Annotated in this window: 57 protein-coding genes (2 of these 57 cut by a window edge); 30 read left to right on the top strand and 27 right to left on the bottom strand. The window is 59.6% G+C overall.

Annotation, left to right across the window (positions count from 1 at the left end; genetic code table 11):
• The 3 genes from K1567_RS07545 to K1567_RS07535 form a co-directional block, all read left to right on the top strand.
• On the top strand, nucleotides 1-152 hold the 3' portion of the coding sequence (locus K1567_RS07545) for a hypothetical protein (RefSeq protein ID WP_034096561.1). Its footprint begins 127 nt before the window's first position; the window shows 152 of its 279 coding nt (coding positions 128-279); its start codon lies beyond the left edge, outside the window; the stop codon is at nucleotides 150-152.
• A gap of 55 nt (nucleotides 153-207) precedes the next feature.
• Nucleotides 208-969 carry a CHAD domain-containing protein gene (locus K1567_RS07540; protein ID WP_034096562.1) on the top strand — a complete coding sequence of 254 codons (762 nt, stop codon included), beginning with the start codon at nucleotides 208-210 and terminating at the stop codon, nucleotides 967-969.
• A gap of 89 nt (nucleotides 970-1,058) precedes the next feature.
• Entirely contained in the window at nucleotides 1,059-1,856 is a 798-nt protein-coding gene (locus tag K1567_RS07535; RefSeq protein ID WP_034096563.1) for an acyl-CoA thioesterase II, read from the top strand.
• A gap of 3 nt (nucleotides 1,857-1,859) precedes the next feature.
• Here the strand turns inward: K1567_RS07535 and K1567_RS07530 are convergent, their stop codons facing one another.
• The 5 genes from K1567_RS07530 to K1567_RS07510 all read right to left on the bottom strand — a co-directional run bounded on the left by K1567_RS07530 (nucleotide 1,860) and on the right by K1567_RS07510 (nucleotide 10,143).
• A complete protein-coding gene (locus K1567_RS07530; RefSeq protein ID WP_034096564.1) occupies nucleotides 1,860-2,222 on the bottom strand; it encodes an Mpo1-like protein in 363 nt (120 codons plus the stop codon).
• 335 nt (nucleotides 2,223-2,557) lie between these two features.
• Nucleotides 2,558-2,878 carry a hypothetical protein gene (locus tag K1567_RS07525; protein WP_034096565.1) on the bottom strand — a complete coding sequence of 107 codons (321 nt, stop codon included), beginning with the start codon at nucleotides 2,876-2,878 and terminating at the stop codon, nucleotides 2,558-2,560.
• Complete coding sequence (locus tag K1567_RS07520) at nucleotides 2,875-7,560, bottom strand: RHS repeat-associated core domain-containing protein (protein WP_083377895.1); 4,686 nt, start codon at nucleotides 7,558-7,560, stop codon at nucleotides 2,875-2,877. Before K1567_RS07520 ends, K1567_RS07525 begins: the two co-directional genes overlap by 4 nt.
• Before the next feature lie 198 nt (nucleotides 7,561-7,758).
• Nucleotides 7,759-9,240 (bottom strand): methyl-accepting chemotaxis protein, encoded by a 1,482-nt coding sequence (locus K1567_RS07515; protein WP_220698301.1) that lies wholly within the window; start codon nucleotides 9,238-9,240, stop codon nucleotides 7,759-7,761.
• Nucleotides 9,241-9,336: 96 nt separating this feature from the next.
• Nucleotides 9,337-10,143, bottom strand: a complete 807-nt coding sequence (locus tag K1567_RS07510; protein ID WP_040266202.1) for a TatD family hydrolase — start codon at nucleotides 10,141-10,143, stop codon at nucleotides 9,337-9,339.
• 234 nt (nucleotides 10,144-10,377) lie between these two features.
• Between K1567_RS07510 and K1567_RS07505 the strand changes: the two genes are divergently transcribed.
• The 3 genes from K1567_RS07505 to K1567_RS07495 all read left to right on the top strand — a co-directional run bounded on the left by K1567_RS07505 (nucleotide 10,378) and on the right by K1567_RS07495 (nucleotide 12,903).
• Nucleotides 10,378-11,796, top strand: a complete 1,419-nt coding sequence (locus K1567_RS07505) for a transglycosylase SLT domain-containing protein (RefSeq protein ID WP_169868359.1) — start codon at nucleotides 10,378-10,380, stop codon at nucleotides 11,794-11,796.
• Between the two features lie 103 nt (nucleotides 11,797-11,899).
• Nucleotides 11,900-12,334: a DoxX family protein gene (locus K1567_RS07500; protein ID WP_034096571.1), complete on the top strand. Its 435-nt coding sequence runs from the start codon at nucleotides 11,900-11,902 to the stop codon at nucleotides 12,332-12,334.
• Nucleotides 12,335-12,594: 260 nt separating this feature from the next.
• A complete protein-coding gene (locus K1567_RS07495) occupies nucleotides 12,595-12,903 on the top strand; it encodes a class I SAM-dependent methyltransferase (RefSeq protein WP_169903281.1) in 309 nt (102 codons plus the stop codon).
• A gap of 4 nt (nucleotides 12,904-12,907) precedes the next feature.
• Here K1567_RS07495 and K1567_RS07490 read toward each other — a convergent pair whose 3' ends face one another.
• The 3 genes from K1567_RS07490 to K1567_RS07480 are packed head-to-tail and all read right to left on the bottom strand — an operon-like array spanning nucleotide 12,908 to nucleotide 16,314.
• Nucleotides 12,908-14,650 (bottom strand): Gldg family protein, encoded by a 1,743-nt coding sequence (locus K1567_RS07490; protein ID WP_220698300.1) that lies wholly within the window; start codon nucleotides 14,648-14,650, stop codon nucleotides 12,908-12,910.
• A gap of 15 nt (nucleotides 14,651-14,665) precedes the next feature.
• Nucleotides 14,666-15,391, bottom strand: a complete 726-nt coding sequence (locus K1567_RS07485) for an ABC transporter permease (protein WP_220698299.1) — start codon at nucleotides 15,389-15,391, stop codon at nucleotides 14,666-14,668.
• Nucleotides 15,388-16,314, bottom strand: coding sequence for an ATP-binding cassette domain-containing protein (locus K1567_RS07480; RefSeq protein WP_220698298.1), 927 nt, complete (start codon nucleotides 16,312-16,314; stop codon nucleotides 15,388-15,390). The genes K1567_RS07485 and K1567_RS07480 overlap by 4 nt, the downstream gene beginning before the upstream one ends.
• Before the next feature lie 222 nt (nucleotides 16,315-16,536).
• Here K1567_RS07480 and K1567_RS07475 point away from each other — a divergent pair, with 222 nt between their 5' ends.
• Nucleotides 16,537-17,538: a hypothetical protein gene (locus K1567_RS07475; protein ID WP_220698297.1), complete on the top strand. Its 1,002-nt coding sequence runs from the start codon at nucleotides 16,537-16,539 to the stop codon at nucleotides 17,536-17,538.
• A 117-nt stretch (nucleotides 17,539-17,655) separates the two neighbouring features.
• The gene (greB, locus tag K1567_RS07470) at nucleotides 17,656-18,129 is read left to right on the top strand and encodes a transcription elongation factor GreB (protein WP_034096790.1); all 474 of its coding nucleotides are present in this window, start codon (nucleotides 17,656-17,658) and stop codon (nucleotides 18,127-18,129) included.
• 34 nt (nucleotides 18,130-18,163) lie between these two features.
• Here greB and K1567_RS07465 read toward each other — a convergent pair whose 3' ends face one another.
• The gene (locus K1567_RS07465) at nucleotides 18,164-20,674 is read right to left on the bottom strand and encodes an ABC transporter permease (protein ID WP_034096576.1); all 2,511 of its coding nucleotides are present in this window, start codon (nucleotides 20,672-20,674) and stop codon (nucleotides 18,164-18,166) included.
• Nucleotides 20,674-21,357: an ABC transporter ATP-binding protein gene (locus K1567_RS07460; protein WP_034096577.1), complete on the bottom strand. Its 684-nt coding sequence runs from the start codon at nucleotides 21,355-21,357 to the stop codon at nucleotides 20,674-20,676. The genes K1567_RS07465 and K1567_RS07460 overlap by 1 nt, the downstream gene beginning before the upstream one ends.
• Before the next feature lie 10 nt (nucleotides 21,358-21,367).
• Between K1567_RS07460 and K1567_RS07455 the strand changes: the two genes are divergently transcribed.
• The 3 genes from K1567_RS07455 (at nucleotide 21,368) to K1567_RS07445 (ending at nucleotide 23,376) form a co-directional block, all read left to right on the top strand.
• Complete coding sequence (locus K1567_RS07455) at nucleotides 21,368-21,973, top strand: arylesterase (protein WP_034096578.1); 606 nt, start codon at nucleotides 21,368-21,370, stop codon at nucleotides 21,971-21,973.
• A 57-nt stretch (nucleotides 21,974-22,030) separates the two neighbouring features.
• Nucleotides 22,031-22,324: a hypothetical protein gene (locus K1567_RS07450; RefSeq protein WP_003172705.1), complete on the top strand. Its 294-nt coding sequence runs from the start codon at nucleotides 22,031-22,033 to the stop codon at nucleotides 22,322-22,324.
• Nucleotides 22,325-22,407: 83 nt separating this feature from the next.
• Entirely contained in the window at nucleotides 22,408-23,376 is a 969-nt protein-coding gene (locus tag K1567_RS07445) for a L,D-transpeptidase family protein (protein WP_034096579.1), read from the top strand.
• A 133-nt stretch (nucleotides 23,377-23,509) separates the two neighbouring features.
• Here K1567_RS07445 and oprI read toward each other — a convergent pair whose 3' ends face one another.
• The gene (oprI, locus tag K1567_RS07440; protein ID WP_003172710.1) at nucleotides 23,510-23,761 is read right to left on the bottom strand and encodes an outer membrane lipoprotei OprI; all 252 of its coding nucleotides are present in this window, start codon (nucleotides 23,759-23,761) and stop codon (nucleotides 23,510-23,512) included.
• A gap of 612 nt (nucleotides 23,762-24,373) precedes the next feature.
• Between oprI and K1567_RS07435 the strand changes: the two genes are divergently transcribed.
• Nucleotides 24,374-24,655: a GNAT family N-acetyltransferase gene (locus tag K1567_RS07435; protein ID WP_034096580.1), complete on the top strand. Its 282-nt coding sequence runs from the start codon at nucleotides 24,374-24,376 to the stop codon at nucleotides 24,653-24,655.
• Nucleotides 24,656-24,725: 70 nt separating this feature from the next.
• Here K1567_RS07435 and K1567_RS07430 read toward each other — a convergent pair whose 3' ends face one another.
• Nucleotides 24,726-25,802 (bottom strand): 3-deoxy-7-phosphoheptulonate synthase, encoded by a 1,077-nt coding sequence (locus tag K1567_RS07430; protein WP_034096581.1) that lies wholly within the window; start codon nucleotides 25,800-25,802, stop codon nucleotides 24,726-24,728.
• Between the two features lie 130 nt (nucleotides 25,803-25,932).
• Nucleotides 25,933-26,367, bottom strand: coding sequence for a PilZ domain-containing protein (locus tag K1567_RS07425; protein ID WP_220698296.1), 435 nt, complete (start codon nucleotides 26,365-26,367; stop codon nucleotides 25,933-25,935).
• On the opposite strand from K1567_RS07425, the gene K1567_RS07420 reads away from it, so the two are divergent.
• The 5 genes from K1567_RS07420 to cysB all read left to right on the top strand — a co-directional run bounded on the left by K1567_RS07420 (nucleotide 26,366) and on the right by cysB (nucleotide 30,288).
• The gene (locus tag K1567_RS07420) at nucleotides 26,366-26,752 is read left to right on the top strand and encodes a hypothetical protein (protein WP_034096583.1); all 387 of its coding nucleotides are present in this window, start codon (nucleotides 26,366-26,368) and stop codon (nucleotides 26,750-26,752) included. The two genes, K1567_RS07425 and K1567_RS07420, sit on opposite strands and share 2 nt — an antisense overlap.
• Nucleotides 26,749-27,711: a putative 2-dehydropantoate 2-reductase gene (locus K1567_RS07415; RefSeq protein ID WP_220698295.1), complete on the top strand. Its 963-nt coding sequence runs from the start codon at nucleotides 26,749-26,751 to the stop codon at nucleotides 27,709-27,711. The genes K1567_RS07420 and K1567_RS07415 overlap by 4 nt, the downstream gene beginning before the upstream one ends.
• Nucleotides 27,712-27,726: 15 nt before the next feature.
• On the top strand, nucleotides 27,727-28,638 hold the full coding sequence (locus K1567_RS07410; RefSeq protein WP_034096585.1) for a 5'-nucleotidase: 912 nt from the start codon (nucleotides 27,727-27,729) through the stop codon (nucleotides 28,636-28,638).
• Nucleotides 28,639-28,709: 71 nt separating this feature from the next.
• Entirely contained in the window at nucleotides 28,710-29,210 is a 501-nt protein-coding gene (locus K1567_RS07405; RefSeq protein ID WP_220698294.1) for a universal stress protein, read from the top strand.
• A 103-nt stretch (nucleotides 29,211-29,313) separates the two neighbouring features.
• Nucleotides 29,314-30,288 carry an HTH-type transcriptional regulator CysB gene (cysB, locus tag K1567_RS07400; RefSeq protein ID WP_003189876.1) on the top strand — a complete coding sequence of 325 codons (975 nt, stop codon included), beginning with the start codon at nucleotides 29,314-29,316 and terminating at the stop codon, nucleotides 30,286-30,288.
• Between the two features lie 78 nt (nucleotides 30,289-30,366).
• On the opposite strand, the gene K1567_RS07395 is transcribed toward cysB, so the two are convergent.
• Both K1567_RS07395 and K1567_RS07390 read right to left on the bottom strand, forming a co-directional pair.
• Nucleotides 30,367-30,849, bottom strand: coding sequence for a transcription elongation factor GreAB (locus tag K1567_RS07395; RefSeq protein ID WP_220698293.1), 483 nt, complete (start codon nucleotides 30,847-30,849; stop codon nucleotides 30,367-30,369).
• A gap of 5 nt (nucleotides 30,850-30,854) precedes the next feature.
• Nucleotides 30,855-31,226, bottom strand: coding sequence for a hypothetical protein (locus K1567_RS07390; protein WP_034096587.1), 372 nt, complete (start codon nucleotides 31,224-31,226; stop codon nucleotides 30,855-30,857).
• Between the two features lie 132 nt (nucleotides 31,227-31,358).
• Between K1567_RS07390 and earP the strand changes: the two genes are divergently transcribed.
• Together earP and K1567_RS07380 are read left to right on the top strand one after the other, a co-directional pair.
• Entirely contained in the window at nucleotides 31,359-32,492 is a 1,134-nt protein-coding gene (gene earP, locus K1567_RS07385; protein WP_034112582.1) for an elongation factor P maturation arginine rhamnosyltransferase EarP, read from the top strand.
• A gap of 49 nt (nucleotides 32,493-32,541) precedes the next feature.
• A complete protein-coding gene (locus K1567_RS07380) occupies nucleotides 32,542-33,114 on the top strand; it encodes an elongation factor P (protein ID WP_003172723.1) in 573 nt (190 codons plus the stop codon).
• Between the two features lie 63 nt (nucleotides 33,115-33,177).
• On the opposite strand, the gene K1567_RS07375 is transcribed toward K1567_RS07380, so the two are convergent.
• The 4 genes from K1567_RS07375 to K1567_RS07360 all read right to left on the bottom strand — a co-directional run bounded on the left by K1567_RS07375 (nucleotide 33,178) and on the right by K1567_RS07360 (nucleotide 36,353).
• Nucleotides 33,178-34,194, bottom strand: coding sequence for an alpha/beta hydrolase (locus K1567_RS07375; RefSeq protein WP_047882260.1), 1,017 nt, complete (start codon nucleotides 34,192-34,194; stop codon nucleotides 33,178-33,180).
• A 27-nt stretch (nucleotides 34,195-34,221) separates the two neighbouring features.
• Nucleotides 34,222-34,641: an organic hydroperoxide resistance protein gene (locus K1567_RS07370; RefSeq protein WP_034096590.1), complete on the bottom strand. Its 420-nt coding sequence runs from the start codon at nucleotides 34,639-34,641 to the stop codon at nucleotides 34,222-34,224.
• A 230-nt stretch (nucleotides 34,642-34,871) separates the two neighbouring features.
• Entirely contained in the window at nucleotides 34,872-35,324 is a 453-nt protein-coding gene (locus K1567_RS07365) for a MarR family winged helix-turn-helix transcriptional regulator (protein WP_220698292.1), read from the bottom strand.
• Between the two features lie 78 nt (nucleotides 35,325-35,402).
• Nucleotides 35,403-36,353 (bottom strand): LysR family transcriptional regulator, encoded by a 951-nt coding sequence (locus K1567_RS07360; RefSeq protein WP_169868352.1) that lies wholly within the window; start codon nucleotides 36,351-36,353, stop codon nucleotides 35,403-35,405.
• 108 nt (nucleotides 36,354-36,461) lie between these two features.
• On the opposite strand from K1567_RS07360, the gene K1567_RS07355 reads away from it, so the two are divergent.
• Entirely contained in the window at nucleotides 36,462-37,211 is a 750-nt protein-coding gene (locus K1567_RS07355) for a sulfite exporter TauE/SafE family protein (protein ID WP_034096593.1), read from the top strand.
• Here the strand turns inward: K1567_RS07355 and K1567_RS07350 are convergent.
• Nucleotides 37,201-38,082 (bottom strand): LysR family transcriptional regulator, encoded by an 882-nt coding sequence (locus tag K1567_RS07350; protein WP_034096594.1) that lies wholly within the window; start codon nucleotides 38,080-38,082, stop codon nucleotides 37,201-37,203. The two genes, K1567_RS07355 and K1567_RS07350, sit on opposite strands and share 11 nt — an antisense overlap.
• Before the next feature lie 70 nt (nucleotides 38,083-38,152).
• Here K1567_RS07350 and K1567_RS07345 point away from each other — a divergent pair, with 70 nt between their 5' ends.
• Entirely contained in the window at nucleotides 38,153-38,359 is a 207-nt protein-coding gene (locus K1567_RS07345) for a DUF1127 domain-containing protein (protein ID WP_034137513.1), read from the top strand.
• Nucleotides 38,360-38,404: 45 nt separating this feature from the next.
• Nucleotides 38,405-39,634, top strand: a complete 1,230-nt coding sequence (locus K1567_RS07340) for a winged helix-turn-helix domain-containing protein (protein WP_220698291.1) — start codon at nucleotides 38,405-38,407, stop codon at nucleotides 39,632-39,634.
• A 102-nt stretch (nucleotides 39,635-39,736) separates the two neighbouring features.
• Here the strand turns inward: K1567_RS07340 and K1567_RS07335 are convergent, their stop codons facing one another.
• Nucleotides 39,737-41,083 (bottom strand): class II 3-deoxy-7-phosphoheptulonate synthase, encoded by a 1,347-nt coding sequence (locus K1567_RS07335; protein ID WP_034096597.1) that lies wholly within the window; start codon nucleotides 41,081-41,083, stop codon nucleotides 39,737-39,739.
• 124 nt (nucleotides 41,084-41,207) lie between these two features.
• On the opposite strand from K1567_RS07335, the gene K1567_RS07330 reads away from it, so the two are divergent.
• Nucleotides 41,208-41,963, top strand: coding sequence for a spermidine synthase (locus K1567_RS07330; protein WP_034096598.1), 756 nt, complete (start codon nucleotides 41,208-41,210; stop codon nucleotides 41,961-41,963).
• A 108-nt stretch (nucleotides 41,964-42,071) separates the two neighbouring features.
• Here the strand turns inward: K1567_RS07330 and K1567_RS27485 are convergent, their stop codons facing one another.
• Nucleotides 42,072-42,338, bottom strand: a complete 267-nt coding sequence (locus K1567_RS27485; protein ID WP_187696905.1) for a hypothetical protein — start codon at nucleotides 42,336-42,338, stop codon at nucleotides 42,072-42,074.
• 111 nt (nucleotides 42,339-42,449) lie between these two features.
• Here K1567_RS27485 and K1567_RS07320 point away from each other — a divergent pair, with 111 nt between their 5' ends.
• The gene (locus K1567_RS07320; RefSeq protein WP_014717677.1) at nucleotides 42,450-44,123 is read left to right on the top strand and encodes a DEAD/DEAH box helicase; all 1,674 of its coding nucleotides are present in this window, start codon (nucleotides 42,450-42,452) and stop codon (nucleotides 44,121-44,123) included.
• Between the two features lie 75 nt (nucleotides 44,124-44,198).
• Here K1567_RS07320 and K1567_RS07315 read toward each other — a convergent pair whose 3' ends face one another.
• Nucleotides 44,199-44,966: a class III extradiol ring-cleavage dioxygenase gene (locus K1567_RS07315; RefSeq protein WP_034096599.1), complete on the bottom strand. Its 768-nt coding sequence runs from the start codon at nucleotides 44,964-44,966 to the stop codon at nucleotides 44,199-44,201.
• Between the two features lie 103 nt (nucleotides 44,967-45,069).
• On the opposite strand from K1567_RS07315, the gene K1567_RS07310 reads away from it, so the two are divergent.
• On the top strand, nucleotides 45,070-45,726 hold the full coding sequence (locus K1567_RS07310; protein WP_169903274.1) for a thiopurine S-methyltransferase: 657 nt from the start codon (nucleotides 45,070-45,072) through the stop codon (nucleotides 45,724-45,726).
• 62 nt (nucleotides 45,727-45,788) lie between these two features.
• On the opposite strand, the gene htpX is transcribed toward K1567_RS07310, so the two are convergent.
• Nucleotides 45,789-46,676 (bottom strand): protease HtpX, encoded by an 888-nt coding sequence (gene htpX, locus K1567_RS07305; RefSeq protein ID WP_034096601.1) that lies wholly within the window; start codon nucleotides 46,674-46,676, stop codon nucleotides 45,789-45,791.
• Between the two features lie 303 nt (nucleotides 46,677-46,979).
• Nucleotides 46,980-48,191, bottom strand: a complete 1,212-nt coding sequence (locus K1567_RS07300; protein ID WP_034096602.1) for a pyridoxal phosphate-dependent aminotransferase — start codon at nucleotides 48,189-48,191, stop codon at nucleotides 46,980-46,982.
• A 202-nt stretch (nucleotides 48,192-48,393) separates the two neighbouring features.
• Between K1567_RS07300 and msrB the strand changes: the two genes are divergently transcribed.
• The 3 genes from msrB (at nucleotide 48,394) to K1567_RS07285 (ending at nucleotide 49,910) form a co-directional block, all read left to right on the top strand.
• A complete protein-coding gene (msrB, locus tag K1567_RS07295) occupies nucleotides 48,394-48,786 on the top strand; it encodes a peptide-methionine (R)-S-oxide reductase MsrB (protein ID WP_034096603.1) in 393 nt (130 codons plus the stop codon).
• 150 nt (nucleotides 48,787-48,936) lie between these two features.
• Complete coding sequence (locus K1567_RS07290; protein ID WP_220698290.1) at nucleotides 48,937-49,422, top strand: glutathione peroxidase; 486 nt, start codon at nucleotides 48,937-48,939, stop codon at nucleotides 49,420-49,422.
• A complete protein-coding gene (locus tag K1567_RS07285) occupies nucleotides 49,419-49,910 on the top strand; it encodes a MarR family winged helix-turn-helix transcriptional regulator (RefSeq protein ID WP_034096605.1) in 492 nt (163 codons plus the stop codon). The genes K1567_RS07290 and K1567_RS07285 overlap by 4 nt, the downstream gene beginning before the upstream one ends.
• Here K1567_RS07285 and K1567_RS07280 read toward each other — a convergent pair.
• Complete coding sequence (locus K1567_RS07280; RefSeq protein ID WP_220698289.1) at nucleotides 49,864-52,173, bottom strand: response regulator; 2,310 nt, start codon at nucleotides 52,171-52,173, stop codon at nucleotides 49,864-49,866. The two genes, K1567_RS07285 and K1567_RS07280, sit on opposite strands and share 47 nt — an antisense overlap.
• A gap of 163 nt (nucleotides 52,174-52,336) precedes the next feature.
• Here K1567_RS07280 and K1567_RS07275 point away from each other — a divergent pair, with 163 nt between their 5' ends.
• Together K1567_RS07275 and K1567_RS07270 are read left to right on the top strand one after the other, a co-directional pair.
• Nucleotides 52,337-53,227 carry an ATP-binding protein gene (locus tag K1567_RS07275; RefSeq protein ID WP_034096607.1) on the top strand — a complete coding sequence of 297 codons (891 nt, stop codon included), beginning with the start codon at nucleotides 52,337-52,339 and terminating at the stop codon, nucleotides 53,225-53,227.
• On the top strand, nucleotides 53,224-53,706 hold the full coding sequence (locus tag K1567_RS07270) for a GAF domain-containing protein (RefSeq protein ID WP_034096608.1): 483 nt from the start codon (nucleotides 53,224-53,226) through the stop codon (nucleotides 53,704-53,706). The genes K1567_RS07275 and K1567_RS07270 overlap by 4 nt, the downstream gene beginning before the upstream one ends.
• Nucleotides 53,707-53,731: 25 nt before the next feature.
• Here the strand turns inward: K1567_RS07270 and K1567_RS07265 are convergent, their stop codons facing one another.
• A protein-coding gene (locus K1567_RS07265) for a transporter substrate-binding domain-containing protein (protein WP_169903272.1) crosses the window boundary here: on the bottom strand, nucleotides 53,732-54,575 show its 3' portion. The gene runs 2,792 nt beyond the window's last position; 844 of the gene's 3,636 nt are visible here — the last part of the coding sequence; the start codon falls outside the window, past its right edge — the gene reads right to left on this strand; it ends in the stop codon at nucleotides 53,732-53,734.

Genomic DNA, 54,575 nt, shown 5'->3' with positions numbered 1-54,575 from the left:
CCGAAGGCTTTGCCGGTACCGTGAGCTACTCTAAAGCCTTGTCGCTGTTGACCGGCGCCAAGACCCAACAGCAATTCGAAGCCTTCGAAGGTTGTGCCAACAAGGCCGAGAAAGCGCGCTTCTACATTCGTGAGTCCCGCGCCGGTCGCTGATCCGAGTCGGGCATCTTGAGTCGTCGGGGAATGTTCATCGTCAGGGGAGCAAGTGATGTCAGCGTTGGTCGATCAGCTAGTCGCCCAGGTCATTGGCCTGGAAGTGGGGTTACTGAGCTGTCAGGCTCGCCTTGCCGCCGTCACTGATGATGAAGCCCTGCACGACCTGCGCACCACCGTGCGCCGCTTGCGCAGCCTGTTACGACCTTTGCGCGGGCTGCCGGGTGTGGAGCAACTGGAAGTCGCCGCCAGCGCTGTCGGTCAGTTGACTACCCCCCTGCGTGATCGGGAAGTGCTGGCCGCTTACTTGCACCAGCACGGCCATCACGAGGCGGCGGATCGACGCTTGCGGCCGCAGCCCGATGCCTATCGTCACGTAGCTCAATCCCCTGAGCTTGCGCAGTTGTTACAGATTCTGGACGCTTTTCCGCGCTTTATTCGGGCCTCCGAACACCAGAAACTGCTCAAAGGGCTGCGCACGCGCATCGAAAAACGCTTGGCCAAGCAGTGGCATAACCTTGGCGCAGCGCTCAAAGAGCCGGGTCATGATCGGCATCGTCTGCGCTTATTGATCAAGCGTGTGCGCTACGCCGCCGAGGCGTACCCACAGTTGGATAAGCTCCCCGCCAATGCCGTCCCCCGTCTCAAGAAAGCCCAGGCCGTGCTTGGCGACTGGCACGATTGCTTACAGTGGCTGGCCCAAGCTGAACAGCAGGCGGACCTGCAGCCCTGCGTGGCGGTGTGGCAGCGCACCCTGGTCAAGGCCGAGGGCGAGTCCGACCGTGTACTGGACAAACTCAGCGCTCATTGCTTCTGAGACGGTCCGGTTTTTGGCCGGAATAGGCGCTGTTCACTGTAGGTAGGATGGTTAAGATCCTGTCTTCTGTTTCTCGCTTTGAGGTCGCCATGCACTTTAGTGATTTGCTCGACGCTGCCCGTCATAACCCCTTGGACGTGACCATCCCCGCCGACTGGGCCCAGGGCCGTGCGACCTTCGGAGGGCTAGTGGCAGCGTTGCAATACGAAGCCCTGCGTGCCCAAGTCCCTGGCGATCGCCCGCTGCGCTCGCTGGCAGTGACCTTTGTGGGGCCGGTGGCGCCTGATGTGCCGGCCAGTTATCAAGTTGAAGTGTTGCGCGAAGGCAAGGCCGTCAGCCAGTTGCTCGGACGCGTGGTGCAGAACGGCGAAGTCGCGACACTGGTGCAGGCCAGCTTTGGTGGGTCTCGAACGTCGGAAATCGACGTCCCCAGCGAGCCGCCACCCATGTTCAAACACTGGGACGAATGCCAGGAGCTGCCCTATATCAAAGGGGTGACGCCTGAATTCATGCGCCACTTGGCCATGCGCTGGAGTGTCGGCGGCTTGCCGTTTACCGGTAACAAATCCCGCGAGATGGGTGGTTGGGTCCGACTGCGTGGCGATGTGAAACAAGAGCCGCTGACCGAGGCGCACATCCTCGCGCTGGTCGACGCCTGGCCTCCGGCGCTGCTGCCGCACCTGAAGAAACCGGCCCCCGGTAGCACCTTGACCTGGACCATCGAATTCATCCAGCCGCTGGCAAACCTCACCACCCTCGACTGGTGCCAGTACTACGTCAACATCGAACACGCCCGCGACGGCTACGGTCACGCCGCTGCCGCACTGTGGAGCCCGAGCGGTGAACTGATCGCCATCAGCCGCCAGACCGTGGTGGTATTCGCCTGACCTTCAATGCCGTTGGCGCTGCCGCCAGGCGCGCCACCAACCGCCACTCAACACAAAGCGCGGAAAAGTCACGAACTGCTCGACCACCAGGCGTTGCGCCGCATCTTTGCGATCACTGAACGGCTCACTGGCCTGAGCTTCCAGGCTATGCCCATGACGCTGCAACGCCAGCCCTGCAAGGATACCGACCACACCCACCGCAAAACTGGCCACACTCAGGCTGAACACCCCGGACACGATCAACAAAAAACCGATGATAAACAGCGGCACCGCGATCAGATGCAACGCCAGATTGGTCGGATGCTGATGGTTCTGCGGGTAATGGCGCCACTGCCAGGCGGGGAGATTGGGATGACGTTTGCCCATGATGATAAATCCTCTGTCCGTTGAAACAACTTGAACAGAGTCTAGGCGCGGTAGGGCGGGGCGGCGAATTGGGGTTGGCTATGGGGGGGATAGTGAGTATGTACTTACAATCCCAGATTATTTATTTAATAGGTATTGTTTTTGGATTTCGTAGGCGGAAGCTGCATTGCTTCCAGGGAGGTGCGCACTGTCTAAGTATGTTTTTTTATGGGCCGTTTTTTTGAGTGTTTATAGATGTGCGGTGTCAGTTGGTTAGTCTCGTTTGGTCTGGATTTTTCTTGTTTTGTGCGTGTGAAAATTTTCGTCGGGTTCGTGTGAGCTATGGCGTTAGATAGTTAGCGGTTATTTTGTTTTTTTAATTCTTCATTGATTTTATTTTGCGCGAGATCAAGTAGTGAGCATATGCTCTCAATTGATTTTGAAGTCAGACTCAGGGTGGGGGAATCCCAGTCAAAGTCCTTAATAATTTTTACTTGAAAGCACCCTTCTATATCGAAAGACGGATACCAGCCTACGTCAAGCAGGAAACCGCTAGGATATTCGACCTGAAGCATATCTTCTTTTAAGTTTTGGAGTTGATGCTCTGCGGAAAGGTTTTGCAGGGATGAAAACTCATCATAAGTAATTTTGCCGTGTAAGAAATCTAGTGAGATCACTTAGTTAATCTCCTGAACTCACGTTCTGAAATAGGATGGCCGTGAATTGTGTTTGCACTTAGCTCTATGCGAATCCAGCGACTCGGGCTTCCCTCGCTTGCTCCGATACTATCAGGATACTCCATCACCTTCCAAGGTTTGCCGTTAGTAGTAATACTGCCGTTTCTATAGGCGTCTTTTTCTATTTTTTCGATGTCAATGTCTGGTTTGTACTTGGCTGGTCCAGATTTTGTTGCGGCTACAATATCTTTCCAGGGCGTTCTCTTTGAAGGGCTGTGTTTGTAGCCATGAGCGGTCCACTGAATGTTTTCTGGTGCGGGTAACTTTGGCTGCCCTTCGTTTGCTTTTGCACTGTTTTCAGGGTCGTCAGCACTTTTAGCCGGGTGGCATTTACCCGGACACCGACTTAACCCCAGCGGATCCACCCATCCCGTCGGATTGGGCACATACCGATACCCATTGATCCCACCCGCCAACTTCACCGGGTCCGGCGTCAGGTAGCGACCAATATCCGGATTGTAGTAGCGATGGCGGTTGTAGTGCAGGCCGCTTTCTTCGTCGAAGTATTGGCCCTGGAAGCGCAGTGGGTTGTCGAGTTTGCCTACGTCGAGGCGGGCGATTTCGCCGTAGGCGCGGTAGTGGGCGGACCAGGCGATATCGCCCTCGGGGGTGGTGAGTTCCTGGGGTGTGCCGAGGTGGTCGAGTTGGTAGTGGTAGGGCTGTGTTTCTTTTGGACCGAAGCCTTCCAGTAGGACTAGCGGCCGGAAGCTGTCGGGTTCGTAGAGGTAGCTGCGGTGGCGGCCCGCTCGGTGTTCGGCGATAAGTGTGTCGCCTTGCCAGAAAAATTCGCTGGTGATGCCGTCGACGGTTTTGCTGATACGCCGGCCAAACGGGTCATAGCGGTAACGGGCGGTTTGGCCGTTGGGCCGGGCGATTTCGATCAGCCGGTGCTGGCTGTCATAGCGGTATTCGGTGACGAGTTGCTGGCCTTTGCCACGGCGTTCCTGGGTCAGGTTGCCGAAGGCGTCGTAGGTGTAGTGGCGGTCGCCCTGGATCAGCAGGCGGTTGCCGGCGACGATGTCGGGGCCGGGGCGTTTTTGCATCAGCAGGTTGCCGGCTGGGTTGTGGGCGAAACGTTCCTGCACGTCGTGGGAATGGTCGGCGCGGGTCAGGCGTTGCAGCGGGTCGTAGCGGTAGTGGTGTTCGCCTTTGCGGGTGTCGAGCAGGCGGGTGAGGTTGCCGGCTCGGTCGTAGTCGTATTGGCGCTGGTAGAGCGGATGGGGCTGGTGGGTGACGGCGTGGGCGTGCAGGCGCTGTTGGTCGTCGTAGTGATAGTGGCTGAGCAGTTGGCCTTGTTGGCGCTGGTGTTCCAGACCGGCGTTGAATAGGTGCGAGGTTAGGGTTTTGCCATTCAATTCAACAGTCGCTAGGTGCCCGCCCTTGTCGCGGTTGAAGGCCACGCGGTTGTTATCCGGTAGGCGCAGGTGCTTGAGCTGGCCGCAGGCGTCGTAGCCATAGCGCAGGGTGCCCCAGCCCTGGTGTTCGGCGGTGAGGCGGTTTTGGCGGTCGTACTCGTAGGCCAACGCCCAGTGGCCGTCGTCGACGCTGAGGAGATTGCCCTGGCGGTCGTAGGTATATTCAACGACGCTGTCATCGGGCAGGATTTTTCGTACCAGGCGTCCGGCATGGTCGCGTTCGTAACGAGTGACGAGCTGACTGCCGTCGTCGCCGTATTCGGTCTTTTCCTGCAGGTGGCCGTTGAGGTCGTAAACGTAAGCGGTGCGCTGCCCATCAAACCCGACTTCCTGTTGGATCAGGCCGTTGGGGTGGTAGTCGAGCCGGTAGGTCTCGCCGACTTCGTTTTCAATTTCGGTGAGCAGTAATCGGGCGTTGTCATAGCGGTACTGGACCTGAGTTCCATCGGCATTCAGGCGGCGGCTGATCAGGTGCAGGCCGTCGGCGTAGTCGTAGCGGGTGACGTGGCCGAGTTCATCGCGTTCGGCGGTGATTTTTCCGTAGGGGTTGTAGCTGTATTCGCGGGTGGCACCGCCTGGCAGGGTCAGACGAGTCAGCCGACCCACAGCGTCCCACTGATACTGGGTCAGCGCGCCGTGTTCATCTTCGCGCGCCACCTCGCGGCCCAGGTCGTCGTAGCGATAGCGCCTGATGCCGCCATTGGGCAACTGCTCCTCAACCAGTTGCCCGCGCTCATTCCACACCAAGCGATGGCAGCTGTGATCCGGGTACCAGACCCCGGTCAGTTGCCCATGTTTGTTGTAGCTGTAGTCCGTGACATGCCCATCGGGATCGATGCTACGGGTGATATCGCCCTGGTCATTGCGCTCGTATTTCCAGACCGCTTGACCCCGGCGCACCACGCGTACGAAACCGTGGTCATGCTCGTAGGTAGTGGGCTCATCTTCCCCAGGAAACAACGCCACCAAGCGTCCGGCTTCGTCGTACTGATACGCCGTCACCGCCCCCAGCGGGTCTTGCTCGACTGTCAGCCGGCCTTTTTCGTCGTAGGATTTGAAGTGTTGCGCGCCATCCGGATCGATGCGTTGCACCAATCGCGCACGGTCGTCGTGGACATAGATTTCCTGGCTGCCATCGGCGTTGTGCACCGTGACCTGGCCGTCATCGCCCCACACATAGCGCGTGTCCATCTGCGAGAAGCTGGCCCAGTGCCGCACACAGCGCGCCGCCTTGCCGGAGCGTTCCCACGCCCAGAAGAAACTCGCCCCACCGGCCAGGCCGCGTTCCACAATGACGTGCTGCTCGTCGTAGCGGTAGACCTCGCTCTCGCCGACGGCATTGGTCGCTGAGACCAGTCGGCCCAGGTCGTCATAGGTGTAGGAAACGACGTTCTGCTCAGTAATCCACTCGTAAGGCTCATAACCCTTAGCGCGCTGAATCTGATAATCCACCGCGACAATGCGCCCAGCCCCATAGCGCAGAAACAACGAGCGACCCACCCCGTTATCCACCCGCTCGATACGCCCGAGCACGTCGCGGAAAATTCGCAGGCGGTTGTCATACGCATCGCTGATCGCCGTCAGCACACCGTCGCGAAAGTGGTAGAACCGCGATGCCTGGGCCAGCACCAGCTCATCCGGCGAAGCGCCCAGATAGATCGCTGCTTCGGCCAGGCTATTGGTGATTGCCGGTCGCGCAACGGTGGGCATTGGAAACGAGATAGAGCGATTTTCATGGTCGGTCCAGACCACCGAATCGCCTGAAACCAGCAGCCGCTGCGCCAGCCCATGGCTCCAGCCAACCCCTAGCCCTACATCGACTTCCACCGCACTGGTGCGATACAGCCGCGTCCACTCGAACGGCAACACCCCATCCAGAACACCGTCAGTCAGGGTCAGCAATTCCTCCCCGGTAACCATCGACACCGGGCAGCCATTGGTGACGGTTTTATCCGCAGAAGCCGCCGCATCGCCGTTCGGGTTTTTCCCCGAAACAGGTGCGTCGTCTACAGGCTCCTGCCGCACCAACACCGTTCGCTGAGCCTTGCGACGAACCGCCGGCACCGCGTTCGTAACCACCTGCTCCCCAGCCTGCAACGGCGCAACCGGGACTGTCTTGATCGGCGTCGCCGCGCTGCCCAGCAGCAATGGCCTGGCCTCTGCGACATGGGGTTCCAGCCTGGGTCCCTTGAGGTGCTTGGCGAGCAACGCCAACAACGCTCGCGCCCGCGCGGATTTGATGCTGCTGAGCGTCTGAGCACCCAGGCGCAGTGCCACGCCCATGCCTGCTGTGGCCCAGATCAGCAGCAGATTGATCAGCACTTCCCCGGTCAGTTCGCCAACCAGTTCGTACATCTCGGGCGGCGGTAGCAGGCGCATCCAACTGACCATGGCTGCCAAGTAAATGAACAGCAGCGGCTCATCGCTGAGCACCAGCAAACCCTGGGCAATCGCGTCGCTGCCGAGTGCCAGCAGCGCATCGAGTTCGGCCTGGGAGATGTAGGCCAAGAGCTTTTCGCTGTGGGCCTTGAGGTCCGATAGCAGCTCATACAACTGCGTGACGTTGTCCCACAGGTTGTACAGCGCCTTGGCCAAACCACTTGAAAACGCCATGCCCTGCATGGCGCTGCGCTCAAGCGCGGTGGCGTGGGAAAAATCGTCCCAGCGGGGTTTGAAGGTCTTTGCCCATTCATCGCGCAGGTCCGTTTCCAGCCCCGCGATCACCGCCTGATAAGACGCATACAGCGCCTTGACGTGGTCCTGGGAAACGTTGGGATAAAAGGTGATCTGGTAGGCCTGGTCGCGGGTGCACTCCTTGAGTTCAAGAATGCCGCTGGGGCCGATGGTGTGATGCTGGGGCGCGCCCATCGTGCTGCCATCGGCGGCCAAGGCTTGAAGCATCACCGGCGTGTTGCCGATGGGGACGAAGCGGGTGCTTTCGAACAGGTGCACCAGGGTTAACGAGCCCTGGGCATCACACTGGGCAACAACCGCGTTGGGCTTTTTTGAAGAAACCGGTTCGACCAGCGCGACGTCATCGCCGACTTTAAAGACCTGCTCCACCTGCAGGGCCGAGCCACTCCAGAAACTCTCGGCCCAGTCGTCGAAGGTGTTGAGGCAGTCGCGAAAATCACGCAGGACGCCTTCGATGTCAGGCGCCTTGGGATCCATGGGGGCCAGGACGAAGCTGGCGATGACCGGAATCAAGAGACAGCCCTGTCGAGCAGGGCCATAAAAGCGGAGTGCATCAGCGATCCCTCGCACTGAATGATCAGGCGAGAGACTTTGGAGGGATTATCAGAGCAAAGAAGTCGGCGTTATTCGCCGGCAGGGTGAGGACGTTTCGCCAAAAGCGCGGGCAAACCGTGGGGTTGCTGTAGGGATAGGATTACAGCTTGAACAGTCCTACAGCTTCAGTTGCCCAATCGCCTTGCTCAACTCCCCAGCCAAGGTGGCCAGGTCATTGCTGGTGGTGGCAGAGCCCACTGTCTGTTGCACGGTGTTTTCGGTTACGTCACGGATGCTGACCACCGCGCGGTTCATCTCTTCAGCAACGTGGCTCTGCTGCTCGGCCGCGACGGCGATCTGAGTGTTGCTCTCGCGCATCTGCGCCACGGCGTCGGTGATTTCGGCAAGGGCGCCAGCGGCGTCCTGGGCCTGTTGCACACAGTCGTCGGCCTTGAATGAGCTTTCCTGCATAAAGTCCACCGCATCGCGGGTGCCGGCCTGCAAGGCCGAAACCATGCGGGTGATTTCATCGGTGGAGCTTTGCACGCGTTTGGCCAGGTTGCGCACTTCGTCGGCGACCACGGCGAAACCGCGGCCCATTTCACCGGCGCGGGCGGCCTCGATGGCGGCGTTGAGGGCCAGCAGGTTGGTCTGTTCGGCGATGCTGTGGATCACGCTGACCACGCCGTTGATTTTCTGGCTGTCTTCGGCGAGTTTCTGGATCATTTCCGCGGTTTGCTGCACACCGGTAGACAGCCCGGCGATCGAGCGTTGCACACGGGTGACTACTTCGCGGCCGCTGCCGGCCAGGGTATCGGCGGTTTTGGACAGGTCGCGGGTAGCGCCGGCGTGCTGGGCAATGTGGTGCACGGTAGCGGTCATTTCATTGATCGCGGTGGCGGCCTGGTCGGTTTCGCTTTGCTGGCCGAGCATGCCGTGCTGCACATCGTTCATGCTGCTGGCCAGGCGCGCGGCACCTTCGTCGAGCAACCGGGCGGTGCTCGCGACAGTGTTGACCACCCGCTGGTAGCCGGCCTGCATGGCGTTGAACGCGCTGGCCATCTGGCCGACTTCATCTTTGCACGCCAATGGCACACGGGCCGACAGGTCGCCGGTTTTCTCCACATGCAGCATCACGTCCTTGAGGGTGTTGAGCTGGCTTAGCAGGAAGCGGATCAACAACTGCGAGGCGCACAGCATCGCCAGCATCAGGATCAACACCGCTGCGGCGTACTGGGTAAAGCGCTCGCTGAACACCTGGCTGAAGCTGGGGGCGTAGGCGAGTGCGGCGATTTGTTGGCCGTCCGCGCGGGCGACAACTTGCGCCCCCGCCAGAACATTCTCACCGAACAACGGCATAGGATTGAGTTCGACCCAGCCGCTGGCGCTGTTCAGGGCTGACAGATCCTGGTCGGCCAGTTGTGGGGCTTGGTCGCGCGGGAACGTCAGCCACATCTCGCCCTTGGGCAACGCCTTATCGGCCGGCCAGGCGCTGAGCAATTGCGCCTGGGCCTGCGCCGACGCGTAGGATTGCGCGGTGCGGGCCTGCTGTTCGAGGTGTACGGCGTACAGCACCAGCAGCAGGGTGGTGACAAAGGCGACCGCGTTAACGGCCCAGAATTTGTATTTCAGCGAGATATTGCTAAGCCAGGCACCCATGGAAGGTTTTCTCTGATAGCGAAAGCAGCATTGGCAAGGTGCCAGTATTGTGCCTTTATCATAAAAAACCCTTTTGACATGGGTCAATGCGCCGCATCAATCCAGATTGGGCAACCCAAAAAACCGACGGGCGCAGGCGGTGCTGTGTAAGGCCAGGTCCTCTACGCTTTCCTGGCGGTGCAGGGCGACTTCACGCAGCACTTCCACGAGATAGGCTGGTTCGTTGCGGCCATTTTTCGGTTTGGGGCGCAGCGTGCGTGGTAACAGATAAGGCGCGTCGCTCTCCAGCATCAGACGTCCCCGGGGGATTTCTCCGACGAGCGGGTGCAAATGGGTCCCACGGCGTTCGTCGCAGATCCAACCGGTAACGCCAATGTGCAAATCGAGGTCGAGATAGCTGAACAGTGCCTGCTGTTCGCCGGTGAAGCAATGCACCACGGCGGCGGTGAGGTGGTCGCGGTAGTCCTTGAGGATTTCCAACAGGCGCTGGTTAGCATCACGTTCATGTAGGAACACTGGCAGTTTCAGCTCTGCGGCCAGGGCCAGGTGAGCTTCCAGCACTTTTTCCTGTTGCGGGCGCGGGGAGAAATCCCGATTGAAATCCAACCCGCATTCGCCGACGGCACGCACCCGTGGCTCACTGAGCAAAGCACGCAGACGCTGAGCGCTGTCACCGTTCCAGTCACTGGCGGAGTGGGGGTGAATGCCCGCCGTGCTGAAGAGGCGTTGGCCGTTTTGATCGAGTTTTACGCACAGCTCCAAGGCCTGTTCGCTATCTTCGACACTGGTGCCGGTGAGCACTAATTGCTGCACGCCGGCGGCATAGGCGCGGTCGAGAACGGCCTGGTGTTTATCGTCGAAACTGGCATTGGTCAGGTTGACGCCGATATCAATGAGCTGCATGGTGCTATCTCCGCCTGCGGCCGGAAAGCATATCAGAGCTGTAGATTTATAAGAAAAACCAAGAACTGCAACGGTTTATAGCTGTCTTTGAACGTTGCGACCGACATGGCTGATGGCTAAATGCCTTGTCCATGCTTGAGTTGCGCGCGAAGCCTGCGCTGAAAGCGCTCTGTTTCTGAATCCCAGCTCCTCGTTTTTCCGAGGGTGTTGACCAGTATTCTTTCCGGAGAGCGGATGATCCGACCCTCGGCGTTATTAATGTTATGCCTCACGCTGCTGCCGATGGCGGCGGTCGCGCGTCTGGACGGGCCACTGGAAGTGACCAAACCCAGCAAAGTCCGCGATCTGGCGGAGATTCGCTCAAGTCGCACCTTGCGCGTACTGGTCAACCAGAGCCGTAACAGTTCCGGCGAAGTGCAGGGGCAGGCCATTGGTGTCGAATACCATCGCCTGCGTGCGTTCGAGCAATACCTCAATGGCCATGCCCGCGATGGTCAGGAGATCAATCTCAAGATCATTCCCAAAGCCAAGGATCAGTTGCTGGCAGCGCTGGCCCGTGGTGAAGGCGATCTGGTGGCCCCCGGTGAACTGCTGGATATAAACACGGCCCATAAGATCGTCACAAGCGACCCGATTATCAGCGACGTGCCGCTATGGTTGGTGGGGGTCAAGGGTGAACGGCGGTTTACCAGGCTGGAGCAGTTGTCCGGTCGCACCCTGGCGCTGACCACTGGCAGTGCGGCGGCGGATGCTGTCAGCCAGGTCAATCAAAAACTGGCCCTGCACAAACAGCCACCGATCAAGGTGGAGTGGGTGGATCCAACGCTGGCCGTGGAGGATGTGTTGGAGATGGTCCAGGCAGGGATTTTCCATCTGACCATCGTTGAAAAACCCATAGCCGAGCGCTGGTCGAAGATCCTGCCCAAGTTGCGCTTCGATAAGCAGGTCGCGATCACGTCGCCCGGCGACGAGTTCTGGTTTGTGCGCCAGGATGCATCGATACTGCGCGCCAGTATCGACCGATTCCTCAAGACCTATCGCACCCCTGCGGACCAGGATGTGGCGTTCCAGCGCATCTACCGTCGTCTCTACCAGGTGCGCAATCCGCTGGCCCGCATCGATCGCCAGCGTCTGGAGAAACTGCGCCCGGTCCTGCAAAAGCACGCTGGGGAGCAAGGCATGGACTGGCTGAATTTGGCGGCGTTGGCGTTCAAAGAGTCGGCCCTTGACCCGAGCGCTCGAAACAGCGGCGGCCCCACCGGGCTGATGCAGATCACGCCATCGGCGGCACAGCGTGTGGGCGTCAACAATATCGAAACGCTCGACAGCAACGTGCAGGCCGGTGCGCGGTATCTGACGATGATTCGTCGCAAATTCTTCGCCAGCCCCAAGCTCAACGAGCGCGAGCGCATGGCGTTTGTGCTGGCAGCCTACAACATGGGGCCCGAGCGCGTTCAGGGCATGCGCACCGAAGCCAAGCGCCGCGGGCTCAACCCCAATCAGTGGTTTTTTCAGGTGGAGCGCATCGCCATGGAGCAAGTCGGGATGAGCGCAGTCGGCTATGTGAATAGTGTCAATAAGTACTATTTGGCATTCGACCGCGAACGAGAGTCCCTGGAGCCAGTGGCCACCAAAATCGCGTCACGAAAGTAATCGATTTTGTAGATATTAATCAGGCATTTTTTGCGCTTTTATCATCCTCTAAACTGATTAATATAGCGGCCAACCAACCTCTACTTCGAAAAGGATGTACGCCATGAGCCCACTTATCAAAAGCCTTCTGTCCACCCGCGCCGGTTATGGCCTGACGATTCTACGTATCGTCGTTGGCATCATCTTCGCCGCCCACGGTTCGCAAAAACTCTTTGGCTGGTTTGGTGGCTACGGTCTGGCGGGCACTGCCCAGTGGATGGAAAGCATTGGCCTGGCGCCGGGTACGCTGATGGCACTGCTGTCGGGCGGTACTGAGTTCTTCGCAGGCCTGGCGCTGATCATTGGTTTGCTGGTGCGTCCGGCGGCGCTGGGCTTGACCATCCTAACGCTGGTAGCGATCTTCTCGGTGCATATCCATAACGGTCTGTTCATGGCCAACAACGGTTATGAATTTGCCTTGGCCTTGCTGGGCGGCACACTGGCGGTGTTGCTGGAAGGTGCTGGCAAGCTCTCTGCCGACCGCGCCATCGCCAACTGACTGACTGGCAACGCTCTGAAAAGGCCCACGCATGCGTGGGCCTTTTCGTTGCCGGCGATTCTTGACATCGCCCCACCGGCTTCTCTAGGATGCCGTTCATGCGCCGATTTAAACAGCTAATTGCGGGGCGCCACTGGGACTCAATGCAGCCCGACAGAAGCGTGTTCTCCCTTGCGAGATACCTTCGAAATACCGCTAAAGCGCTGGTTCGGTGTTGCCTCTCACCTGCCCGCAGACTTTTGAGGCAGAGACACGACACGATGAATGCACTACGCCCTCTGATACGCCTGGCTCCGATCACTGCGGACCTCACGCAACGCAATCCGAAAATCCTTCTAGGTGGCATGCACCAGCCGACATTATTGCGTTATCTGGACGGCTGGCCGCGTCGTACTGGGCGGCCCTCCGCTTTCCTGATTCAGTTCGTTGAAGACGGCGACTCCCTCGCTAGGTTTGCCAGTGACAGCTTCGATCTCGCGGTCATTCAGGCCCCCAGTGCCGATAACGCTGAAGAAGTCATCCGTCAATTGACTCGGATCGCCCGTCAGGGGTTGATTGCGCGGCGGTAAGTATTCAGTAGAGCAGCGAGCGTGGCTGAGTGCGATGACGCTGTTGGCGTAACCACAGACCCCACGCTATCAGACATAGCGTCACGGGCACCGTAACGATCAACCCCAGCTTGATCATGAGTTCCAGGCGATGCACTGACTCGTATGCCTGGGTTTTCAGCGCGTGCAATTCCATGGGTAGACGCAGCCGCTCCTTGTTGAGGGCTTGCAGCTGGGTGTTAGGGTCCACCGCTTGGGTGCCGAGGCTGGTTGTGGGAGGGGTCAGCAGTTGCCACTCCCGCTCGGTTCGCTGAAGGCGTCGTTCCAATTCGGTCGCTTTCTCGCGGTAAGACTGTGCGGCCCTATCGCGCATCGTGTGCAACGCACTTGGCGCGGGGTTCGTCACCACCCGAGGGCGGAGGCTGGCGAGGGGTTCCAGCATGGACAAGTTATCCAGCGTATTCAAAATAAACATCATGTTGCCGCCAGGCGCCGTGCTGACCTCATCCATCAGTAAATCGGTGTCCGCCACCACCACCACATGGATGCGCTCGGCTTTTTGCAAACCGGGTGGTTGTCCCTTGATGCCATTGGGAAATGCCGAATAGGCCGGACCTTCGATACGTGCTGCAAGGGTATGACGTTGGGCGTGCTGAGACATTTCGTCGGTCAGTGCATCGAATTTGAGCGCCGAGGCGAATCGCTCGGTTTCCAGCAATGCAGACTGCCAGGAGCTTTGCAGGAGAGGGGTGAAGGTGGTGCGACTTTTCATACGCGGCGAAAGGGCACCGCTGCTTGATACCGTCACCGTATTGAGTTTCCAGCTACTGATATCACTGGGGTTCATTGCCTCATGCGGCAGGTTCAATCTAGCCGGATGGCGCACGGCTGGTTTCCCGGGGCCGGTGACCACCGAGGAAGCATAGAGATGATCGATCAGCAGTTTGTCGGGGAATACTTGAATGCCCCATGCCGTGAGCATCTCGTCCAGGCGAGAGTTGGTGGGCAGGGCACCAGCGCCGTACTCGCTGATGGGGTCGATAAACATCAATAATCTGCCGCCCCTCAACGTAAATTGGTCTATCGCATACAGCGTGCGGTAAGACAGCGCGCGGGGTTGAACCACCATCAGTGTCTTGATGCTTGCAGGCACCTGTTCAAGGGTCGGCTCCAGATTGATCAGGTCGAAGTGGCGCTGCAGTTCCCCCATTAGACGCCCTGCGGATTCGCCCATGTCCAATCCGCTGAGCAGCCCGATTGTCCGGGGCTCTGGATGCTGCAGCTGGTAGATCAGGTGGTTGATTTCATATTCGAGCAATGGCTCACGGTCCAGGCTGAATGCTCCGATTCGTTGTGCGCCATGACCCGCGCGGTTGCCGATCAACCCCAGAAACCCAGTTTGGTCGTCGAGACCATATAATGCGGCTTTGTAGGCGTCTTCTGAAAAAGGCGCAGGCTCAATCAGGTGCAGGTTGATCATGCCTCTTGCGGCTTTTTCATATTCGCGGAGCAAGTCTTCGATACGCTTGCCGTAACGATTCAACGCATACGTTCGTTTGGGGTTGTTGTGTGCATTGAAATAATACAAGTCCAACGGCACCTCCAATGACACAAGTAAATCCTGCGTTGGTGGCGATAGGGTATGGATTTTGTATTGTGTAAAGTCCCAGCGAAGCTCGGGAAGTTTGGCTGTCCAAACCAGGTTTAATGCAAGAAATAACAAAAAAATGACGACGAGTGTCATGCCGGTGCGCAGAGTGGAACGCATGCAGGGCTTTCCTTCTCAGCGGAGTTTGTAGTTGAGTGTGGCAATCGTCGCAGTGAGAAAGGCAACGATCATGCTGACGAAATAAAGACTGTCATGAAGCGTAAACTTTCCATGGTCGATTGTGCTGAATCTCGACTGTGGATTAAGGGCGCTTAAACTGTCGATAATCCAAATAGGGGCTTGGCGCTCCAGAGCGTCTACCCATGAAGAAAGAGCAGTGGCTGCCAGTAATAAACCTATCGTCAATATAAAAATAACCACACGTTGACGTGCCAACGTACACACAAAGCAACCGACGGACAGGTAGCTTCCCGCCAATAACCAGCTCGCCGCGAATTGCGAGGCGATGAGGCCATTATCGGCGCTACCCAGGTAATTGGCGGCGACGACCAGAGGGAAGCTGAGGATCAATGCCGTGCCTGCCACGACCCAGGCGGCGATGAACTTGCCGATAACCCGTTCGGCGGCCGTGATGGGTAATGCGCTCATAAGGTCGGCAAAACCGGGATCGGCCTCATCTGACCAGAGTCGTATGGTCAACGCCGGTATCAGCAATAGATAGAGCCAGGGGTGCCACTGGAAAAACACCAGCAGGTCACCACTGTCCTGTTCCACCCAGCGGTGAAGATACAACCCCGCCATGGTGGACAGTGCTAGAAACAGCGCGACGCTGAGATAGGTCGCGGGCGAAGAGGCATAGTTGGCGAGTTGGCGCTTGAAAATAACCGGCAGCAGCTTCAATGGGACCTCTCCTGGCTCAGTTGCTGAACCACATCGTTCACGCGACCGGGCTCCAGGTTCAATGTGTTGATTTTCCAACGGCGGTTGGCAATGAGCGTGTGTATATGGGGATAGATGGCATGCCCAGGCATGGCCAGAACGGTGACCGTGCCAGGCGCGTGGCGATGTTCCTCAATGCCGGCGACGCCGGGTAATACCGCCAAGGCCAGTAAGTCCAAAGGGGTGTCGGCCGAGAGGGTGACGGCCTGGAAGTGACGGGAACTGCGTTGCAAATCGGGCAGGGGCGTGTCGGCTACCAGGCGACTATCAGCGATGAGCAATGCTCGCGTGCAGAGTTCGGCCAACTCTTCACTGTTGCGAGAGGAGATGATGACCGTCATCTCCTGCACGAGCGAACGGATAAGCGCCTTGAGTGATAGTGCCTGATCCGCCGCAAGTCCCGCAGTCGGCTCGTCCAATAGCAGCACTGCGGGCGTATGCAGGATGGCCTGGGCGACGGACACCCTACGTTTGGTGCATGCGCAGAGCGCGTCGAGGGGTGCATTGAGGGCTGGATACAAATCCAGTCGTGTCACCGCTTGTTCCACCCGAGCGCGTTTTTCGGCTCCGTGGTAACCACGTATGGCGGCGATATAGTTGAGAAATGCTTTAACGGACATCGTCGGGTGACTGAGGTCCTTAAAACGTTGGTAGCCGATAACTTGCTTGGCTTTATGTGGATAGGTTTGCGCGTTGATGCCGTCGATGTGTATGTGCCCGCCGGTGGGTTGCGTCGAACCGGATAGCAGGTTCAAAAGCATGGTCTTAACATCAGGCCCCTCGCCAAATAATCCTAGGCACTCTTGCTGACGGGCGCTGAATGAAAAATCGCTGATGATATTTTTCTTGTTCAGGGTTTTTGTCAGATTGCTTATTTCGATCATTTTTTTACCGAATAAGTTTGGCGTGACGTAGGGCTAGGATTCAAAAAGGGTACGGTTAATACTCGTCCTTGGGAACGACGGTCCGCGTTAATAAGAAAAGTCCTACGTGCGTGCCAGGTGAGTCACTGAAACAATTGTTTTGTGTTTTAGATGCTTGTGTTGGTAGGTGTTTATTTGATGTTTATATATACATCCGACTTTTTTAAATGAGGTCCGATTACTATGATGCTTCTACGTACCCTTGTTCTTGAGCGCAACGGTCAGGATGCTCCGGTCAACGGCGCGCTGCTCTGTGGGTTCGCGGTAGGGCAGATCGCCTCTAACTTCCTTGTGTATAGTCTGGATGAGGAAGTTGAACCTGGGAGCTCCAGGGTTTATATCGCGGCGCTGCGCAAGAAACTCGAACGGTATTTCCTCAGCGGTGTTGAATCCAAGGAAGACTTGCAAATAGCCACGCATGTGTTCAAGCAGATTCTTATATTGGCTGCGGCGTCAGGTACGAAAGCGGCCGGGGTCACCGAAACCCAGTTGCCTTATCATTTTGTCGATCTGAGGGGGTGTAAATTGCCGCCCGCGCGGCCTGAAGACCATCATTCGGTGACCATCAAGAAGGCGCTGGTGATGAAGGTGATCACTTTAGGCATGAATGCCTCCACACTGCCGGCGATCGAAAGCACCTCATTGATCGTGCCCTCCATTCGCTTTTCCTCCCAAATGATCTCCCCGCCCAAAGCGGCAAGCTCATCCGAAGCGGATGCTCAATCGGTGCTTGAACATTCTGTTGAAGAACCTCGACCGCTGCCTGTCGAGCCTCCCGAAACAGTCGTTCAGGCTGAGGCGCCCATCGCCAACGCGAAAGAACCTGAGCCGTCGTCGCCGCCGCCTTCGAAACTGCCTGCGCCGATGGAGCAAAGCGCACTGTTTGAAGTGGACAGCACATTGTCCAGTCTGGCCCGGGTCGCCCATGAGTTGACTCAACAGAAGCTCGCCGCGGCTGAGCGAGAGACCGCGTTGGAGCAGTGGCAGAATCGATTGTTGCAGGAGCAGAACCAGATCGGCGAGCAGGTCAAGGATCTGGAGCAGCGCACATTTCAACTGCGTGATCAGTCGCAGGACATCCAACGCAAGACCGAGACGCTGGCCGCGTTGAAGTCGCAATTGTCGGGCCTGCGTCATACGCTGCGGGGCATGTTGCATGAATTGGATCAGGCGTTGGATAGCTAGGAGTGAACGGCCCTGGCTACTTTCTTCGGTTCATTTATCATCAAGCGCAGCCCGTCGACGCCAGGGCCATCCCCTGGTGCATCGGTGTTTATGGATATTGCCTGGGGATGCGAGCGTTTGAGTACCAAGCTGATTACCAAAGAAGGTCATGAGGCGCTGAAAAAAGAGCTGGATTACCTGTGGCGCGAGAAGCGCCCGGATACCACGCGCAAAGTGACATGGGCGGCGTCGCTGGGGGACCGCAGCGAAAACGCCGATTATCAGTACAACAAGAAACTGCTGCGTGAAATCGATCGCCGTGTGCGCTACCTGCGCAAGCGTCTTGAAGACATGCGCGTGGTGGAATACGCACCGGAGCAGGAAGGCAAGGTGTTCTTCGGTGCTTGGGTTGAGATTGAAAACGAGCAGGGCGAAACCAAGCGTTTTCGCATTGTCGGCTATGACGAAATTTATGAGCGGATGGATTACATCTCTATCGATTCGCCGATGGCCCGTGCTCTGTTGCGCAAGCAAGTCGACGATGAGGCCATCGTGCAGACGCCAACGGGCGAGGTGTGCTGGTGGATCACCGCGATCGAGTATGAGAAGTGAAAGTAACAGGCCCGCCGAGCGGGCCTGAGTTGTCTCAGCCTTCGCGCAGCACAGTCAGCGGGCTGGCATTGAGTGCGCGGCGGGTGCCGAAGACGCCTGCACCGCCAATCAACACGGCACCGATGACGGGCAGCAGCAAGAGCCACGGATGAGGCTGCCAGACCAGGTCGAATGCATAGCGGTATAGCGCCCAGGTCACCAGTTCAGTGCCCAGTGCCGCCAACAGTCCGCTCGCGGCGCCCAGTAACCCGAATTCAATGCGCCTGGCTTTGACCAGTAACTTGCGTTCGGCTCCCAGCGCGCGCAGCAGCGCACCCTGGCGGATGCGCTCATCCAGCGTCGCTTGCAGGCCGGAGAACAGCACGGCCATCCCGGCGGCCAATACAAACAACAGCACGTACTCCACGGCCAGCGTCACTTGCGCAAGGATGCTGCGCAATTGCTCCAGCAGCGCTTCTACCTGCAGGATGGTCACGGCCGGGAAGGCGCGGGACAGGTCGACGATTTGCTGATCATGACCGGGGGCCAGGTAGAAGCTGGTCAGGTACGTGGTCGGCAGATTCTTCAATGTGCCAGGCTGGAAGATCATGAAGAAGTTGGGCTGGAAGTTATCCCAGTTGATGGTGCGCAGACTGGTGACCCGCGCTTCGCGATTTTCCCCACCTATCGTAAAGACCAAGTGGTCGTTGAGTTTGAGCTTGAGGCTTTCGGCCACCTTGGCCTCGACCGAGACGCCGGGAATACCATCGGAGGGTTGCTGGGACCACCAAGCGCCCGACGTCAGGGCATTGCCCGGCGGCACGTCGGCGGCCCATGTCAGGCTGAGGTCGCGTTGCACGGCGCGGTCGCCACTGGAGTCCTTGCTGACGATCTCCTGCACCGGTTCGCCGTTGATGCTGATCAGCCGCCCCGGCACCACCGGGTACAGCGGTGCCGATTGCGCCTGGATTTCCAGCAGGCGTGCGCCGAAAGCATCTTTGTCGGCCGGCAGGATGTTCAAGGCAAAATAATTGGGTGCATCTTTGGGCAACTGGTTTTGCCAGGTGTCGAGCAACTCGCCGCGCAGCAGGGCGATCAAGCCCATGGACAGCAGGATCAGACCGAATGCCAGGGCCTGACCGGCTGCGGCCAGCGGGTGGCGCAGCAATTGGCCCAGACCCAGGCGCCAGGGCAGAGTCGCACCGGCCAACAGCCGACGCAGACTTTGCAACAGCAGCAAGAGCAAGCCGCCGAGCACCAATGCGGCCACCACGCCACCTCCCAGCAAGGCGAAGGTGAGCACCAGGTCGAGGCTCAGACGCCACATGATCAGGCCCAAGGCGAACAGCGCAGCACCGTAGACCATCCAGGTACTGGACGGGATGGGCAGCAGATCGCGGCGCAATACTCGCAGCGGCGGGACGCGCCCTAGCGCGGCCAACGGCGGCAAGGCGAAGCCCGCAAGCGCGACCAGCCCGGTGCCGATTCCTGCCACGGCCGGCAACAGCCCACCAGGTGGCACATCCGCCGGCAGCAGATCCCGCAGAAAATAAAACAGACCGAACTGCGCCAGCCAGCCGAGGAGAGCGCCAGCGAGACTGGCCAGCAGGCCCAGTACGCTCAATTGCAGACTGAACAACAACATGGCTTCGCGGCGCGACAATCCCAGGCAACGCAACAGCGCGCTGGCGTCAAAGCGTCGCGTGGCAAAGCGGTTGGCCGACAAGGCCACCGCCACCCCCGCCAATAGAACGGCCACCAGGCTGGCCATGTTCAGGTAGCGTTCGGCCTTGCCCAGGGCGCCGCCGATCTGCTGGTTGCCATCGCGGGAATCCTGCAAGCGCTGGTTGGCGGCGAGGCCGGGCTTGATCAGGTCACGATAGGTTTGCAGCGCCGTACCGCCCTGGGGGTAGCGCCACAGTTCGCGGTAGCTGACGCGGCTGCCGGGCTGTACCACGCCGGTGGCTTGCAGGTCGGCGAGGTTGATCATCACCCTGGGGGTGAGGCTGTAGAAATTGCCGGCGCGGTCCGGTTCATAGGTGAGCACCCGCGCCAGGCGCAGGGTTTTCATGCCCACGTCGATGCTGTCGCCGACTTTTAGGTCGAGGGCCGTCAGCAGCCGCGCTTCTACCCAGGCTTCGCCGGGTTTCGGGCCGCCGCCTGGGGTTTCCTCGGCAAAGGGCGCGGCGGCACTCTTGAGCGCGCCACGCAGCGGGTACTGCTCGTTGACCGCCTTGATGCTGGAGAGCTGGATACCATTGTCGGTGGCAATCACGCTGGAAAATTCCACCACCCGGGCATGATCCAGGCCCAGCTCGGTACCGGACTTGATTTGCTCAGGGCGGGCGGGCGAGCTGCCTTCCAGCACCAGATCGGCACCGAGGAACTCGGTGGCGCGCAGTAGCATGGCGCCGTTGAGGCGGGCGCCGAAGTAGCCGATGGCGGTGCTGGCGGCCACGGCGACCAGCAGGGCGAAGAACAGCACGCGCAATTCGCCGGCACGGGCATCGCGCAGTAATTGACGCAGGGCAAGGCTGAACAGACGCAACAGCGGCAAACGTGCCATCAAGGCTCCAGGGGCGCGACCATCAGGCCGGCTTCAAGGCGGATCAGGCGTCGGCAACGGTGGGCCAGGCGCTCGTCGTGGGTGACCAGCACCAGGGTCGTGCCGCTCTCTTTATTGAGTTCGAACAGCAGATCGCTGATGCGCTCGCCGGTGTGGCTATCGAGGTTGCCGGTAGGTTCATCGGCGAACAGCACGTCGGGCTCGGCGGCGAACGCCCGAGCAATCGCCACCCGTTGCTGTTCGCCACCGGACAACTGACGGGGCGAGTGGGTCAGGCGTTGCCCCAAGCCCACGCGCTCAAGCAAGTGCCTGGCGCGTTCGCGGGCGTCTTTGCGGCCGTCCAGTTCCAGCGGCAGCATGACGTTTTCCAGCGCATTGAGGCTGTCGAGCAATTGAAAGGATTGGAAGACGAAGCCCACATGCTCGGCGCGGATGCGCGCCCGTTGGTCTTCGTCCAGGCGGCTCAGGGCTTGCCCGGCGAGGGTGACTTCGCCGCCGCTGGGCAGGTCGAGGCCGGCCAGCAGGCCCAGGAGCGTGGATTTGCCGGAACCGGAACTGCCGACGATAGCCAGGCTGTCGCCCTTGTTCAGTTCCAGGCTCAGTTCGTGCAGGATAGTCAGTTCACCTTCCGTGCTGGGAACCACTTTGCTAAGGTTCCGCGCGGTGAGAATGCTTGCGCCCATGGAGAATCCGATGCGAATGTGGTTTTTGAGTGCTGGCCTGGCCTTGATGTGCATGGCCCAGAACGCAGCGGCGGGTACAGTCCTGATCGTTGGCGATAGTATCAGTGCCGGTTTCGGCCTGGATACCCGCAAAGGGTGGGTGGCGCTGCTGGAGCAACGGCTCAAGAACGAAGGGTTTGACGATACCGTGGTCAACGCTTCCATCAGTGGCGATACCAGTGCGGGAGGGCTTGCGCGGCTGCCGGCGGCGCTTGCAGCGCATAAGCCGGAGGTGGTGATCATTGAGCTGGGGGGCAACGATGGGCTGCGCGGTCAGCCGCCGGCGCAATTGCAACAAAATCTTGCTTCGATGATTCAGCAGTCTCGGGACAGTGGAGCAAAAGTGTTGCTGCTCGGCATGCAGATCCCACCCAATTATGGAAAACGCTACGTCGAAGCCTTTAATAAGGTGTTCGGCGATGTGGCGCAGGAAAAAAAGGTGCCGCTGGTGCCGTTTTTCCTGGAGGGCGTGGGGGGGCATCCCGAGCTGATGCAGGCCGACGGTCTGCACCCGGCGGTCGGTGCTCAGGACAAGTTGCTGGAAAATGTCTGGCCATCGCTCAAACCGCTGTTATGACGCTTTTCTACCGGCAGGCTTTCGGCTAAGGTGGCGCCCCCTGATTTGGAGCCCTCGATGTCGCGTCCTGCCTGGTCCCTGTTTAACTACCAACTGATCGAGCCGGACGAGCAGCTGGATCTGTTCGCCTGCCAGGAAGTGCGGGTGCATCTGGTGACGCGTCAATTGGAACTGGGCGGCTCCATCGATCGCACGCTGTGCGGCACGTTATTGCCGGCGCAGCCGCGTTGGTCGCTGGTGGATCGGTCGATTTTCCAGGACCAGCGTTTGTGTCCCCTCTGTCGGGCTATCCTTGAGTCTCAGAAGCGCGGCACGCCGCCGATCTGGCCGGAGCTGCGTTTTGAACTCTAGAAGCAGCTGCAAGCGTCAAGCTATAAGCTGTAAGCTAGTAATTGGCTTTTAACTTACCCGTCGTTCTGCGAAGGATTTTTCGGATGTTGTCGCGCCTTTCCGTCGTTACCTGCTGCCTGTCGCTTGCTGCCCTGTGTGCGGCCGGTTCGGCAGCGGCCCTGCAGTTGCCCTTGCCACCCCCGGGGGAAGACATCGTCGGCCAAGTCCAAGTGATCAAGGCCAAGTACGAAGACACCTTTGCCGATCTTGGCACTGCGTATGACCTGGGCTACTCGGAGATGGTCGCGGCCAACCCGGGCGTGGATGCCTGGTTGCCGGGCGCGGGCACCGAGATCGTGCTGCCGACGCGCTTCATCCTGCCGCCCGGGCCGCGCGAAGGCATTGTGATCAACCTCGCGGAATACCGGCTCTACTACTACCCCAAAGGCCAGAACGTGGTTTACACGTTCCCGTTGGGGATCGGTCGTGAAGGCTGGGGCTCACCGATTGCCCACACCAGCATTATCGCCAAGACGCCCAACCCGACCTGGACACCCCCGGCCTCGATCAAGGCCGAGCACGCCGCCAATGGCGACCCGCTGCCCAACGTGGTGCCGGCTGGGCCGAACAACCCCTTGGGGCCGTTCAAGTTCACGCTGGGAACGCCGGGGTATCTGATCCACGGTTCCAACATGAAGTTCGGCATCGGCACGCGTACCAGCCATGGCTGCTTCCGCATGTTCAACAATAACGTGTTGGAGATGGCCGATATGGTGCCGGTCGGCACCTCGGTGCGCATCATCAACGATGCCTATAAGTTCGGCAGCAGTGGCGGCAAGGTGTACCTGGAGGCGCATACACCCCTGAACGATGACGGCACGCCATCGGTAGTGGACAAACATACGGCGGTGATCAACGCCTTGCTCAAGCGCGAAGACCTGGCCAATAACCTGCGGGTCAATTGGGATCAGGTGCGTGACGTGGTGGCGGCGGAAGACGGTCTGCCCACTGAAATCGGTGTGCCAGGCGCGGCGCCCATGGTATCCAGTACGCCGATCGATCTGCAGCAGTAAGCCCGCAACCTGCCAAGCCCGCCCCGGCCTGGTGCCGCGGCGGGTTTTTTATTGGCCGGGGTTACGGGTGAATCCCAGGCAATAAAAAGCCGATCCAAAAATGGATCGGCTTGATAACAACCCCGAAGGGTTATTACTTGCGGCTAGCTTTTTCAAGCATGCGCAGAGCGCGCTCGTTAGCTTCGTCAGCAGTCTGTTGTGCTTTTTGAGCAGCAGCCAGAGCTTCATCAGCTTTACGGTAGGCTTCGTCTGCACGAGCCTGGGAGCGAGCTGCTGCGTCTTCAGTTGCAGTCAGACGAGCTTCGGTTTCTTTGGAGACGCTGCTGCAACCGGTAGCCAGAACTGCGGCCAGAGCCAGAGCAGAGAATTTCAGAACGTTGTTCATCGTGTTCCCCTTCAAGGACTTTCTATTAAATGGCTACTTCTCAGATTGAGCTTATAGCCGGCGTACATACTACCCATTACTTGTAGTAAGTAAACTGACGCAGCGCAAGAAGCAAAAAAAATTCTTGCGGCGAATCTGTTTTGGCTAACCTTGCGTGGGTTTGTATAAAAACTGTCCAATTTTTTTTCACTGGGCCCGCATCGAGCCTCGCTGAAAGGGCCATGCCGCCTGTGTTGGGCCTTGTACATAGATGAAAATTTATATAACTATCCGAGCACTTCCGTTGCGCTTGACGGTGCATGGCCTGGCATCTTTTTTAAGCATGTAGTGGTGACTTTAAGAGCGCCTGTTCGTCTCAAGGTTCAACTGCCGGCAATGTTCAGGCTTTCGATCATCGATGGGTCGAAGCCCTTTCTGTATCCACCAGCGGCGGGGGATGGTGCATGCGCCTTGAGCAATTGCAGGATTGGTGCCTACTATTCCCTACGGGCTGGTTGCGAGCGCTAGAGGTATTCTCGTTGTCGAAACCGGCACGGGTTGGCGTAGATGTTCCTTCGCCGGAAAAACATCGGTAAGGTAGGGGTCAGAAACCAAGACCCGCGAGGAGTAGTGATGAGCGAGGCGTTGTCCATCCACCATGACCAGACGGGTCATCAGTTCGAGACCACTGTGGACGGTCATCGTGCCTACTTGACCTATATGGACCTTGGTAAACAGACCCTGGATATCTATCGCACCTTCGTGCCTAACGCATTGAGAGGGCGTGGTATCGCGGCAGCGCTGACCGAGGAGGCCTTGAAGTTCGCCGAGGCGGCGGGCTACACGGTGATCCCGTCCTGCTCTTACGTAGAGCGTTATATGGAGCGCCACCAGCGCCATGCCGCCAAGTTGTAAGGAATTCAGATCAGCATAAAAAACGCCGGGCTCAGCCCGGCGTTTTTGTGTGCGTAAACCCGAGCCGGGTTCAGCCGCGTTGGCGCTTGGGCAATACATCCTTGAGCTTGGCGTGCATGCTGCGCAGGGTGTTCTCGGTGGCCGCCCAATCGATGCAGGCATCGGTGATCGACACGCCATACTGCAAGTCGGCAAGGTCCTTGGGAATCGCCTGGCAGCCCCAGTTCAAGTGGCTCTCGACCATCAGGCCGATGATCGACTGGTTGCCTTCCAGGATCTGGTTGGCAACGTTTTCCATAACCAGCGGCTGCAGGGCCGGGTCCTTGTTGGAGTTGGCGTGGCTGCAGTCGACCATGATGTTCGGCTTGATCTTGGCCTTGTTCAGCGCCTGTTCGCACAACGCGACACTGACCGAATCATAGTTGGGCTTACCGTTGCCGCCCCGCAGCACCACATGGCCGTAGGCATTGCCCTTGGTGGTGACGATGGAAACGCCGCCTTCCGGGTTGATGCCCAGGAAGCGGTGAGGGCTGGAGACCGATTGCAGCGCGTTGATCGCTACGGTCAGGCCGCCGTCGGTGCCATTCTTGAAGCCCACGGCCGACGACAGGCCGGACGCCATTTCGCGGTGGGTCTGGGATTCGGTGGTGCGTGCGCCGATGGCCGACCAACTGATCAGATCCTGCAGGTATTGCGGGGAGATCGGGTCGAGTGCTTCGGTGGCGGTGGGCAGGCCCATTTCGGCCAGATCCAGCAGCAATTGACGACCGATGTGCAAACCGTCCTGAATCTTGAACGAGTCGTCCAGGTACGGGTCGTTGATCAGACCTTTCCAGCCGACGGTGGTGCGCGGCTTCTCGAAGTAGACACGCATGACCAGATACAGGGTATCGGAGACTTCTGCCGCCAATACCTTGAGGCGCTCGGCGTATTCGTGAGCCGCCTTGAGGTCGTGGATCGAGCAAGGGCCGATCACCACGAAGAGGCGATGGTCGGTGCCGTCGAGGATATTACGAATGACTTCGCGGCCTTTGGTAACGGTCTGCAGGGCAGTCTCGCTCAAAGGGATTTCGCGCTTGAGCTGATCGGGGGTGATCAGAGTCTCGTTGGATTCGACGTTAAGGTCATTGATCGGTAAATCAGCCATCGTGTTACTCGTCAGGGTCACGGGTGCCGGCCGCCAGCCGTTCCCGTGCGGCGGTGCACAGCATGATTTGGATGCAGGGGGGAGGAACCTTAGCGCGTATTACGGGCCCGCGACAATGGGCGGCGCGGGTTTAATCCCACGCGGGCTGCACAAACGCGTCGTGGGAGAACTCTAACGCGTGCCGCGCAACCCACTCCCTGGCCAGGGCCTCGAACTGCTGAGGGGAGGGCTCGGCATCTTCGTGCTGGCGGCAGTAGCGTTCTATCCGGCATGCTTGCTCGCCCATGCGCGCGCCGAACAGGGCATGTTCATCGGTGAACGAGATGCCCACACGATAGCCACCTTCAACCTTGCGGCACCAGGCCACGTACCCCGGATAGCGGGCGCTGGCGCCCAAGGATGGGATGTGCAGATCCACCGCCGTGCCTTGTCGCCAGGCACGCGGCCAATGACAAGCAATGCCGCCCAAGCCGGCAGTGAGGAGGCGTTGACGGGGAATGGCGGGAGAGGGGCGTTGGATTAACTCGACAGCGACATCATCAGGGTGAGGTAAAAAACGACCCATGTACACGGACTCCGAGCACCGTCCAGTTGACGGCGGTGGCAGCAGTATAGTGAAGGAACTGGAATTGACCGACCTGGATATTGACCAGCAATTGCTGGGACTGCCAGGAATTTCGCTGGTGGTATTTGTCAGCGCCGGCTGTTCCAGTTGCCGCTGGGCGCGTCAGCAAATGCCGGGCTGGCGCTTGCCGGTGGACCGCGTGTGCTGGGTGGATGCCGGGCATAACGGCGGTGCGGTCGAGCGTTACCAGATCTTTCATTTGCCGGCGTTGTTCGTGGTGTGCGAGGGTCAATTCCTTGGGCAATTGCAGACACGTCTTACACCTGCGGCCGTTGGCGAGGCTGTAAATGAAGCGCTTACCCGCACACCGGAGGAGTTGCCATGACCACAGTTACACCCCAGTCGCCTCGCATTGGCATCATCGGCACCGGCGCCATTGGCGGTTTTTATGGCTTGATGCTGGCGCGCGCCGGGTTTGATGTGCACTTCCTGCTGCGCAGCGAATATGCGGTGGTCAGCGAGCAGGGGTTGCGCGTGAACAGCGGTGTGCATGGCGCTTTGCATCTGCACCCCGTGCAGGCTTACGCCCAGGCAGCCGATATGCCGCCCTGCGATTGGTTGTTGGTAGGCACCAAGTCCACCGGTAATGTGGAGCTGGCGCCGACCCTGGCCCAGGTCGCGGCGCCGGATGCCAAGGTGGTGTTGTTGCAAAACGGCCTCGACGTTGAGGACAGCCTGCGTGAACACTTGCCGGCATCGCTGCACCTGCTGGGCGGCTTGTGTTACATCGGCGTACACCGTTCCGGCCCCGGTGTGGTCGAGCACCAGGCCCTGGGGCGGGTTAATCTCGGCTATCACAGCGGCTCGGCCGCCAATGATGAAAACCGTCAGAAGGAGATTGTCGAGGCCGGCGCCGCGTTGTTTCATCAGGCCGGTATCGAGTCACAGGCCATGGCCAATGTGCATCAGGCGCGCTGGCATAAACTGGTGTGGAACGTGCCTTTCAACGGCCTCTCCGTCTTATTGAAGGCTGGCACCACCAACCTGATGGCCGACGCCTCCAGCCGCGAGCTGATCCAGGCGCTGATGGCCGAAGTGATACAGGGCGCCCATGCGTGTGGCCACGAAATCCCGGCCAGCTATGCCGAGCAGATGTTCGCCATGACCGAGACCATGGAGGACTACCTGCCGAGCATGTATCACGACTATATGCACAAGCGCCCGTTGGAACTGGCGGCGATCTATGCACGGCCGTTATCCGCCGCCAAGGCCGCCGGGTGCGAGCTGCCGCGTATGCAGGCACTGCACCAGGCTTTGAGTTTTATTGATCGGCACAATCGCTGATCGGGAGGAGCGCAGATGGCAAAGGGATTGGGTGACAAACTGGTGCTGGCGATTTCGTCGCGGGCGCTGTTCGACCTCAGCGAAAGTCACAAAATCTACCTGGCCGAAGGCGTGGAGACTTATCGCAAATACCAGATCGAGCATGAAGAAGAGATCCTGGAACCCGGGGATGCCTTCCCGCTGGTCAAGAAACTGCTGAGCCTCAACGCCAGCCTGGGCCGTGCCCGTGTCGAGGTGGTGCTGGTGTCGCGCAACAGCGCCGACACCGGCCTACGCGTGTTCAATTCCATCCAGCATTACGGCCTGGATATTTCTCGCGCCGCGTTCGTCGGGGGACGTAGTCCTTATCCTTATTTGGCGGCATTTGGTTGCCATCTGTTTTTGTCCACCCATGCCGAAGATGTGCGCAGCGCCCTGGATGCCGGTTTCGCGGCGGCGACGATTTTGTCCGGCGGTGCGCGTCGGGCCAGCAGCGAGGAATTGCGCATCGCGTTCGACGGCGACGCGGTGCTGTTCTCCGATGAATCCGAGCGTGTGTACCAGGCCGGAGGGCTTGAAGCATTCCAGGCCAGCGAGCGCGAATCGGCACGCCAGCCGTTGCATGGTGGGCCTTTCAAAGGGTTTCTGGCGGCGCTCAACTTGCTGCAACGTGAGTTTCCGGATGAGGCTTGTCCAATCCGTACCGCACTGGTGACCGCGCGTTCGGCGCCGTCCCATGAGCGGGTGATCCGCACTTTGCGAGAGTGGGACATCCGGCTGGACGAGTCGCTGTTTCTTGGCGGGTTGGAGAAATCCGCGTTTCTTGAGGCATTCGCCGCCGATGTGTTTTTTGATGATCAGGCCGGTCATTGCGAGAAAGCCAGAGAGGTGGTCGCCACCGGGCATGTGCCCCATGGCATTAGCAATGAACTGAAGAGCCCGGTCTGAGCCAGTCCAACTCCGCACGGCGCTGCTAAGCTGTTTTGATCTCCGCCATCCTGGCTGTCCAGGAGGTTTTTATGATTCGTTCGATGCTGTACGCCACGGACCTCGGTCTGTATGCGCCGTATGTGATGCAACATGCCTTGGCGCTGGCGCGGACGTTCAAGGCTGACCTATACGTGATTCATGTGGTTGAACCTATCGGTCTGTTCGCCGAATCGGTGTTGCAGAGCTACCTTGATGAAAAGGCCTTGATTGAATGGCAAAGCCAGGGCCTGAGTACCATGATCGCAACGATCGAGCAGCGTGTACTGGACAGTTTTCGTGAGGAGTTGGGGGAGGGCGAGCAGGACTTGAAGTGGATCCGCTCGGTGCGCGTGATTCAGGGCGACCCGTGCGAGGTGATTCTCGACCAACTGCGTAAACTTTCCGTCGACTTGTTGATCGTAGGAAGTCATAGCTCTACCAGTGCGCAGGCCACGCCATTGGGTCGTACTGCCACGCGGGTGGTGCAGCTGTCTACGGTGCCGGTTTACCTGGTGCCGTCGCTACAACGTCGACGCAGTGATGACGTGTGAATGGGAGAAGGGATAAAAAGTTCTAGATTTATCCTTCTGACCTTTAATATAGTTATATATCGCTGCTGATACCCGTGGCGTCTATCTGCTTTGAGGGACACATATGAAGCTTCAACAACTGCGCTACATCTGGGAAGTGGCGCACCACGACCTCAACGTTTCCGCTACCGCTCAAAGCCTTTACACCTCGCAACCGGGTATCAGCAAGCAGATCCGCCTGCTCGAAGACGAGTTGGGCGTCGAAGTGTTCGCGCGCAGCGGCAAGCACCTCACCCGCGTGACACCGGCCGGTGAGCGCATCATCACCACCGCCGGCGAGATTCTGCGTAAAGTCGAAAGCATCAAACAGATCGCCCAGGAATTTTCCAACGAGAAAAAAGGCACCTTGTCGATCGCCACCACCCACACCCAGGCCCGTTATGCACTGCCACCGGTGATTCGCGACTTCATCAAACAGTACCCGGACGTGGCGTTGCACATGCACCAAGGGTCGCCGATGCAGATCGCCGAGATGGCCGCCGACGGCACCGTCGATTTCGCCATCGCCACCGAGGCGCTGGAGCTGTTCGGCGATCTGGTGATGATGCCGTGCTATCGCTGGAACCGTTGCGTGGTGGTGCCTCAGGGCCACCCGTTGGCCAAGCTGCCGAAACTGACCCTCGAAGCCCTGGCGGAATACCCGATCGTCACCTACGTGTTCGGGTTCACCGGCCGTTCCAAGCTTGATGAAGCCTTCAGTCATCGTGGCCTCACGCCGAAAGTGGTGTTTACCGCCGCCGACGCCGACGTAATCAAGACTTACGTGCGCCTGGGACTGGGGGTGGGTATCGTCGCCAAGATGGCGGTGGACACCAACCTCGATAAAGACTTGGTTGTGCTGGATGCCAGCGAATTGTTCGAGTCCAGCGTGACCAAGATCGGTTTCCGTCGCGGTACGTTCCTGCGCGGGTTCATGTGCGATTTCATCGAGAAGTTCGCCCCACACCTGACTCGCGAAGTGATGGCCAAGGCCATCCAGTGCCATAACAAGCAGGAGCTGGAAGAACTGTTCGACGGCGTGGAACTGCCGGTTCACTGACCTTAGGCGTTGGTACTCAGGATCACGCAGGGCGCCAGGGTTAACATGGCGTCCTATACGAACAAGCGCGCCTACCGATTATTTGGCGTCGGTAACCGTGAAGTACTGCCGTGCGCCGGCCACCAGCACTTCCACCTCATCGCCTTCGAACTTGCCCAGCAGGCTTTTGCCCAGGGGCGAGCGCGGGGTGATGACGGTTACCGGCTGGCCCACCACATCCACTTTCAATCCCGCCGCATCGGGCGCCAGGAACAGCCACTGCTGGCGACCGTTCTGGTCTTCCAGGCCCAGTAACGCACCGACTTCTATACCACGCTGCTCATCGTAGGGCCGCACTGGCAGGTTCTGGCACAGTGTCAGGGCCTGCTTGATTTCCTCAACGCGTCTGGCTTGCCCGGTCGCCAGGTAAGAGGCTTCCAACCCGAGGGTGTCGTATTTGTTCTCGGCGATGTTTTCTTCGTAGGTCGCGGTTTCGTAGGCGGTCTGCGCGGCACGTTGAGCGATGTCGAGATCGACGCCGAGTTTTTCCAGAATGAGCGTGTGGACAGCGTATTTATTCATGTTCATCAATCGCAGAATTGCAGGACGTTGGCGCGGGACTTCTCGGTCGGGGCGTTCTGGTCCTGTTGCAGCCAGAACTGACATTTGGGGTTGGACAGGTTGCGCGCATTGTTGCGCGCCTGATCCAGGGCTTGTTGCTGCTCCTGTTTTTGCAAATTCTGCTGGTACTGCTCGAACATTCGGTTGGGCGGTTCCGGCGCAACAGCGGCGGCGGGCGTGCCCCAATGCTGGACGGCCTGGGCCACTGGAGCCAAGGCTTGAGGGAAGAGGTAGCGCGAGGCCAGCCAAGTGGTCAGCACAATGGCGACGAACCCCAGCCATAGGCCCAGGGCGATGGCGAGCATAAGTTTGGGCAGCGATAACGGACGGTCAGACATGGCGGCCTCCTGGCGGGCATTGACGGCATGGCGGCGATTGTCGCACAGCCCCTGTGCAGAATAATCACGATCAAGACTTCTGCATCCGTGCATTTATGCGGACAATCGCCCATTTGATCGATGGAGCCCGGAATGAAAGCCCGCTGGGATATTTTTTGCAGCGTCGTCGATAACTACGGCGACATCGGCGTGACCTGGCGCCTGGCCCGGCAATTGGTGGTGGAGCACGGTTGTGCCGTGCGCTTGTGGGTCGATGACTTGCGCGCCTTCGAACGTATGTGCCCTGACATTGACATTCGGCTCGACCAGCAATGGCAAGAGGGCGTCGACGTGCGCCACTGGCCGGCCGAGTGGGCACAGGCTTCGGCGGCAGATGTGGTGATCGCAGCGTTCGCATGTCAGTTGCCGCCGGACTATATGGAAGCCATGGCCGCGTGCGAACGGACTCCGCTGTGGATGAACCTGGATTACCTCAGCGCCGAAGAGTGGGTGGTGGGTTGCCATCGTTTGCCGTCGGTGAAGTTCAAGGGCGTGCAGAAGTACTTCTTCTTTCCGGGGTTCCGCGAAGGCACTGGAGGGTTATTGCGAGAGGCTGGATTGCTGGAGCAACGTCAGGCTTTTCAGCAAGACGCCGAGGCGCAGCGACAATTCCTGCATGCGATGGGCGTATTTCCGACCATTGGCACGCGATTGATCTCACTGTTTGCTTACGAAAACCCTGGGCTGGCCCCATGGCTGGACGTGTTATCGACGGACGGGACCGCCACTCATCTGTTGGTGCCCGAGGGGCGCATACTCGGCGATGTGCAGCGCTGGCTCGGCGTGGATGGGTTGGCAGCCGGGGATATTCATCGGCGCCAAGCCCTGACCGTGCAGGTGCTGCCGTTCGTGCGCCAGGAGCAATACGACCGTCTGCTCTGGTGCTGCGACTTCAATGCCGTGCGCGGCGAAGACTCGTTCGTGCGCGCCCAGTGGGCTGGCCGACCGCTGTTGTGGCATATCTATCGCCAGGACGAAGACATTCATCTGGACAAACTTGACGCGTTTCTAGACCTCTACACCGCCGCGCTTTCTCCGGCGGCTAAAACTGCGCTCGTGGCTCTCTGGCAAGCCTGGAACACCGAGGGCGATATGGCCAGCGCTTGGAAAATGCTGCTGGAACACTGGCCCGAGGTAGCCCGGCATGCCGAGTCGTGGTGTCTGGAACAGGCATTGCAGGACGATCTTGCGACGGCGCTGGTACAGTTTTATGAAAGTTGGATATGATACGCGACCTTGATTTTTGTAAATCCCATCCAAATTTCGGATATACGTAATGAAAACTGGTAAAGAACTGAAACCCGGTACAGTGATCCGTCTCGAAAACGACCCTTGGCTGGTTCAGAAAGCTGAGTTCACCAAGTCTGGTCGTAACAGCGCAATCATGAAGACCAAGCTGAAGAACCTGCTGACCGGTTACAAGACCGAGATCGTCTACAGCGCCGACGACAAACTGGACGACGTGATCCTCGACCGCAAAGAAGCGACCCTGTCCTTCATCAGCGGCGACACCTACACGTTCATGGACACCACCGACTACACCATGTACGAGCTGAACGCTGAAGATATCGAAGCCGTTCTGCCGTTCATCGAAGAAGGCATGGAAGACGTCTGCGAAGCGATTTTCTTCGAAGAGCGCCTGGTTTCCGTAGAGCTGCCGACCACTATCGTGCGTAAGGTTGCCTACACCGAAGGTTCCGCCCGTGGCGACACTTCCGGCAAGGTGATGAAGCCTGCCAAGCTGAGCAACGGCACCGAACTGCAAGTAGCCGATTTCATCGAAATCGACGACCTGATCGAAATCGACACCCGTGAAGGTGGTTCGTACAAAGGTCGCGCCAAGAAGTAATTCTGGCTTCGCCGATACGAAAAAAAGCCCGACCTAGCGTCGGGCTTTTTCGTGGGCGGTGGGTTACTTCAGGTGTTGCTTGAGCTCATCGGACGCCTGCAACAGGGCCGAACGCACCGCCGGCACTTGGCTGACCACGTTAAGCAACCCGTAGTCGTGGATCATGCCGTTGTAACGCACCGCCGTCACCGGCACGCCGGCCTCGTCCAGTTTGCGCGCATACGCCTCGCCTTCGTCGCGCAGCACGTCGGCGCCGGCGGTCTGCACCATTGCTGGTGGTAGACCCTTGAGTTGCGCGGTGGTGGCGCGCAGCGGTGAGGCGTAGATCTCGGCGCGTTGCTTGGCGTCGGTGGTGTAGTTGTCCCAGAACCACTTCATCATGTTTTTGGTAAGGAAGTGCCCTTCGGCGTACTGGTTGTAGGACGCAGTCTCGAAGTTGGCGTCCGTTACCGGCCATAACAGCAACTGGAACTTGATTGCCGGCGTACCCTTGTCTTTGGCCATCAGGCTGACCACTGCGGCCATGTTGCCGCCGACGCTGTTACCGGCCACCGCCAGGCGCTTGCCGTCGACGTTGATCTCTTTGCCATGCTCGGCCACCCACTTCGTGGCGGCATAGGCCTGATTGATCGCCACCGGGTAATGGGCCTCGGGTGAAGGCGCGTAGTTGACGAACACTGCCGCGGCTCCCGAACCCGCCACCAGATCCCGCACCAAGCGTTCATGGGTAGGGTAATCCCCCAGCACCCAGCCGCCACCGTGGAAGAACATAAACACCGGCAATGTGCCCTTGACCCCGGCTGGACGCACGATGGTCAGCTCCAGCGGCTGGCCATCGACCTGGATGGTCTTGTGGCTCACGTCCGCCTGGGGCAGCGTCAGCTTCACCCCCGCCTGAGCGACGGCCAGCACCGCACGGGCGTCTTTCGGCGTCAGTTGTTCGATGGGTTTGCCGGTACCGGCATTCAACGCATCCAGAAAAGCCTGGGTGTTGTGCTCCACCTCGCCGGTCGCCGCGAAGGCGCTGCCGATGGACAGGGCGAGCAGGGTGCCGGTGAGTGCTTTACCAATGGTGTTCATGTGCTTCTCCTTAGGCGACAGAGTTGATCAGACGGTTACATGCAGACGTACATCGACGTTGCCACGGGTGGCGTTGGAATACGGGCAGACCTGGTGAGCGGCGTCGACCAGGCTTTGCGCATCCGCCTGGCTCAGGCCTGGCAGGCCGATGTGCAGGTCGATATCCAAGCCGAAACCGCCGGGGATCTGGCCGATACCGACGTGAGCGGTGATCGCGGCGTTATCCGGGATTTTGCGTTTGGTCTGGCTAGCAACGAATTTCAGTGCGCCGATAAAGCAGGCCGAGTAACCGGCGGCGAACAGTTGTTCCGGGTTGGTGGCCTGGCCGCCGGCACCGCCGAGTTCTTTCGGGGTGGAGAGCTTGACGTCGAGGATGTTATCGCTGGAAACAGCGCGACCATCACGGCCGCCGGTGGCGGTGGCTACTGCGGTATAGAGCGTTTGCATGGTGGAACCCTCGTTTTTTTAGCGCTAAAGTTTTGTGCGCTAAGTAGTTGGTGAGGGCAAATGTATAGCGCTAATGTTTAGCGCGCAAGATAAAAGTTAAAAATATTTTCGTCCCGCTCTAAATCGCTGTGGGAGGGGGCTTGCCCCCGATGGCGGTTTATCAGTCGACAAATTTTTGACCGAGCTGCCGCAATCGGAGGCAAGCCCCCTCCCTCATGTCTTTGTTGTGTTCAGATCGCGCTTTGCAAGTTGCCGCGCAACGCGAGCAGATCCGCTTGCAGCTTGCGCAATTGGTCCAGCTCCAGACCGCTGGCGCCGAGAATGCATTGAGGGATCCCCATGGCCTTGGCTTGCAAGGCGCGGCCAGCATCGGTCAACTCCACCACCACCACGCGCTCGTCTTCGCGGCTCCGGGTGCGGCTGAGCAGATCTTCGGCTTCCAGACGCTTGAGCAGGGGAGTGAGGGAGCCGGGATCGGTCAACAGTCGGCTACTGATTTCACCGACGGTTAAACCGTCCTCTTCCCACAACACCATCATGGCCAGGTACTGCGGGTAGGTCAGGCCCAGCGCTTGCAGCAGCGGCTTGTAGACCTTGGTCATCAGCAGTGAGGTGGAATGCAGGGCGAAACACAGCTGGTTGTCCAGCATCAGGGATTCGCAGGGGGCAGGGTTCTTGCTCATGGTGGCGCCTTAAAAACGTGTCTGCTCTGGAATCTAGCGGGCAAATCTTTAATGCGCCAGGTAATTCTGCCCTAACGGTCAGATCAAGCCGCTCTGCAGTGCCAGATCCCACGGTGGCACTGGGCTGAAACGCGTTTTCAAGTATTCGAGCAGCAGACGACTGCGGGCGTTGGGTTGTTGCTCCAGGCGCAAGGCGTAGATCCCGGTGGTTTCCGGACTGGGCAAACCGTTTTCGCAAAACAGCGGTAACAGTTCGCCGCGCACTAGGTACTCACTGGCCAACCATGTCGGCAGATGGGCGATACCCAGCCCGGCGAGCGCTCCGCAAAGCAAGGCTTCGGCGTTATTGGCGCTCATGCGGATGCGCTGCGGGCGGTAGGTGGCGCGACGCCCATCCGGCTCGAAGCGCCAGGCAAACATAGGCGCCAGTCCGTCCCAGTCCAAGCCATCGTGGTCGCTCAGTTCCCGAGGATGGGTCGGCGTGCCGCGGCTTTTCAGATAGGCCGGGCTGGCGCAGGCGATGCGCACGATGCTGGCCAATGGGGTGGCGATCAACCGCGTATCGACGATATGCCCGGCGCGCAACACCAGATCGACTTTGCCCAGGTGCGCGCCCTGCATGTCCACGAAGCTATCGATCAGATGCAGGTGCACATCCAGCCCGGGGTATACGTTGAGGAAGTCGGCAATCACCGGTGCCAGGTGGCGTCGCCCAAAAGCGGCCGGCGCATCCACCCGAATCAAGCCTTCCGGCGCATGGCTTAGGGACACCGCTTCGGCTCTTGCCAGTTGCAGCTCGCTGACAATCCGCCGCGCCCGTTCGGCAAAGGCCAGGCCCGCCGGTGTCGGCACCACCGCGTGGGTGCTGCGCTGGAACAGACGACTGCCCACCGAATTTTCCAGGCTGTCGATACGCCGAGCCACGGCCGACGGCGTCAGCGGATGGCGACGCGCCGCAGCGGAGAAGCTGCCGGTCTCCAATACGTCGAGAAACAGGCTCAGTTGGTCGGTCAAGATGTTCGGATTCATGGGGGCTGCTTGTGCGAGATTGGCACAGCCATTGTGCGTTGCTGTGCGTTTCCGCGCCAGGCGCGACTGCGTAGCATGCGAGGTCTTGGGTTGGTGGAGTAATGCGCGGTGTTGGATTTAGCGATTTATCTGGTCTTGGGCGCAGCCCTCGGCACGGTCGGCGGGTTGTTCGGCATTGGCGGTGGGCTGATTGCTATCCCGGTGCTCGGCGTGCTGTTCGGCCTGGATCAACAGATTGCCCAGGGCACCGCGCTGGTCATGGTGGTGCCCAATGTGATGCTGGCGCTGTGGCGCTATCACCAGCGCAATCGCATCGAATTACGCCACGCCTTACCCTTGGGCGTAATGGGATTTATCTTCGCTTGGCTGGGATCGATCTGGGCGGTCGGCCTGGATGCCGGAGCGATGCGCATCGGCTTTATCGTGTTTTTGCTGGTGCTGTCGGCCTACAACCTGGTGCGAATGTTCACGCGCAACGCACCAGCCACGGCGCAGATGCGCTACGCCTGGCCTTGGCTTGGCGTGCTGGGCGCGGCTTCCGGGTCCATGGGGGGCTTGTTCGGAGTGGGCGGCGCCGTGGTCGCCACGCCAGTGCTGACCAGCGTGTTCGGCACCACGCAGGTGGTCGCCCAAGGATTGTCCCTGGCGCTGGCGCTGCCCAGCACTGGCGTGACCTTGGTGACCTACGCCTGGCACCACGAAGTGGACTGGATGATCGGCTTGCCGCTGGCCATCGGCGGCCTGCTCAGCATCAGTTGGGGCGTGAAGGTCGCCCATGCCATGCCGGAACGCCTGCTGCGCGGCCTGTTCTGCGCCTTCCTGGTGGTGTGCGCGGTGATGCTGACGTTTAAAGTCTGAAGCCCTCGCGGATGTAATCGGCCAGGCACTCGGTGATCGGCGAGGTCATGTTGGCGTTGCGTAACAGGTGCAGGTTCATCGACGGCAGCGGCGGGAAGCCTTCGTCGCTGCCGAGTACGCGCAGTTCCTCGGTCACCAGGCTTTCCATGCAGATCATCACCGCCAGCCCGGCATTCACTACCGCCTGGATCGCCGCGACGTTGGAGCTGTGATACGCCAGGCGGTAGTCCCGTCCGGCCGCCTCCAGCGCGGCGCAGGTCCATTGGGTATAGACGCAATCGGTGCCGGAGACCGCCAGCGGCAGCGCATCATGTTCGTCCACGCAAAAGCACGGCGATGCCGCCCACACCATGCGTTCGGTACGCAGCAGCTCGCCGATTTCATGGCCCGGCTCGCGGCTGACCACGGTCAATGCCAAGTCCCGGCGCTGCATCAACACCGTGGACGACTCGCAGTGCATCTCGATCTGGATCAACGGGTATGCCTTGGAAAACGGCTTGAGAATGCCCGGCAGGAAACGCATTACGTAGTCGTCCGGCGTGCCGATGCGCACCAGCCCCACCATATGCGGCTCGCGCAAGGTGTTGAACACTTCGCTGTGCAGCTTGAGGATGCGTCGCGCATACCCCAGCAACACCTGGCCCTCTGGCGTCAACCGCACCTGGCGGCCATCGCGCTCGAACAGTTTGCGCTGCAGCACGTCTTCCTCCAGGCGTTTCATCTGCATGCTCACCGCCGACTGCGTGCGGTTGACCAACTCTCCAGCGCGGGTGAACCCGCCGTGATCGGCGATGGCGACGAAGGTGCGCAGCACATCCGTATCAATGCTTGGGTAACCGGACAATTGATCAATCTCCGAGATGGATTGCATAAGAAACATTCGTTGGATTGATCATAGGGCCAAGCACACACTGGCGTCATCCCCAAGGGAGGGTGACGAGATGAAAGGTCAGAAAGGTTTTGTGCTGTTGGCGAAACGCCCATTTGCCGGGCTATTTCAGGTGCTAAGCCGTTGGCAAGTACTGCATCAGGAGCGTCGGTTGCTGGCGAGCTTGAGCGATGACGCATTGAAGGACATCGGCCTCAACCGCGCCGATGTGGAGCGCGAGCGTCATCAGCATTTCTGGCAGGACCCGCTGCGAAAATAACCATGGATGCAGTAGGGTAGGCGGCGAGCCCTCACGGAGACTGCCATGCCTGCCGACCTGTGTTTCTCCCTCAAACAAGCGCGACGCCTGGCGCTGGCAGCCCAAGGGTTTTCCGGGCGTCAGCCGCCGGCGTTGGTCAAGGCCACCCATGTCAATCGCTTGATCGAGCGACTCGGGGTGTTGCAGATCGACTCGGTCAATGCGCTGGTGCGTTCCCATTACCTGCCGTTGTTTTCCAGGCTAGGCCAGTACTCACCGGCGTTGCTGGAGCACGCCGCCTGGAGCCAGGGGCGGCGACGGTCGCTGTTCGAATATTGGGGGCACGAAGCCTCATTGCTGCCCATGGCGTTGTATCCATTGATGCGCTGGCGCATGGCACGGGCGCAGCAGGGGCAGGGCATTTATGCGCAGATGGCGCGCTTTGGCCGCGAACAGCAAGCCGTTATCCAGCGCGTGCTGAAGACGGTGGAACAACAGGGTGCGCTGGGTGCTGGCAGTCTGTCGACCCGCGAGGAGCGCGCCGGCCCGTGGTGGGACTGGAGTGACGAAAAGCACGCGCTGGAATGGCTGTTTGCTGCGGGCCTGGTCACCGTTGCCGGTCGGCGTGGGTTCGAGCGCCTCTACGATTTGCCTGAACGGGTGATCCCCGACGCCATCCTGAACACCCAGGTGAGTGAAGCCGAGGCGCAACGTGGCCTGTTGTTGCACAGCGCCACCGCGCTGGGGGTAGGTACTGAAAAAGATCTGCGCGATTACTTTCGTCTGGACCCCGTCGACAGCCGCATTCGCCTTGCCGAACTGGTGGAAGCGGGCCAGTTGCTCAGTTGTCGGGTGCAGGATTGGAAGCAACCGGCGTACTGCCTGCCAGCCCCAACCGTGCCGCGCAAAGTACCGGCCAGTGCCTTGCTGTCGCCGTTCGATTCGCTGATCTGGGAGCGCAACCGCACCGAGCGTCTCTTCGACTTCCGCTACCGCCTGGAGATCTACACGCCGCAACACAAGCGCGTGTACGGCTACTACGTGCTGCCGTTTCTACACAATGAACGCATCGCCGCGCGTGTTGACCTGCGCGCCGAACGCGCCCACTCACGCCTGGCGGTGCATGCAGTGCACGAAGAAGCGCCAGGTCTGGACGAGGAGGGGATGCGGGCGTTGGCGGTGAATTTGCGCCAGATGGCCGACTGGCTGGGGTTGCAGCAGGTACAGCTCAATTGCCAGAGGCCCAGTGCCGATCGATTGCGCAGCGCGATGATCGGCTTGGATGTTGGCCGTTAGGGCCTCATCGTGGGCAAGCCCACTCCCACATTGGAATGCAGGGTTTGATTGCAATGCATTCCCTGTGGGAGTGGGCTTGCCCACGAGGGCGTCAGCCCAGTCTCAGCGTTTGACCTGCTTCAACGTCTCGGCAATCAGAAACGCCAGCTCCAGCGACTGATCGGCATTCATCCGTGGGTCGCAGTGGGTGTGGTAGCGGTCCGACAAACCATCCTCGGTGATCGGCCGGGCGCCGCCGATGCATTCGGTGACGTTCTGCCCGGTCATCTCGATATGAATCCCGCCGGCATAGGTGCCCTCGGCCTGATGCACCTGGAAGAACGCCTTCACCTCCGCCAGGATCTGCGCAAAATCCCGGGTCTTGTAGCCGCTGCTGGCCTTGATGGTGTTGCCGTGCATCGGGTCGGAACTCCACAGCACTTGTTTGCCCTCGCGCTGCACGGCGCGGATCAGATTGGGCAGGTGGTCGCCGACCTTGCCGGCGCCCATGCGCGCAATCAGGTTGAGGCGGCCGGGGTCGTTGTCCGGGTTGAGGATGTCGATCAGGCGGATCAGATCGTCCGGGTCCATGCTTGGGCCGACCTTGACACCGATCGGGTTGTTCACCCCGCGCAGGAACTCGACGTGGGCGCCGTCCAACTGACGGGTACGGTCGCCGATCCACAGCATATGGGCCGAGCAGTCGTAGTAATCGTTGGTCAGGCTGTCACGGCGAACGAAGGCTTGTTCGTAATTGAGCAGCAGCGCTTCGTGGGCGGTGAAGAAGCTGGTCTCGCGCAGTTGCGGCGAACTGTCCATGCCGCAGGCGCGCATGAACGCCAGGGTTTCGTCGATGCGGTCGGCCAGTTGGCTGTATTTGTCGGCCAGCGCGGAGTTGGCGATGAAGTCCAGGTTCCACTTGTGCACTTGGTGCAGGTCGGCAAACCCGCCCTGGGCGAAGGCGCGCAGCAGGTTGAGGGTGGCGGTGGACTGGTGGTAGGACTGCAGCAGCCGCTCCGGGTCCGGCACGCGGCTTTTCTCGTCGAAACCGATGCCGTTGACGATATCGCCTCGGTAGGCGGGCAGGGTGATGCCATCGATGGTTTCATCGTTGGCCGAGCGCGGCTTGGCGAATTGACCGGCCATACGCCCGACTTTCACCACCGGGCAACCGGCAGCGAAGGTCATCACGATGGCCATCTGCAGTAGCACCTTGAAGGTGTCGCGGATTTTCGCGGCGGAGAACTCGGCAAAACTTTCGGCGCAGTCACCGCCCTGCAACAGGAAGGCGCGGCCTTGGGTCACTTCGGCAAACTGACGGCGCAACTCGCGGGCTTCCCCGGCGAACACCAGCGGCGGATAGCTGGCCAGGCTTTGCTCCACTTGCAACAGGTGCGCTGCATCCGGGTACTGGGGTTGTTGCTGGATCGGCAGGGCGCGCCAGCTCTCGGGGCTCCACGGTTGGCTCATCTTGAACTCGATTGGCTGATTGACGGTCGGGCGCCAATGTTATCAGCAATTAGTGCGTGACCTGTTGCCGCCGGTTGGCCGACAATCGCGCCTTTGCCCAGCGGTAAACCCTTTAGGAGCAGTGATGACAGAGGAGCGTGTCGAGCGCGTGCTGGCCGAGGTCCATGATGACTTCGGCATGATCCGAGTGCTCGAAGTGGCCGACTACCGGTTTCTCGAATTCGGCGATGCCATCGAGCAAAGCTGTGTGTTCACCGCCGACCCGAGCTGGCTGGAGTACGACTACACCCGCGCCATGCTGATCGGCGCGTTGTGCCACGAGCAGCCCGAGAGCGCGCTGTTCCTTGGCCTGGGCGCCGGTACGCTGACCCAGGCATGCCTCAAGTTCCTGCCATTGGAGGATGTCGAAGCCATCGAACTGCGCCCCGACGTGCCGCGCCTGGCCATCGAATACATGGGCTTGGACGACGATCCCCGCCTGTATATCCGCATCGGCGATGCCCTGGAGTTGCTGGAAAGCGCCGAACCGGCCGATCTGGTGTTCGTCGACCTGTATACCGATGTGGGCCCCGGCGTCGGGCACCTGGCCTGGGCTTTCCTGGAGAACTGCCAGAAGAAACTCAACCCCGGCGGCTGGTTGGTAATCAACCAGTGGGCCACCGACGATGGCAAACCGTTGGGCGCGGCGTTGCTGCGCGGTTTGTATCACCGGCATTACTGGGAATTGCCGGTGAAGGAGGGCAACGTCATCCTGTTGGTGCCGTCGGAGTTGGATCAAGAGCTCGACCTGCACGCACTTTCGGCTCGTGCCGAAGCACTGGCAGCGCAACTGGGCTACTCGTTGCAGCCACTGATCAAGGCGATTAGGTCGGCCACTTAGTAGGCTGAGCGCGCCCGTCCGCGCTCTTGTGGGGGAAGGTAGCCCCGGTGGGGGATCATTCTCTTGCTGGATTCGTCCGGTAACGGGCAGGTTTCAAACCAAAGGGTCTTAAAAGTTAAGTGAAACGTTTAAGCGCGTTAGCCAGCGGGGCCGGGCCTTTGTAAAAACAAACCCGATCGATTTGGTTTTTAAAAGCGTTGCAGCCGCGCGTTTATCGGCGGCCGCCGATAAAAAAAGCTCCCTTTTTCGGCTATTTCCGGTATAGTGCGCGCCGGCCTTTAACCGGGCCGCGTTTAGGTAGCGCAATTCCCCGAAGTCAGCTTCGGCTGCACGTCCGCACAGCGGACTCTCCCTTGACGAATCTTTTTCATTCATTCGTTTTCGCAAATCCCCGCCGACAAAGCAGCCAGGGCGACTCTTGAGTCTCAACACGGCATGCGCAGCTTTGGAGCATGGGTCTTTGCGGATGCACTCAGAGGCAGACCCATGACCCAGGAAACCGGCGGCTTCGCCGCTTTTAATCTTAATCCGAACATTCTTGCAGCCGTCGCAGCGACCGGCTACGAAGAACCTTCGGCTATTCAGCAGCAATCGATCCCAATCATCATGGCCGGCAAGGACATGATTGGTCAGGCACAAACCGGTACCGGTAAAACCGCCGCGTTTGCCCTGCCTATCCTGCATTGCATCGATCCTGCCAAGCGCGAACCGCAAGCCCTGATCCTGGCGCCAACCCGTGAGTTGGCGCTGCAAGTAGCAACCGCTTTTGAAACCTACGCCAAGCAAATGCCTGGTGTAACCGTTGTGGCCGTTTACGGCGGCGCGCCGATGGGCCCACAACTGAAAGCCATCCGTAATGGCGCACAGATCGTTGTCGCCACCCCGGGCCGTCTGTGCGACCACCTGCGTCGTGACGAGAAAGTCCTGTCGACCGTGAACCACTTGGTTCTCGACGAAGCTGACGAAATGTTGAAGCTGGGCTTCATGGACGATCTGGAAGTCATCTTCAAGGCTCTGCCAGCCACCCGTCAGACCGTACTGTTCTCGGCCACGCTGCCTCAGTCGATCCGTGCCATTGCCGAACGCCACCTGCGCGATCCGGAGCACGTGAAGATCCAGACCAAGACTCAGACCGTTACCGCGATCGAACAGGCTCACCTGTTGGTTCACGCTGACCAGAAGACCTCGGCTGTATTGAGCCTGCTGGAAGTCGAAGACTTCGACGCCCTGATCATGTTCGTGCGCACCAAGCAAGCGACCCTGGACCTGGCCAGTGCCCTGGAAGCCAAAGGCTACAAAGCCGCTGCGCTGAACGGTGACATCGCCCAGAACCAACGTGAGCGCGTGATCGACTCCCTCAAGGATGGCCGTCTGGACATCGTTGTGGCGACCGACGTTGCTGCTCGCGGCCTTGACGTTCCACGTATCACCCACGTGTTCAACGTTGACATGCCGTACGATCCGGAATCCTACGTTCACCGTATCGGCCGTACCGGCCGTGCCGGTCGCGAAGGTCGTGCCTTGCTGCTGGTGACGCCGCGTGAGCGCCGCATGCTGCAAGTGATCGAGCGTGTGACCGGTCAGAAGGTGGCCGAAGTACGCCTGCCGGATGCCCAGGCCGTTCTCGATGCCCGCATCAAGAAACTGACCAACAGCCTGGCACCCCTGGTGGCTGACGCTGAATCGACCCACGGCGACTTGCTGGACCGCCTGACCGCCGATATCGGTTGCACCCCGCGTGCTCTGGCCGCCGCACTGCTGCGCAAGGCCACCAACGGTCAGGCCCTGACCCTGGCCGCCATCGAGAAAGAACGCCCACTGGTTCCGAACAGCGCCCCGCGCGGTGATCGTCCAGAGCGTTCCGGCGACCGTCCGGACCGTGGTGATCGTGAGCGTCGCGCTCCGGTGCCATTGGCCGAAGGCCGTGCCCGTTGCCGTACCGCGCTGGGTGCGCGTGACGGTATCGCTGCCAAGAACCTGCTGGGCGCTATCCTCAACGAGGGTGGCCTGGCGCGTGAGGCTATCGGTCGCATTCAGGTCCGTGACAGCTTCTCCCTGGTGGAGCTGCCGGAAGACGGTCTGGAAAAACTGCTGGCCAAGCTGAAAGACACTCGCGTTGCCGGTAAGCAGCTGAAGCTGCGTCGCTACCGCGAAGATTGATCGGCCCTTGGGCTGATTGATCGAAAATAAAAAATCCCCGACTGGTTCGGGGATTTTTTTTGCCTGACTTTACGGTTAGTCGAATCGGTAGATGTCCATGCCGAGCGCGCCCATCGTGAAGCCTTGGTGCGCCACACCGAACGTGCCGCCGGCGCCACGCGCGAAGAACAACGGTAACAGGTGTTCGTCGCTCGGATGGCTGCGCACGGCATAGGGCGCCTGGCGACGGTAGTCATGCAGGGCCGCTTCATCATTGGCCGCCAGTTTATCCACCACCCAATCGCGGAACTCCCGCGCCCAGGGCTCGATACTCTCCGGTCCCGCGTGCCAGGCCAGTTCACCCAGGTTATGGGTGATGCTGCCGGAACCGATCAGCAGCACGCCTTGGCTGCGCAGGCCCGCAAGGGCGTGGCCAATGCGAGTTTGCAGGGCAGGGCCCATACGGCTGGGCAGGGAAACTTGCACCACGGGAATGTCGGCTGCCGGGTACATCAGCGAGAGCGGCACCCAAGTGCCATGATCAAAAGGGCGGCGCTCATCGACTCTCGCATTCAAGCCGTCGGCGTGGAGCAATGCGACAACTTCGCTGGCCAACTGCGGGTCCCCTGGCGCCGGGTACTGCACGGCGAACAGCTCGCGGGGAAAACCGCCGAAGTCGTGCCAGGTTTGCGGGGCGGCACTGCCGCTGACCAGTAATTCCTCGCTTTCCCAGTGGGCCGACACAACTACAATGGCCTTCGGTCTGGGCAATTGCGCGGCGAGGCGCTGCAGGGCAGGACCGCTGGCGCCAGGTTGCAGGGCCAGCATGGGCGAGCCATGGGAGATAAACAGGCTAGGGAGCATTTGAAGGGTCCTGAGCGTTAACATGGGCCCATCTTCAATCAGATCATTGATCTAAATCTAATATAAGTTTTAGCAGTATTTGATCGAATTTTTGGGGTGATCCATGGAACCTGAGTTTTGGCATGACCGTTGGGCGACCAACCAGATCGGCTTTCATCAGTCCGACATCAATCCTTATTTGCTGCGGCATTGGCCCTCACTGGCCCTGGCTCACGGTGCTCAGGTGTTGGTGACGCTGTGCGGCAAGAGCCTGGACCTGATATGGCTGGCCAGTCTGGGGCATCGGGTGCTTGGGGTGGAGCTATCGGAACAGGCTGTGCAGACGTTCTTCAGTGAGCAGGGGCTGCACCCGCGAATTCATCAGCATGGTGCGTTCACGGTGTATCAGGCTGCGTTGATCGAGGTGTGGTGCGGTGACTTCTTTGCATTGGACGCCGAGGTGTTGGCCGACTGCGCTGCGTTGTATGACCGTGCCGCGTTGATCGCTTTGCCGCCGTTGATGCGGGCACGTTATGCAGCGCACTTGAATCGTTGCCTGCGTGCGGGCTGTGAGGGCCTGTTGATCACCTTGGATTACGACCAGGCGCTGAAAGCCGGTCCGCCCTTTGCGGTCACGCAGGATGAGGTGAGGGTGTTGCTCGCGTCGCACTGGACGCTGCAAGTGCTGGAGGAGCAAGACATTCTGGGCGAGAGCTGGAAATTCGTGCAGGACGGCGTGCCGCGCCTGGACGAACGCGCATACCGACTGACCAGGGTGTAAATCGCGCCCACTAAAAAGGGGCGATCAGTCAGATCGCCCCTTTTCGGTATTGCCGGTTGCCGTCAGCCGCGACGACGCAAGGCGTCGATGCGCTCTTCCAGTGGTGGGTGGCTCATAAACATGCGAGCCAGGCCCTGTTTGATGCCGCCGTTGATGCCGAAGGCGGTCAGGCTGTCCGGCATATGCACCGGCAGGCCCTGTTCGGAGCGCAGGTGTTGCAGCGCTGCGATCATCGCCCCGGTGCCGGCCAGGCGTGCACCGGCTTCGTCCGCGCGGAATTCGCGTTTGCGCGAGAACCACATCACGATGGCGCTGGCCAGGAAGCCGAGTACCACTTCCGCGAAGATGGTCGCCACGAAGTAGGCAATGCCACGGCCTTCTTCGTTCTTGAAGATCACCTTGTCGACGAAGTTACCGATGATCCGTGCGAAGAACATCACGAAGGTGTTCACCACGCCCTGGACCAGTGCGAGGGTGACCATGTCACCGTTGGCCACGTGGCCGATCTCGTGGGCCAGCACGGCCTTCACTTCATCGTACGAGAAGCGTTCGAGCATGCCCTGACTCACGGCAACGAGCGCGTCGTTCTTGTTCCAGCCGGTCGCGAAGGCGTTGGCTTCATAGGCCGGGAAAATTCCGACTTCAGGCATCTTGATGCCCGCCTCGCGGGACAGCTGTTCAACGGTTTGCAGTAACCATTGTTCGTGGCGGGTACGGGGCTGAGTGATGACCTGGGTGCTGGTACTCATCTTCGCCATCCACTTGGAGATGAACAGCGAGAAGAGCGAGCCGGCAAAACCAAAGACCGCACAGAAAATCAGCAGCTGATTGAGGTTCAGGTCAACCCCATTGGCCGCCATGAACCCATTGAAGCCAAAAAGGCTCAGGGTGACACTGGCAATCAGCACGACCGCCAGGTTAGTGGCCAAAAACAGCAGGATGCGCATCATGGTTGTAGAGTTCTCCTCATGCTTAATATGTTGCGTACTGCGGGGTATATAAGGTGCGCCATGGGGCTATTCAACCGAGCGACTATTTCAAACTGTGTCCTACAGCATGAATGTAGAGCCTTGAAGGGATTTTCCCACATGAAACACCGCTCGATATCTGTCCTTAGTTGCCGTATTTCCCCATGATTATAGGGGGATGGGGGCAAATGAGAGGTTAACGTAGTAAGTAGGGAGGGTGGCGGAATAGAAGTGTTGCCAGATGCTCGCTGTACGACCGGATCTCGGCCGTACAGCTACGTTTCACTACTGGCGATAAGACTTCAGGAAGTTGCCGATACGACCGATGGCCATCTCCAAGTCATCCACGCGCGGCAAGGTGACGACGCGGAAGTGATCCGGCCATGGCCAGTTGAATGCCGTGCCCTGTACGACCAGCAGTTTTTCCGATAGCAGCAGGTCGAGCACGAATTTCTCGTCGTTGAGAATCGGGCAGACTTTCGGATCGATCCGTGGGAAGGCGTACAGCGCGCCCATGGGTTTGACGCAACTGACGCCAGGGATGGCGTTGAGCAGCTCCCAGGTGCGGTTGCGCTGTTCCAGCAGCCGGCCTTGTGGCAGCACCAGGTCGTTGATGCTTTGATAGCCGCCCAGGGCGGTCTGGATCGCATGCTGGCTCGGTACGTTGGCACACAGGCGCATATTGGCCAGTATGTCGATGCCTTCAATGTAGCTCTGGGCGTTGTGCTTGGGGCCGGAGATGGCGATCCAACCGGAGCGGAAACCCGCCACGCGGTAGGACTTGGACAGGCCGTTGAAGGTCAGGCACAACAGGTCCGGCGCCAGGGAGGCGGTGCACACATGTACGGCATCGTCGTACAGGATCTTGTCGTAGATTTCGTCGGAGAACACCACCAGGTTGTGCTGACGCGCCAGTTCGAGCATGCCCAGCAGCACTTCCTTGGAATACACCGCGCCGGTAGGGTTGTTCGGGTTGATGATCACCAGCGCCTTGGTGTTCGGGGTGATCTTGGCCTTGATGTCGGCCAGGTCCGGAAACCAGTCGGCGCCTTCGTCACACAGGTAGTGAACGGGGTGGCCGCCGGCCAGGGTCACGGCGGCGGTCCACAATGGGTAATCAGGCGCAGGTACCAGAACTTCGTCGCCGTTGTTGAGCAAGGCCTGCATGGACATCACGATCAGCTCGGACACGCCGTTGCCCAGGTAGATGTCCTCGATGCCAACGCCTTCCACCTGCTTCTGCTGGTAGTACTGCATCACCGCCTTGCGCGCGCTGAACAGGCCTTTGGAGTCGCTGTAGCCTTGGGCGGTGGGCAGGTTGCGGATCACGTCTTGGAGGATTTCGTCCGGCGCTTCGAAACCAAACGGCGCCGGGTTGCCAATGTTCAGCTTGAGGATGCGATGGCCTTCCTCTTCCAGGCGTTTGGCGTGCTTGAGCACTGGGCCGCGAATGTCGTAGCAGACGTTGGCGAGCTTGTTCGATTTGCTGACCTGCATGGCGATGTGATCCTGAAAATGAACGATCCAGACGGTGTGGGCACTACCGTACTGTGAAGGCTGCGAGGCCCGCACCCAGAAATACGTTTGAATGCCGGTAGCGCGGGTGCCAGACTGGCGTTTTGAAGAGGCGCAATCATACGTGCCGCCTGATCCATGGAAAAGACACAGATCAGGGTTTTTCAGTTGCCGAGGTGTACCGATGGATAAGTTGCAGAAAACCGTTGAAGAATGGAAAGCGATGCTCGATCCGGAGCAGTACAACGTATGTCGCCTCAAAGGTACCGAGCGACCTTTCAGCGGCAAGTACAACGACACCAAAACGGACGGCGTGTACCACTGCATTTGCTGCAATGAGCCGCTGTTCGATTCCAAGGCCAAGTTTGACTCGGGCTGCGGCTGGCCCAGCTTCTATGAGCCGATCGCCGACAGCGCCATGATCGAGATCCGGGACGTCAGCCATGGCATGATCCGTACCGAAGTCACCTGCGCCAAGTGCGATGCGCACCTGGGGCATGTGTTCCCCGATGGTCCGCCACCGACGGGTTTGCGCTACTGCATCAATTCGGTGTGCCTGGATCTGGTGCCTCGTTGAAGTGAGTAGGTAGCGCGTCGGGAGTGAGTGGCGAGATGGCTCGCTCCCAGTCATAAACGTGATCGAGCATGATCAATGCGCTCAATTAAGTTGTGTGCAATTGAATCGCTCGCTATGTTGTGGGCTCTTCCCCCGACACGAGGCACAGCCATGAGCGACAACCTGCTGAGTATTCCCTGCACCACCATCAAGGGTGAGCAAAAGACCTTGGCCGATTTCGCCGGCAAGGCCGTGCTGGTGGTCAACACCGCCAGCAAATGCGGCTTCACCCCGCAGTACAAGGGCCTTGAGCAACTCTGGCAACAGTACAAGGATCAGGGGCTGGTGGTATTGGGGTTCCCTTGCAACCAGTTCGGCAAGCAGGAGCCGGGTGACGAAGGGGCGATTTCAGAATTCTGTGAGCTGAACTACGGTGTCAGCTTTCCGCTGTTCAACAAAATCGACGTCAATGGCAGCGATGCCCATCCTTTATTTGTGCAATTGAAACAGCAGGCCCCCGGTTTGCTGGGTTCCAAGGGCATCAAATGGAACTTCACCAAGTTCCTGATCGGTCGCAATGGTCAGGTGGTCAAGCGCTTCGGCCCGACCACCAAACCTCAGGACTTGACCCAAGAGATCGAAGCCCTGCTCAAATGACTAACCCACCCGTTGTGTCCCTGGCCCTGGACAACCAATTGTGTTTCAAGCTCTACGCGGCTTCGCGGGCGGTAACCCGTGCCTACAAGCCGATGCTGGATCCATTGGGCCTGACCTACCCGCAATACCTGGTGATGCTGGTGCTGTGGGAGTGGCATGACGCCCCTCCGGCGCAGCCTACGGTCAAGGCGCTGGGGGACCGTCTGATGCTCGACTCGGGCACCCTCACGCCGTTGCTCAAACGTCTTGAACAACTGGCTTGGGTGCAGCGGCAGCGCAGTACCAGGGATGAGCGGGAAGTGCATTTGAGCTTGAGTGAGGCCGGCGTGCATCTGCGCGAGCGGACTTACCAGATGAAGACGCGACTGTTGTGCGACAGCGGCATCGACCTGAACCAGGCGGACGACCTGCGCGATGGTCTGGACCAATTGCTTGGGCAGATCAGAGCGCTGTCGTCTTCGGCACCCACAGATCCAGCAGGGCATTGAGTTCTTCGCGACGGAAAGGCTTGGCCAGGTAGTCGTTCATCCCGGCGGCGCGGCAGCGTTCGCGTTCTTCTGACATAGCATTGGCGGTCAACGCTACGATCGGCAGGTCCGGCCAGCGTCCACTGCTGCGTATCTGCCGACTGGCCTCGTAGCCATCCATCACCGGCATATTGCAATCCATCAGCACCATGTCGAAGTGTTGCTCTTCCAGGCACTTAAGCGCTTCGCCACCATGGCCGGCCACGACCACCTCACAGCCCAGCTTGCTGAGCATGCCCTTGGCCACCAGTTGGTTGACCGGATTGTCCTCCACCAACAGGATGCGCGCGCGGTGCGCTATAGGCGCGGCTTCCACTTGGATCGGATCGAGGATCAGGTGCCCATCGCTGCGCAAGGTGCGTTTTAGAATCTGATACAGCGCGTTGCGGCTCAAGGGGCGGGCCTGTTGCTGCAACGGCGCGAGTGCGGCCACTTCTTCGCTGGGCATAAAGTTGCCGTACGCCGTTACCACCAGAATCGGTGCGGTAATGCCCGGCCGCAGTCGGAACAGGCACTCCGGGCAGTCAGTGATCAGCAGGTCCGGGGTTTCTCCGCTCAAATCATGGTCCTGGGCGTAACAGCGCGGCGTCAGCCCCCAGTAGGGCAGGAGCGTGGTCAGTAGTTCCGTGAGGCCGCTGCTGGCATTGGTGATGGCGATCACATCACCGCTGAGCGGCGGCGGCTGCACCGCCGGCAAATGTGCCGGCAGCGGCAGCTCGGCGCAGAATTGGCTGCCAAAGCCGACCTCCGAGCTGATGCTCAAGCGCCCCTGCATGGCTTCACACAGGTTTCGCGTCAGTGCCAGACCCAGGCCCGTACCGCCAAACTGGCGAGTGATGCCAGCGCCGGCCTGGGTAAACGGTTGGAAAATTTTTACCTGAGCTTCCTGCGCGATGCCGATGCCGGTGTCGCAGACTTCAATGTGGACCTTGCCCTCCTGAACGCTGAGACGCACATCCACGCGCCCGAAGCGGGTGAACTTGAGGGCGTTGGACAGCAAGTTGCTGACGATCTGCCGCACGCGCGTCGGGTCGCCCAGCACTTGGGCCGGAAACCTCGGGTCGATCAGGCAGGTCAGCTCTACGCTAGGCGCGGCGTTCTGCGACAGCAGGTTGGCGGTGTCTTCCACCAGCGCGCCCAAATCGAATGGAATGCGCTCCAGTTCCAACTGGCCGGCATCGAATTTGGACAGGTCGAGGATATCGTTGAGCAACTCCACCAGCACTTTGCCCGAATCGTGGGCGATGGACAGTTGCTGACGCTGCTCGGCGTTCAAGCTGCTGTCCAGCGACAGCGCGATCATGCCCAGCAAGCCGTTGAGCGGGGTGCGGATTTCGTGGCTCATGTTCGCCAGGAACGCCGCGCGGGCCTGAGCCATGCCCAGGGCATGCATTTTGGCCGCCTCCAACTCGTCGTTGGACTGGCTCAGCCGCTGGTTACTGGCCTTGAGTTCCAGGGTACGAGCGGAGACGATATCTTCCAGTTGGCCCAGGTATTCGGTCAGCCGGTCTTCGGCGTGGCGGCGCTGCTGGATTTCAGTCTGCATGTTTTCGAATTGCTGGTTGGCCACGGTGACCAGTACGCCGATTTCGTCATTTTCGTGCCCGGGCGGGCAGTCCAGACGCGTGTGTTTGCGCGTGCTCAATTCGCCAATGATGCGTACCAGTGGTTTGGTCAGCATCACATAGAACAGCCCCAACAGGATGCCGGTCAGCAGCAGGCTGCGCACAAAGCCATTGAGCAGTGTGATCTCGGCGCGCCGCAGGAAGCGGCTGCCGAAAGCGTAGGTATCGACGTCCAGACGCAGCACACCCAGTGAGTCGTTGGGCATATGGCTCAGGTAGAGCCGGTCCTCAAATTGGCGATTGGCGCCAAACATCACGTCGCTGAGGGCGCGGTAGGTGCTTTCCTTGCGCGGCCGTTTTACATCGGCCAGCACCAGGCCATTGTTGTCGATCAACTGCGCGCGAATGATGGCGGGGGAGTGCAGCAGGCCCAAGGTCAGTTCCTGCGCCAGCTCGGCGTCGATGTTGTAGGCAATACGCGATGCCGGGTTATGGCTGATTTCGATCAGCGAGCGAATTTCACGGTTGATGGATGCGTCTTCGCTGGCATAATCAATGCCGATTTGGATCAGACTGAGCAAGGTTCCCAAGACGAAACCGACCAGCACAGTCAATCGGGCTTGTTTATAAGACAAGCGGTGGGCGAACTTGATATCCATCGAGTGTTGAACCACTTCACGTTTCCCTTCGCCCGGCAAGCATAGCTGAACATCCACAGGCTCTGGCCTGCCCGGCATGAATCGTTTTATACGCAGCCCCTTGCGGTCTGTCGCAGGGTTGCCAATACGCCATCTTTTGCAAGAACTTGCCAGAGGAATAATCGTGGATTCTCGATTGAATGCCTTTCTTGAGCGGGCCGATGCAGTACTTGCCCGCCTGGAACCCCTGCTGCCAGCGCCCCGACAGGCCATCGACTGGAACCAGTGCCTGGCCGCGCGCTGGCAACGCGAGGGGCGCACCGGGTTTCTGTTGCCGCTGGAGGTCAGTCTGGACATGCGCCTGTCCGACTTGATCGGCGTCGACAAGCAGCGCGAGCAACTGGCGCGCAATACTCAGCAGTTTCTCGACGGCCTGCCCGCCAACCATGCGCTGCTGTGGGGTTCGCGCGGCACCGGCAAGTCGTCCATGGTGCGTGCCCTGCTGGCCCAGCATGCCAACGCCGGTTTGCGCCTGATCGAAATCGAGCGTGATCACTTGGCCGATCTGCCACGTGTGGTCGAGCAACTGCTCAAACTGCCGCAGCGCTTTATCCTGTTCTGTGATGATCTGTCGTTCGAAGCCGGAGAGGGCGACTACCGCGTGCTTAAAAGCGTGCTGGACGGTTCCCTGGAACAGGCGCCGGAAAATGTGCTGCTCTATGCCACCTCCAACCGTCGCCATTTGGTGCCGGAAAACCAGAGCGACAACGATAACTGGAAGCGCGTGGACGGCGAACTGCACCCCAGCGAAGCCGTGGAGGACAAGATTGCCTTGTCCGACCGCTTTGGCTTGTGGCTGTCGTTCTACCCGTTCACCCAGGAACATTTCCTGGATGTGGTGGAGCATTGGATCGGCGAACTGGCCAGCAAAGCCGGTTTGCAATGGCAGCGTGACGAAGCGCTCGATATTCTCGCCGTGCGCTGGGCCACCGGGCGCGGCAACCGCAACGGACGTTGCGCGTATCAATTCGCCCGTTACTGGGTGGGCCTCAAATTGTTGGAGCGTCAACCATGATCGATTTGCAACACGCCGGTACAGGCCTGGATGGCTATGCCATGCTCTGCGCGCAGCTGGAGTCGCTGTTGGCCGATGAGCGCGACTTTATCGCCAACAGTGCCCAGTTCTCTGCGTTCCTGTTCAACCAACTGGATGACTTGAACTGGGCTGGTTTTTACCTCAATCGCAATGAAGAACTGGTGCTCGGCCCGTTCCAGGGGCAGATCGCCTGTGTGCGTATTCCGTTCGGGAAGGGCGTCTGCGGTGCTGCAGCAGCCTCGCGCCAAACCCAGCGCGTCGAGGATGTGCATGCCTTCCCTGGGCATATTGCCTGTGACAGCGCCTCCAACAGTGAGCTGGTGGTCCCGCTGGTCAAGAACGGCCAATTGATTGGTGTTCTTGACCTCGACAGCCCTTTGATGGCCCGTTTTACCCAACAGGACCAGCAGGGCATCGAGCAATTGGCGGCGATTTTTCTGCGCTTGACCGACTGCTGATGCCATAGGGGGCGGACCCGCCCCCTTATGGGTTATCCAGCGCATGAAGCTGCACCTGCAGCATCCTCTCCAACTCCAGCATCAGCTTTTCGAGGGCCTTCACACCGGCGTCGATCGAAGGCCGATCATCGCCGCGGCCGCAGGCCTGTTCGAGGGTTTCACACTGTGACGCCAGCGCATTGGCCTGAACGATGCGGGCGGCGCCCTTGATCTTGTGGGCCTGTTCGGTGATCTGCTCATAGGAGGCCTGCGCGTTCATCAGGGCGATCAGCTCCTGACGGTCCTGGCGGCTGCTGTTGAGCAGTTCTTCCAGCAGGCGTCGGCTCATCTGTGGATCGCCGCCGGTCAGGGCCTCGAAATTACCGAGGTCTAGGATCTGGTCGGCAGGGTGCGTGCCGATCTGCGCCAAATGCCGTTCCAGAGCCGTGAGGCTGATGGGCTTGAACAGGCAATCGTTCATGCCAGCCTGTGCGCAACGTTGCTTCTCCTCGGGTTGGGCGTTGGCGGTAAAGCCCAGTACCACACAGGGCGTCAGGCCTTCACGCTGTTCGTATTCGCGGATCGAACGACTCAGTTCATAGCCATTCATGATGGGCATATTGCAGTCGGCGATCACCAGGTCGAAACGCTCCTGACGCCAGGCCTGGAAACCCGCCGCGCCGTTTTGCGCTGCGGTGAACTGATGGCCTAGATAGCCGAGTTGCTGGCACATCAACAGGCGGTTCGCCGGATGATCGTCCACCACCAGCACATTGAGCACTGGCGCGGTGGTCGGCCTTTCGGGTTGGTGTTCGTCCTCGGCCAGCTCAGGCTGCAGGCGTGTCATCTTGAGGTTCACGTGCACCTGGGTGCCGACCATGGGCACGCTG

The organism is Pseudomonas sp. S5F11, assembly GCF_019641515.1.
GTDB classification, from domain to species: Bacteria; Pseudomonadota; Gammaproteobacteria; order Pseudomonadales; family Pseudomonadaceae; genus Aquipseudomonas; species Aquipseudomonas rhodesiae.
Note: the sequence above shows the minus strand (reverse complement) of the source record. Positions and strands in the feature narration are given on the sequence as shown.

What these genes read in the sequence shown, in the direction of transcription:
- K1567_RS07375 (WP_047882260.1), bottom strand. Translation starts at nt 34,194, where the DNA reads ATGAACACCATTGGTAAAGCACTCACCGGCACCCTGCTCGCCCTGTCC.
- K1567_RS07415 (WP_220698295.1), top strand. Translation starts at nt 26,749, where the DNA reads ATGACCACAGTTACACCCCAGTCGCCTCGCATTGGCATCATCGGCACC.
- K1567_RS07365 (WP_220698292.1), bottom strand. Translation starts at nt 35,324, where the DNA reads ATGAGCAAGAACCCTGCCCCCTGCGAATCCCTGATGCTGGACAACCAG.
- K1567_RS07540 (WP_034096562.1), top strand. Translation starts at nt 208, where the DNA reads ATGTCAGCGTTGGTCGATCAGCTAGTCGCCCAGGTCATTGGCCTGGAA.
- K1567_RS07350 (WP_034096594.1), bottom strand. Translation starts at nt 38,082, where the DNA reads ATGCAATCCATCTCGGAGATTGATCAATTGTCCGGTTACCCAAGCATT.
- K1567_RS07315 (WP_034096599.1), bottom strand. Translation starts at nt 44,966, where the DNA reads ATGCTCCCTAGCCTGTTTATCTCCCATGGCTCGCCCATGCTGGCCCTG.
- K1567_RS27485 (WP_187696905.1), bottom strand. Translation starts at nt 42,338, where the DNA reads ATGAATGAAAAAGATTCGTCAAGGGAGAGTCCGCTGTGCGGACGTGCA.
- K1567_RS07340 (WP_220698291.1), top strand. Translation starts at nt 38,405, where the DNA reads ATGCCTGCCGACCTGTGTTTCTCCCTCAAACAAGCGCGACGCCTGGCG.
- K1567_RS07380 (WP_003172723.1), top strand. Translation starts at nt 32,542, where the DNA reads ATGAAAACTGGTAAAGAACTGAAACCCGGTACAGTGATCCGTCTCGAA.
- K1567_RS07280 (WP_220698289.1), bottom strand. Translation starts at nt 52,173, where the DNA reads ATGGATATCAAGTTCGCCCACCGCTTGTCTTATAAACAAGCCCGATTG.
- earP (WP_034112582.1), top strand. Translation starts at nt 31,359, where the DNA reads ATGAAAGCCCGCTGGGATATTTTTTGCAGCGTCGTCGATAACTACGGC.
- K1567_RS07450 (WP_003172705.1), top strand. Translation starts at nt 22,031, where the DNA reads ATGTCGCGTCCTGCCTGGTCCCTGTTTAACTACCAACTGATCGAGCCG.
- K1567_RS07465 (WP_034096576.1), bottom strand. Translation starts at nt 20,674, where the DNA reads ATGGCACGTTTGCCGCTGTTGCGTCTGTTCAGCCTTGCCCTGCGTCAA.
- K1567_RS07370 (WP_034096590.1), bottom strand. Translation starts at nt 34,641, where the DNA reads ATGCAAACGCTCTATACCGCAGTAGCCACCGCCACCGGCGGCCGTGAT.
- K1567_RS07300 (WP_034096602.1), bottom strand. Translation starts at nt 48,191, where the DNA reads ATGCAGGTCAGCAAATCGAACAAGCTCGCCAACGTCTGCTACGACATT.
- K1567_RS07535 (WP_034096563.1), top strand. Translation starts at nt 1,059, where the DNA reads ATGCACTTTAGTGATTTGCTCGACGCTGCCCGTCATAACCCCTTGGAC.
- K1567_RS07285 (WP_034096605.1), top strand. Translation starts at nt 49,419, where the DNA reads ATGACTAACCCACCCGTTGTGTCCCTGGCCCTGGACAACCAATTGTGT.
- K1567_RS07475 (WP_220698297.1), top strand. Translation starts at nt 16,537, where the DNA reads ATGATGCTTCTACGTACCCTTGTTCTTGAGCGCAACGGTCAGGATGCT.
- K1567_RS07460 (WP_034096577.1), bottom strand. Translation starts at nt 21,357, where the DNA reads ATGGGCGCAAGCATTCTCACCGCGCGGAACCTTAGCAAAGTGGTTCCC.
- htpX (WP_034096601.1), bottom strand. Translation starts at nt 46,676, where the DNA reads ATGATGCGCATCCTGCTGTTTTTGGCCACTAACCTGGCGGTCGTGCTG.
- K1567_RS07445 (WP_034096579.1), top strand. Translation starts at nt 22,408, where the DNA reads ATGTTGTCGCGCCTTTCCGTCGTTACCTGCTGCCTGTCGCTTGCTGCC.
- cysB (WP_003189876.1), top strand. Translation starts at nt 29,314, where the DNA reads ATGAAGCTTCAACAACTGCGCTACATCTGGGAAGTGGCGCACCACGAC.
- K1567_RS07530 (WP_034096564.1), bottom strand. Translation starts at nt 2,222, where the DNA reads ATGGGCAAACGTCATCCCAATCTCCCCGCCTGGCAGTGGCGCCATTAC.
- K1567_RS07455 (WP_034096578.1), top strand. Translation starts at nt 21,368, where the DNA reads ATGCGAATGTGGTTTTTGAGTGCTGGCCTGGCCTTGATGTGCATGGCC.
- msrB (WP_034096603.1), top strand. Translation starts at nt 48,394, where the DNA reads ATGGATAAGTTGCAGAAAACCGTTGAAGAATGGAAAGCGATGCTCGAT.
- oprI (WP_003172710.1), bottom strand. Translation starts at nt 23,761, where the DNA reads ATGAACAACGTTCTGAAATTCTCTGCTCTGGCTCTGGCCGCAGTTCTG.
- K1567_RS07430 (WP_034096581.1), bottom strand. Translation starts at nt 25,802, where the DNA reads ATGGCTGATTTACCGATCAATGACCTTAACGTCGAATCCAACGAGACT.
- K1567_RS07490 (WP_220698300.1), bottom strand. Translation starts at nt 14,650, where the DNA reads ATGCGTTCCACTCTGCGCACCGGCATGACACTCGTCGTCATTTTTTTG.
- K1567_RS07270 (WP_034096608.1), top strand. Translation starts at nt 53,224, where the DNA reads ATGATCGATTTGCAACACGCCGGTACAGGCCTGGATGGCTATGCCATG.
- K1567_RS07515 (WP_220698301.1), bottom strand. Translation starts at nt 9,240, where the DNA reads ATGGGTGCCTGGCTTAGCAATATCTCGCTGAAATACAAATTCTGGGCC.
- K1567_RS07395 (WP_220698293.1), bottom strand. Translation starts at nt 30,849, where the DNA reads ATGAATAAATACGCTGTCCACACGCTCATTCTGGAAAAACTCGGCGTC.
- K1567_RS07290 (WP_220698290.1), top strand. Translation starts at nt 48,937, where the DNA reads ATGAGCGACAACCTGCTGAGTATTCCCTGCACCACCATCAAGGGTGAG.
- K1567_RS07420 (WP_034096583.1), top strand. Translation starts at nt 26,366, where the DNA reads ATGTACACGGACTCCGAGCACCGTCCAGTTGACGGCGGTGGCAGCAGT.
- K1567_RS07320 (WP_014717677.1), top strand. Translation starts at nt 42,450, where the DNA reads ATGACCCAGGAAACCGGCGGCTTCGCCGCTTTTAATCTTAATCCGAAC.
- K1567_RS07425 (WP_220698296.1), bottom strand. Translation starts at nt 26,367, where the DNA reads ATGGGTCGTTTTTTACCTCACCCTGATGATGTCGCTGTCGAGTTAATC.
- K1567_RS07345 (WP_034137513.1), top strand. Translation starts at nt 38,153, where the DNA reads ATGAAAGGTCAGAAAGGTTTTGTGCTGTTGGCGAAACGCCCATTTGCC.
- K1567_RS07390 (WP_034096587.1), bottom strand. Translation starts at nt 31,226, where the DNA reads ATGTCTGACCGTCCGTTATCGCTGCCCAAACTTATGCTCGCCATCGCC.
- K1567_RS07310 (WP_169903274.1), top strand. Translation starts at nt 45,070, where the DNA reads ATGGAACCTGAGTTTTGGCATGACCGTTGGGCGACCAACCAGATCGGC.
- K1567_RS07405 (WP_220698294.1), top strand. Translation starts at nt 28,710, where the DNA reads ATGATTCGTTCGATGCTGTACGCCACGGACCTCGGTCTGTATGCGCCG.
- K1567_RS07330 (WP_034096598.1), top strand. Translation starts at nt 41,208, where the DNA reads ATGACAGAGGAGCGTGTCGAGCGCGTGCTGGCCGAGGTCCATGATGAC.
- K1567_RS07335 (WP_034096597.1), bottom strand. Translation starts at nt 41,083, where the DNA reads ATGAGCCAACCGTGGAGCCCCGAGAGCTGGCGCGCCCTGCCGATCCAG.
- K1567_RS07410 (WP_034096585.1), top strand. Translation starts at nt 27,727, where the DNA reads ATGGCAAAGGGATTGGGTGACAAACTGGTGCTGGCGATTTCGTCGCGG.
- K1567_RS07510 (WP_040266202.1), bottom strand. Translation starts at nt 10,143, where the DNA reads ATGCAGCTCATTGATATCGGCGTCAACCTGACCAATGCCAGTTTCGAC.
- K1567_RS07480 (WP_220698298.1), bottom strand. Translation starts at nt 16,314, where the DNA reads ATGATCGAAATAAGCAATCTGACAAAAACCCTGAACAAGAAAAATATC.
- K1567_RS07495 (WP_169903281.1), top strand. Translation starts at nt 12,595, where the DNA reads ATGAATGCACTACGCCCTCTGATACGCCTGGCTCCGATCACTGCGGAC.
- K1567_RS07435 (WP_034096580.1), top strand. Translation starts at nt 24,374, where the DNA reads ATGAGCGAGGCGTTGTCCATCCACCATGACCAGACGGGTCATCAGTTC.
- K1567_RS07500 (WP_034096571.1), top strand. Translation starts at nt 11,900, where the DNA reads ATGAGCCCACTTATCAAAAGCCTTCTGTCCACCCGCGCCGGTTATGGC.
- K1567_RS07505 (WP_169868359.1), top strand. Translation starts at nt 10,378, where the DNA reads ATGATCCGACCCTCGGCGTTATTAATGTTATGCCTCACGCTGCTGCCG.
- K1567_RS07360 (WP_169868352.1), bottom strand. Translation starts at nt 36,353, where the DNA reads ATGAATCCGAACATCTTGACCGACCAACTGAGCCTGTTTCTCGACGTA.